General features: G+C 67.1%; 53 protein-coding genes, 1 tRNA gene and 1 pseudogene (1 of these 55 running past the window's edge). 30 read left to right on the plus strand and 25 right to left on the minus strand.

The features are described 5' to 3' along the window. Positions 1 to 535, minus strand: partial view of an ROK family protein gene (locus tag AC1MFL_RS13815; RefSeq protein WP_479815465.1) — the 5' end (the start) only. Its footprint begins 644 nt before the window's first position; the window shows 535 of its 1179 coding nt (coding positions 1-535); it begins with the start codon at positions 533 to 535; its stop codon lies off the left edge, out of view. Between the two features lie 106 nt (positions 536 to 641). Between AC1MFL_RS13815 and AC1MFL_RS13820 the strand changes: the two genes are divergently transcribed. From AC1MFL_RS13820 to AC1MFL_RS13840, 5 genes are all read left to right on the plus strand, one after another. Then, positions 642 to 2348: a glycoside hydrolase family 13 protein gene (locus AC1MFL_RS13820; RefSeq protein ID WP_479810453.1), complete on the plus strand. Its 1707-nt coding sequence runs from the start codon at positions 642 to 644 to the stop codon at positions 2346 to 2348. 53 nt (positions 2349 to 2401) lie between these two features. After that, entirely contained in the window at positions 2402 to 3367 is a 966-nt protein-coding gene (locus AC1MFL_RS13825; protein WP_479815467.1) for an aldo/keto reductase, read from the plus strand. A gap of 170 nt (positions 3368 to 3537) precedes the next feature. Beyond that, on the plus strand, positions 3538 to 4401 hold the full coding sequence (locus AC1MFL_RS13830) for an HpcH/HpaI aldolase/citrate lyase family protein (protein ID WP_479810454.1): 864 nt from the start codon (positions 3538 to 3540) through the stop codon (positions 4399 to 4401). 24 nt (positions 4402 to 4425) lie between these two features. Beyond that, complete coding sequence (locus AC1MFL_RS13835) at positions 4426 to 5412, plus strand: DUF2797 domain-containing protein (protein WP_479810455.1); 987 nt, start codon at positions 4426 to 4428, stop codon at positions 5410 to 5412. Positions 5413 to 5540: 128 nt separating this feature from the next. After that, a complete protein-coding gene (locus AC1MFL_RS13840) occupies positions 5541 to 5765 on the plus strand; it encodes a DUF3188 domain-containing protein (RefSeq protein WP_479810456.1) in 225 nt (74 codons plus the stop codon). Here AC1MFL_RS13840 and AC1MFL_RS13845 read toward each other — a convergent pair. Both AC1MFL_RS13845 and AC1MFL_RS13850 read right to left on the minus strand, forming a co-directional pair. Next, on the minus strand, positions 5755 to 7416 hold the full coding sequence (locus AC1MFL_RS13845) for a SulP family inorganic anion transporter (protein ID WP_479810457.1): 1662 nt from the start codon (positions 7414 to 7416) through the stop codon (positions 5755 to 5757). The two genes, AC1MFL_RS13840 and AC1MFL_RS13845, sit on opposite strands and share 11 nt — an antisense overlap. Beyond that, complete coding sequence (locus tag AC1MFL_RS13850) at positions 7413 to 7790, minus strand: ArsR/SmtB family transcription factor (RefSeq protein WP_226760464.1); 378 nt, start codon at positions 7788 to 7790, stop codon at positions 7413 to 7415. The genes AC1MFL_RS13845 and AC1MFL_RS13850 overlap by 4 nt, the downstream gene beginning before the upstream one ends. A gap of 168 nt (positions 7791 to 7958) precedes the next feature. Here AC1MFL_RS13850 and AC1MFL_RS13855 point away from each other — a divergent pair, with 168 nt between their 5' ends. The 4 genes from AC1MFL_RS13855 to AC1MFL_RS13870 are packed head-to-tail and all read left to right on the plus strand — an operon-like array spanning position 7959 to position 11297. After that, positions 7959 to 8444: an FAS1-like dehydratase domain-containing protein gene (locus AC1MFL_RS13855; protein WP_479810458.1), complete on the plus strand. Its 486-nt coding sequence runs from the start codon at positions 7959 to 7961 to the stop codon at positions 8442 to 8444. A 2-nt stretch (positions 8445 to 8446) separates the two neighbouring features. Further along, positions 8447 to 8884, plus strand: coding sequence for a MaoC family dehydratase (locus AC1MFL_RS13860; protein WP_479810459.1), 438 nt, complete (start codon positions 8447 to 8449; stop codon positions 8882 to 8884). Positions 8885 to 8899: 15 nt separating this feature from the next. Further along, positions 8900 to 10177 carry an MFS transporter gene (locus AC1MFL_RS13865; protein WP_479810460.1) on the plus strand — a complete coding sequence of 426 codons (1278 nt, stop codon included), beginning with the start codon at positions 8900 to 8902 and terminating at the stop codon, positions 10175 to 10177. Positions 10178 to 10229: 52 nt separating this feature from the next. After that, the gene (locus tag AC1MFL_RS13870; protein WP_479810461.1) at positions 10230 to 11297 is read left to right on the plus strand and encodes a UDP-N-acetylmuramate dehydrogenase; all 1068 of its coding nucleotides are present in this window, start codon (positions 10230 to 10232) and stop codon (positions 11295 to 11297) included. 12 nt (positions 11298 to 11309) lie between these two features. Here the strand turns inward: AC1MFL_RS13870 and AC1MFL_RS13875 are convergent, their stop codons facing one another. After that, positions 11310 to 11789, minus strand: a complete 480-nt coding sequence (locus tag AC1MFL_RS13875; protein WP_479810462.1) for a hypothetical protein — start codon at positions 11787 to 11789, stop codon at positions 11310 to 11312. A gap of 69 nt (positions 11790 to 11858) precedes the next feature. On the opposite strand from AC1MFL_RS13875, the gene AC1MFL_RS13880 reads away from it, so the two are divergent. Then, positions 11859 to 12965, plus strand: coding sequence for a winged helix DNA-binding domain-containing protein (locus AC1MFL_RS13880; RefSeq protein WP_479810463.1), 1107 nt, complete (start codon positions 11859 to 11861; stop codon positions 12963 to 12965). A gap of 39 nt (positions 12966 to 13004) precedes the next feature. Here AC1MFL_RS13880 and asd read toward each other — a convergent pair whose 3' ends face one another. From asd to AC1MFL_RS13945, 13 genes are all read right to left on the minus strand, one after another. Beyond that, a complete protein-coding gene (asd, locus tag AC1MFL_RS13885) occupies positions 13005 to 14147 on the minus strand; it encodes an aspartate-semialdehyde dehydrogenase (protein WP_479810464.1) in 1143 nt (380 codons plus the stop codon). A gap of 52 nt (positions 14148 to 14199) precedes the next feature. Next, positions 14200 to 14418, minus strand: a complete 219-nt coding sequence (locus tag AC1MFL_RS13890; RefSeq protein ID WP_479810465.1) for a hypothetical protein — start codon at positions 14416 to 14418, stop codon at positions 14200 to 14202. Positions 14419 to 14676: 258 nt separating this feature from the next. Further along, positions 14677 to 15078 carry a hypothetical protein gene (locus tag AC1MFL_RS13895; RefSeq protein WP_301226844.1) on the minus strand — a complete coding sequence of 134 codons (402 nt, stop codon included), beginning with the start codon at positions 15076 to 15078 and terminating at the stop codon, positions 14677 to 14679. A 412-nt stretch (positions 15079 to 15490) separates the two neighbouring features. Further along, entirely contained in the window at positions 15491 to 16144 is a 654-nt protein-coding gene (locus AC1MFL_RS13900) for a hypothetical protein (RefSeq protein WP_479810466.1), read from the minus strand. Between the two features lie 9 nt (positions 16145 to 16153). Beyond that, on the minus strand, positions 16154 to 17239 hold the full coding sequence (locus AC1MFL_RS13905; protein ID WP_479810467.1) for a WXG100 family type VII secretion target: 1086 nt from the start codon (positions 17237 to 17239) through the stop codon (positions 16154 to 16156). A 148-nt stretch (positions 17240 to 17387) separates the two neighbouring features. After that, the gene (locus AC1MFL_RS13910) at positions 17388 to 17792 is read right to left on the minus strand and encodes a hypothetical protein (protein ID WP_479810468.1); all 405 of its coding nucleotides are present in this window, start codon (positions 17790 to 17792) and stop codon (positions 17388 to 17390) included. After that, the gene (locus AC1MFL_RS13915; RefSeq protein ID WP_479810469.1) at positions 17789 to 18022 is read right to left on the minus strand and encodes an NF038396 family protein; all 234 of its coding nucleotides are present in this window, start codon (positions 18020 to 18022) and stop codon (positions 17789 to 17791) included. Before AC1MFL_RS13915 ends, AC1MFL_RS13910 begins: the two co-directional genes overlap by 4 nt. Before the next feature lie 4 nt (positions 18023 to 18026). Beyond that, a complete protein-coding gene (locus AC1MFL_RS13920) occupies positions 18027 to 18614 on the minus strand; it encodes a dihydrofolate reductase (protein ID WP_479810470.1) in 588 nt (195 codons plus the stop codon). Then, complete coding sequence (locus AC1MFL_RS13925) at positions 18611 to 19414, minus strand: thymidylate synthase (protein WP_479810471.1); 804 nt, start codon at positions 19412 to 19414, stop codon at positions 18611 to 18613. Before AC1MFL_RS13925 ends, AC1MFL_RS13920 begins: the two co-directional genes overlap by 4 nt. A 75-nt stretch (positions 19415 to 19489) precedes the next feature. After that, positions 19490 to 20467, minus strand: coding sequence for an NUDIX hydrolase (locus tag AC1MFL_RS13930; protein ID WP_479810472.1), 978 nt, complete (start codon positions 20465 to 20467; stop codon positions 19490 to 19492). Between the two features lie 11 nt (positions 20468 to 20478). Next, complete coding sequence (locus tag AC1MFL_RS13935; RefSeq protein WP_479810473.1) at positions 20479 to 22743, minus strand: RNA degradosome polyphosphate kinase; 2265 nt, start codon at positions 22741 to 22743, stop codon at positions 20479 to 20481. A 114-nt stretch (positions 22744 to 22857) separates the two neighbouring features. After that, positions 22858 to 23829 (minus strand): mycothiol synthase, encoded by a 972-nt coding sequence (gene mshD, locus AC1MFL_RS13940; protein WP_479810474.1) that lies wholly within the window; start codon positions 23827 to 23829, stop codon positions 22858 to 22860. 262 nt (positions 23830 to 24091) lie between these two features. Further along, the gene (locus AC1MFL_RS13945; RefSeq protein WP_479810475.1) at positions 24092 to 24790 is read right to left on the minus strand and encodes a winged helix-turn-helix transcriptional regulator; all 699 of its coding nucleotides are present in this window, start codon (positions 24788 to 24790) and stop codon (positions 24092 to 24094) included. A 256-nt stretch (positions 24791 to 25046) separates the two neighbouring features. On the opposite strand from AC1MFL_RS13945, the gene AC1MFL_RS13950 reads away from it, so the two are divergent. The 7 genes and pseudogenes from AC1MFL_RS13950 to AC1MFL_RS13980 all read left to right on the plus strand — a co-directional run bounded on the left by AC1MFL_RS13950 (position 25047) and on the right by AC1MFL_RS13980 (position 31067). Continuing rightward, the gene (locus AC1MFL_RS13950) at positions 25047 to 25781 is read left to right on the plus strand and encodes a permease (protein WP_479810476.1); all 735 of its coding nucleotides are present in this window, start codon (positions 25047 to 25049) and stop codon (positions 25779 to 25781) included. 176 nt (positions 25782 to 25957) lie between these two features. Continuing rightward, a complete protein-coding gene (locus AC1MFL_RS13955) occupies positions 25958 to 26572 on the plus strand; it encodes a nitrobindin family protein (protein WP_479810477.1) in 615 nt (204 codons plus the stop codon). A 106-nt stretch (positions 26573 to 26678) separates the two neighbouring features. Further along, positions 26679 to 27282: pseudogene (locus AC1MFL_RS13960) on the plus strand (flavodoxin family protein). Positions 27283 to 27304: 22 nt separating this feature from the next. Continuing rightward, a complete protein-coding gene (gene ygfZ, locus AC1MFL_RS13965) occupies positions 27305 to 28387 on the plus strand; it encodes a CAF17-like 4Fe-4S cluster assembly/insertion protein YgfZ (protein ID WP_479810478.1) in 1083 nt (360 codons plus the stop codon). After that, complete coding sequence (locus tag AC1MFL_RS13970; RefSeq protein WP_479810479.1) at positions 28384 to 28782, plus strand: ankyrin repeat domain-containing protein; 399 nt, start codon at positions 28384 to 28386, stop codon at positions 28780 to 28782. Before ygfZ ends, AC1MFL_RS13970 begins: the two co-directional genes overlap by 4 nt. 119 nt (positions 28783 to 28901) lie before the next feature. Continuing rightward, a complete protein-coding gene (locus tag AC1MFL_RS13975) occupies positions 28902 to 29465 on the plus strand; it encodes a PadR family transcriptional regulator (protein ID WP_479810480.1) in 564 nt (187 codons plus the stop codon). Positions 29466 to 29540: 75 nt separating this feature from the next. Further along, on the plus strand, positions 29541 to 31067 hold the full coding sequence (locus tag AC1MFL_RS13980) for a DHA2 family efflux MFS transporter permease subunit (protein ID WP_479810481.1): 1527 nt from the start codon (positions 29541 to 29543) through the stop codon (positions 31065 to 31067). A 55-nt stretch (positions 31068 to 31122) separates the two neighbouring features. Here AC1MFL_RS13980 and AC1MFL_RS13985 read toward each other — a convergent pair whose 3' ends face one another. The 5 genes from AC1MFL_RS13985 to AC1MFL_RS14005 form a co-directional block, all read right to left on the minus strand. Further along, the gene (locus AC1MFL_RS13985; RefSeq protein ID WP_479810482.1) at positions 31123 to 31833 is read right to left on the minus strand and encodes a GNAT family N-acetyltransferase; all 711 of its coding nucleotides are present in this window, start codon (positions 31831 to 31833) and stop codon (positions 31123 to 31125) included. Between the two features lie 51 nt (positions 31834 to 31884). After that, complete coding sequence (locus tag AC1MFL_RS13990) at positions 31885 to 32910, minus strand: 6-phosphofructokinase (RefSeq protein ID WP_479810483.1); 1026 nt, start codon at positions 32908 to 32910, stop codon at positions 31885 to 31887. 155 nt (positions 32911 to 33065) lie between these two features. Continuing rightward, positions 33066 to 33320, minus strand: a complete 255-nt coding sequence (locus tag AC1MFL_RS13995; protein ID WP_479810484.1) for a PspC domain-containing protein — start codon at positions 33318 to 33320, stop codon at positions 33066 to 33068. Positions 33321 to 33323: 3 nt separating this feature from the next. After that, positions 33324 to 33629: a hypothetical protein gene (locus tag AC1MFL_RS14000; RefSeq protein ID WP_479810485.1), complete on the minus strand. Its 306-nt coding sequence runs from the start codon at positions 33627 to 33629 to the stop codon at positions 33324 to 33326. Between the two features lies 1 nt (position 33630). Further along, complete coding sequence (locus tag AC1MFL_RS14005; protein WP_479810486.1) at positions 33631 to 35313, minus strand: PspC domain-containing protein; 1683 nt, start codon at positions 35311 to 35313, stop codon at positions 33631 to 33633. A gap of 124 nt (positions 35314 to 35437) precedes the next feature. Between AC1MFL_RS14005 and AC1MFL_RS14010 the strand changes: the two genes are divergently transcribed. Both AC1MFL_RS14010 and AC1MFL_RS14015 read left to right on the plus strand, forming a co-directional pair. Next, entirely contained in the window at positions 35438 to 36886 is a 1449-nt protein-coding gene (locus tag AC1MFL_RS14010) for an ATP-binding protein (RefSeq protein ID WP_479810487.1), read from the plus strand. After that, the gene (locus tag AC1MFL_RS14015) at positions 36883 to 37557 is read left to right on the plus strand and encodes a LuxR C-terminal-related transcriptional regulator (RefSeq protein ID WP_479810488.1); all 675 of its coding nucleotides are present in this window, start codon (positions 36883 to 36885) and stop codon (positions 37555 to 37557) included. Before AC1MFL_RS14010 ends, AC1MFL_RS14015 begins: the two co-directional genes overlap by 4 nt. A 139-nt stretch (positions 37558 to 37696) precedes the next feature. Here the strand turns inward: AC1MFL_RS14015 and AC1MFL_RS14020 are convergent, their stop codons facing one another. Then, entirely contained in the window at positions 37697 to 38914 is a 1218-nt protein-coding gene (locus AC1MFL_RS14020) for a pyridoxal phosphate-dependent aminotransferase (protein WP_479810489.1), read from the minus strand. A gap of 324 nt (positions 38915 to 39238) precedes the next feature. On the opposite strand from AC1MFL_RS14020, the gene AC1MFL_RS14025 reads away from it, so the two are divergent. The 9 genes from AC1MFL_RS14025 to AC1MFL_RS14065 all read left to right on the plus strand — a co-directional run bounded on the left by AC1MFL_RS14025 (position 39239) and on the right by AC1MFL_RS14065 (position 46887). Then, a tRNA-Trp gene (locus AC1MFL_RS14025) sits at positions 39239 to 39311 on the plus strand. A gap of 77 nt (positions 39312 to 39388) precedes the next feature. Further along, on the plus strand, positions 39389 to 39673 hold the full coding sequence (secE, locus tag AC1MFL_RS14030) for a preprotein translocase subunit SecE (RefSeq protein ID WP_479810490.1): 285 nt from the start codon (positions 39389 to 39391) through the stop codon (positions 39671 to 39673). Between the two features lie 115 nt (positions 39674 to 39788). Then, a complete protein-coding gene (gene nusG / locus AC1MFL_RS14035; protein WP_479810491.1) occupies positions 39789 to 40649 on the plus strand; it encodes a transcription termination/antitermination protein NusG in 861 nt (286 codons plus the stop codon). A gap of 131 nt (positions 40650 to 40780) precedes the next feature. After that, positions 40781 to 41212, plus strand: coding sequence for a 50S ribosomal protein L11 (gene rplK / locus AC1MFL_RS14040; protein ID WP_024365990.1), 432 nt, complete (start codon positions 40781 to 40783; stop codon positions 41210 to 41212). Positions 41213 to 41347: 135 nt separating this feature from the next. After that, positions 41348 to 42055, plus strand: coding sequence for a 50S ribosomal protein L1 (gene rplA / locus AC1MFL_RS14045; protein ID WP_301226794.1), 708 nt, complete (start codon positions 41348 to 41350; stop codon positions 42053 to 42055). Positions 42056 to 42340: 285 nt separating this feature from the next. Continuing rightward, positions 42341 to 43450 (plus strand): GNAT family N-acetyltransferase, encoded by a 1110-nt coding sequence (locus AC1MFL_RS14050; RefSeq protein WP_479810492.1) that lies wholly within the window; start codon positions 42341 to 42343, stop codon positions 43448 to 43450. A 331-nt stretch (positions 43451 to 43781) separates the two neighbouring features. Continuing rightward, entirely contained in the window at positions 43782 to 44390 is a 609-nt protein-coding gene (gene rplJ / locus AC1MFL_RS14055) for a 50S ribosomal protein L10 (RefSeq protein ID WP_479810493.1), read from the plus strand. A gap of 74 nt (positions 44391 to 44464) precedes the next feature. Next, positions 44465 to 44839: a 50S ribosomal protein L7/L12 gene (rplL, locus tag AC1MFL_RS14060; protein ID WP_301226786.1), complete on the plus strand. Its 375-nt coding sequence runs from the start codon at positions 44465 to 44467 to the stop codon at positions 44837 to 44839. 215 nt (positions 44840 to 45054) lie between these two features. Then, a complete protein-coding gene (locus tag AC1MFL_RS14065) occupies positions 45055 to 46887 on the plus strand; it encodes a bifunctional metallophosphatase/5'-nucleotidase (protein ID WP_479810494.1) in 1833 nt (610 codons plus the stop codon). 132 nt (positions 46888 to 47019) lie between these two features. Here the strand turns inward: AC1MFL_RS14065 and AC1MFL_RS14070 are convergent, their stop codons facing one another. Next, on the minus strand, positions 47020 to 47529 hold the full coding sequence (locus tag AC1MFL_RS14070) for an aminoacyl-tRNA deacylase (RefSeq protein WP_479810495.1): 510 nt from the start codon (positions 47527 to 47529) through the stop codon (positions 47020 to 47022). A gap of 5 nt (positions 47530 to 47534) precedes the next feature. Next, the gene (locus AC1MFL_RS14075) at positions 47535 to 48734 is read right to left on the minus strand and encodes an acetyl-CoA C-acetyltransferase (RefSeq protein WP_479810496.1); all 1200 of its coding nucleotides are present in this window, start codon (positions 48732 to 48734) and stop codon (positions 47535 to 47537) included. Positions 48735 to 49167: 433 nt separating this feature from the next. On the opposite strand from AC1MFL_RS14075, the gene rpoB reads away from it, so the two are divergent. Both rpoB and AC1MFL_RS14085 read left to right on the plus strand, forming a co-directional pair. Continuing rightward, the gene (gene rpoB, locus AC1MFL_RS14080) at positions 49168 to 52686 is read left to right on the plus strand and encodes a DNA-directed RNA polymerase subunit beta (protein ID WP_479810497.1); all 3519 of its coding nucleotides are present in this window, start codon (positions 49168 to 49170) and stop codon (positions 52684 to 52686) included. A 117-nt stretch (positions 52687 to 52803) separates the two neighbouring features. Further along, a complete protein-coding gene (locus AC1MFL_RS14085; RefSeq protein ID WP_301226779.1) occupies positions 52804 to 56703 on the plus strand; it encodes a DNA-directed RNA polymerase subunit beta' in 3900 nt (1299 codons plus the stop codon). Positions 56704 to 56916: the final 213 nt, after the last annotated feature.

Raw genomic sequence — 56916 nt, forward strand, 5'->3', positions numbered from 1 at the left:
ACAGGCTCCAGAAGTGCTGGCTGACCAGCACCTTGCCGTCGCGGTCCACGGGTGCGGCGATGCCGGCCCCCACGGCGAGGACACTGGCCGGGCCGGTCCCGGCGGCGGCCAGCGCCCGGCGGCAGGCACGGTCGACGACGTCGATCCGCTCCTCCGCGGGGATGTCGGCGGCCCGGAAGCTTTCGCTGGAGCGTCCGAGGACGGTGCCGCGGAGGTCCGCGACGGCGGCGGTGGTGGTGGCCGCGCCGATGTCCAGGCCGAGGACGAACCCTGCCCGCGAGTTCAGCTCGAAGCGCCGGGCCGGCCGACCCTTGCGCGGGCTGCCGGGCTGGTCCTCATCGCGGGCGTCCAGTTCGCGGATCCAGCCGCGCCGGATCAGGTCCTCACAGACGGCAATAACGGACGCCCGTGTCAGCCCGGTCCGGGCCATCAGCTCGGTGCCGGTGGCGATTTCCGTGCCCCGGATGACGCCGAGCACCGACTGGGCGTTCACCCGGCGCAGCAGCTGGGGAGTGGCGGCGGCGGCGTGCGGCATCGGAATATTGACCTCCCCGTCGGTCCGGACCCATAATTGTTCAGGCAATATATTTAGCTTGTATCTAAATTACCAGAACCCAGTTCCGAACCCCGGAGGATCCCCCTTGTCCAACACCGCCACGCTGGCAACCCTGTCCGGTTCCGATCTCGCCGCCGACCCCAACTGGTGGCGCCAGGCCTCTGTGTACCAGATCTACCCGCGCAGCTTCTACGACTCCAACGGTGACGGCCTCGGCGACATCAAGGGCATCACGGCCAAGGTCCCGTACCTGTTGGGACTCGGGATCGACGCCGTCTGGCTCAGTCCCTTCTACCCCTCGGCCCTCGCTGACGGCGGCTACGACGTCGACGACTACCGCGACGTGGACCCCAAGCTCGGAACGCTGGCGGACTTCGATGAGATGTCCGCCGCCCTGCATGCCGCCGGCATCAAGCTGATCGCCGACATCGTGCCGAACCACTCCTCAAACCGGCACATCTGGTTCCAGGAGGCGCTTGCGTCCCCCCGCGGCTCCGACGCCCGCGAGCGGTACATCTTCCGGGACGGCAAGGGCGAAAACGGTGAGATCCCGCCCTCGGACTGGGAGTCCGTCTTCGGCGGCCCGGCCTGGGAACGCATCACCGAGCCGGACGGCACCCCCGGCCAGTGGTACATGCACATCTTTGCCAAGGAACAGCCGGACCTGAACTGGTCCAGCCGCGAAATCCGCGACGATTTCCTCAAGACCCTGCGCTTCTGGTCCGACCGCGGCGTGGACGGCTTCCGGGTCGACGTGGCGCACGCCCTGACCAAGGACCTCACCGAGCCGCTGCTGTCCAAGGTCGAGCTCAGCCCGGCAGGCTCCGGCGCTGACGGCCACGACGACGGCTCGCACCCGTTCTGGGACCGCGACGAGGTCCATGAGATCTACGTCGAATGGCGCGAGGTCTTCAACGAATACACCCCGCCGCGCACCGCCGTCGCCGAAGCGTGGGTCCATGCCAGCCGCCGCGGCCGCTACGCAAGCCCGCAGGGCCTGGGCCAGGCCTTCAACTTCGACCTGCTGCAGGCGGACTTCGACGCCGAGGAATTCCGCGAAATCATTACCCGTAACCTAGCCGAGGCCACCGAGTCCGGCGCCTCCTCCACCTGGGTGTTCTCCAACCACGACGTCGTCCGGCACGCCACGCGCTACGGCCTGCCCCAGGGCGGCGGCCGGCATGCCAAGGGCCAGGACGGCAAGGGCTGGCTGCTGGCCGGCGCACCGGCCGAGGAGCTCGACGTCGAGCTCGGGCTGCGCCGTGCCCGCGCTGCCACCCAGCTGATGCTGGCGCTGCCGGGCTCCGCGTACCTTTACCAGGGCGAGGAGCTCGGCCTCCAGGAGGTCGCGGAGATCCCCGACGCCGACCGCCAGGACCCGACGTTCTTCCGCAACAAGGGCGTCGAAATTGGCCGCGACGGCTGCCGCGTCCCGCTGCCCTGGACCGCCGAGGGCACCTCCTTCGGGTTCGGCGACGGCGCGGCGCACCTGCCGCAGCCGGCATGGTTCAGCCGCTACGCCGTCGCGGCCGAGGACGGGGTCGAGGGTTCCACCCTGGAGTTCTACCGCCGGGCGCTGAAGCTGCGCCGCAAACTGCAGACCTCCGAAGAACTGCAATGGCACCCCACCGCGAGCCCGGCAGTGCTGCACTTCAGCCGCCCGGGTGGCTGGCAGACCGTGACCAACTTCGGTGACGAACCCGTAGAGCTCCCCGCCGGAGAGGTGCTGCTCAGCAGTGCTCCGCTCGAGAAGAACCTCCTGCCGGGCAGCACCACCGTCTGGCTGCGGTGAACCGGCCGGAGGCCAGTGAGACGGCCAGCGGGCTGGCCGAACAGCCGGCCGAACTGCCTGCCGAACAGCCGGCCCCGGGCCAGGAGCTGATTTATGGCTGCATGGGCCTGGGCGGCAGCTGGTCCCCGGAGCCGTACTCGTCCGCGCACGTGGACGAGGCGGCTGCCGCCGTCGACGCCGCCCTCGAGACCGGCATCACGCTGTTCGACCATGCCGACATCTACCGTGGCGGCAAGTCCGAGGCGGTGTTCGGCGAGGTGCTGGCCCGGACCCCGGGTCTGCGCGAACGCATCCGGCTGCAGACCAAGGTGGGCATCCGGCTCAACGAACAGGGCCTGGAGACGTATTACGACCTGAGCGGGGATGCCATCCTGGCCCGGGTCAACGAAAGCCTCGCCCGGCTCCGCACGGACTACGTGGACGTCTTGATGCTGCACCGCCCCGATCCGCTGCTGGACCCCGCTGAGGTTGCCTCCGCCGTCGGGCGGCTGATGGCGGAGGGCAAGGTCCGGGCGCTGGGGGTGTCCAACATGTCCGGGCCGCAGATCGAGGTGCTGCAGGACCGGCTCGGGACGCCGGTGGTCGCCAACCAGCTGGAGATGAGCCTGTCCCGGCGCGCCTGGCTGGAAAGCACGGTGCTCGTCAACCATGCCGAGGGCACGGACTACAGCTTCCCGCACGGCACGGTGGAGCACTGTGTCCGGCACGGGATCACCCTGCAGGCCTACGGTTCCCTGGCACGGGGCCTCTACACCGGGGCACCGGCCGCGGCGCCGTCGGCCGCGGAGGAGGCAACCGCCGCCCTGGTGGCGCAGCTGGCCGCGGAGAAGAAGACCACCGGGGAGGCGGTCCTGCTGGGCTGGCTGATGAAGCACCCGGCCCGAATCGCGCCCGTGATCGGCACCGCCAACCCCGACCGCATCCGCGCCTGCGCCGACGCGGCAGAGGTCGCCGCCGGCATGACCCGGGCCCAGTGGTACCGGCTCTGGGTCACAGCGCGCGGCAGCAACATCCCCTAACAGCCCCCGCCGCACCCCACCCGGGCAGTCCGCAGTTGAGGCCGTTCTGAGCCCCGAGAGAGGCCTCAACTGCGAGCCAACCGGGCAAGGGCGTGATTTTGGTCGTATTGGTCACCCCCAGGGGCCGGAATACTTCGCGGGGAACACCCCTGAACAGTTAGCGTAGATACATGACTTCCACCACCACCGCCGGGATCGTCCGGCCCCAACGCAGCATCCCAGCCGAAATCGCCCGATCCTGGCTGCTGGTCAACGCCATGAAACCTGAGCTCTTCGATCAGTCGGCCGCGTCCCGCGCGGACGCCGTCATCCTGGATATTGAGGACGCGGTGGACCCCTCGCAGAAGGACGCCGCCCGCGCCAACGTCGTGGACTGGCTGACCGCCGGCGGCAGCGCCTGGGTCCGGATCAATGACGCCACCAGCCCCTTCTGGGCCGATGACCTCGCCGGGCTCCGCGGCACCCCGGGCCTGCTCGGCGTAATGCTCGCCAAGACCGAGTCCGCGGACCAGGTCACTGAGAGTTTCCACCGCATGGACGGCAAGACGCCGGTCATCGCGCTCGTCGAGTCCGCCGTGGGCATCGAGGAAGCCAACAACATCGCCAAGGCCCAGGGCGCCTTCCGGCTGGCCTTCGGCTCGGGCGACTTCCGCCGCGACACCGGCATGGCGGCCACCCCCGAGGCCATGGCGTACCCGCGGGCCAAGCTCGTGGTCGCCAGCCGCGTCGGGAACCTGCCGGGCCCCATCGACGGCCCCACCGTCGGCACCAACCACCCGATCCTGCGCGAGCAGACCGGCATCACCGTGATGATGGGCATGACCGGCAAGCTCTGCCTGGCGATCGACCAGACCCCGGTCATCAACGAGGTCATCAGCCCGACGCCGTCCGACGTCGCCTGGGCCACGGACTTCATGGCCGATTTCGAGGCCAGCGGCCGCGTCATCCGCGACGGCTCCGACCTGCCCCGCCTGGGCCGCGCCGAGAAGATCATGAAGCTCGCGGTAGCCTTCGGGGTGCAGCCGGCGCTCTAGCCGGCCGCGAACCAAGGAGACCCCGTGACCGATACCCGCTATCTGGTCCACGGGGTCTTTTGGGATGCCGCACCGGCCGCGCCGGCCTCACCGGCCACAACCGCCGCACCGGCCGCACCGGCCGCATTGCCGGACCCGGACGGCGGGCGCCCGGCATTGCGCCTGCAGGACCCTGACGGCGGCTTCACCGAACTTCCGCTCGACGCCGGGACCCGGCTGGGCTTCCGGCTCGCCGCCGACGGGAAGCACTGCCTCGGGCACCACAAGGTGCACGGCCCTGCCGACCGCGACCACGTCCTTTGCCCGGCACGGGCACGGGCCGTGAAAGGCAGCCAGTGCGAGCGGTGCTTCGTGGTGGACGATTCGCGGCTCATCCACGACTTCCACCGCGGCGGCCATGTGCCGCCCGGGCTGCGGGCCTACCTGATGCAGCCGCACTGGCTCTACATCGCCACCTTCGCCAACGGCGCCAGCAAGGTGGGAACTGCCGCGAACCTGCGGAAATGGAAGAGGCTCGCTGAACAGGGCGCCGTCGTCGCCCGTTATGTCGCCCGGGCCGCCGACGGCCGCGTCGTCAGGATCCTCGAGGACCTGGTGACCCGCGACGCCGGTGTTCCCCAGCAGATCCGCTCGGCCGCCAAGGCCTCGGCCCTGACCGGGCCGGCTCCCGCGGACGAACTGGACGCCCGGAACAGCCGGCTGGCCGGCGGTGTCCGCGGGCTGCTGGCCGGCGCCGGGGGCGGCGGCTTCCAGGTCCTGGATGAGCGGTGGCTGCGGCCGGGGCTCTCGGACGCCGCCTGCGCACCGGCTGTCCGGCACGCCTACCCGCATGAGCTCAGTTCGGGCGCCCACGGGTTCCGGATCGACTCGCTGAGCGGCAGCGTCGCGCTGGCCCGGCTCGACGGCGCCGACCTCGAGTTCGTCGTCAACCTCGCCCAGCTGAAGGCGCGGACCGTCAACCTCGGCGACTACGGAAGCGACGTCCCGGCAGTCCAGGAAGCCCTCTTCTGACGCTGAAACTGACCCGAGACGCGCAGAATACCGGACGCGCCCGTATTCCCGCGTCGCCAGGCAATGTGAGTGGCGCCAGGAATGCTGCGGCTCGCGGTGTTGCCGGCGGTCCCCAGTAGACTGGCACGGTGCTGAAAGAATTCTGGGAAACCGCGTCAACCACCTACAAGGCGCTGGTTTTCAGCGCGATGGGGCTGCTCGCCGTCGGCATTACCCTGAACCTTGTGGGGAACACCTCCGGCAACCAGGACCTGGCGGTCGCCTCCCTCGCCGTGATCGGCCTGGGGCTGATCCTGCACATCGCTGGGATTGTGGTCCGCGGCCAGACGATCCGGAAGAACCTCAAGCGTTAGCCGCGGCGTTCCGGAGCACGTGGCTGCGGGCATGCTCCACGGCCTCGGGCAGGGATGAGAACAGGTGCTTGTGGTGCCGCAGCGAGCGGATCACCCCGACGTTGGTCACCAGCTCGAGGTGCTCCGGCTGGACGCCTTTCAGCAGGACCGTCACGCCGCGCAGCTCCAGCGCCGCGATGACCTCCACCAGCGTGTGGGCCCCCGTGGCGTCGAGCATCCGCACCTGCGAGAGCCGGATGATGGCCACCTGGATGTCCTTGACCTGGCTGATTTCCTGCAGCACGCGTTCCGCGGCGCCGAAGAACATGGCGCCGTCGAGCCGGAAGATCGCGATGTGCTCGTCCCCCTCCCGGTGCGGCCCGGGAACCTCCTCGCGCTTCACCCCGCTGAGCGAGGCGAACTTGCGCAGCGTAAAGAGGGCCGCGGCGACAAGCCCGATCTCGATTGCCACGATCAGGTCGAAGGCCACGGTGATCAGGGCCGTCAGGACGAACACAAAGGCGTCGGCGCGGGTGGAGCGCATGATGGCGCCGACCGTGTGCCTGGATACCATGCGGACGGCCGTGACCATCAGGATCCCGGCCAGGACCGCGAGCGGGATCCTCCCGACCAGTCCGACCGCCAGATAGATGATGGCCAGCAGCACGAGCGCGTGGACAATCGCGGACAGCCGGGTCTTGGCGCCGGAGCGGACGTTGACCGCTGTCCGGGCGATGGCGCCGGTGGCCGGCATGCCGCCGAAGAACCCTGCCGCGACGGAGGCGAGCCCCTGCCCCGTGAGTTCCCGGTCCGGGCTGTAGGCCCCGGAGGGCCTCCCGTCAGGGCCCACCATCCCGGCCGCCACCCGTGCGGAAAGGAGCGATTCGATGGCGGCCAGCATCGCGATGGACACCGCGGGCATCAGCAGCCCGCCCAGCGCCGCCGGAGCGAGGGACGGCATCGACGGTGCAGACAGGGAATGCGGCAGCTCACCGATCCGGGGGATCTCCAGCTGGAGCAGCTCGGCGGCCACGGTGGCCAGCAGGACCGCGATCAGGCTCGCGGGCAGGGCCTTGTTCAGCTTCGGGAGCAGGACCATTACGGCGGCCACGCCGGCCACGACGCCGAGCGTCTGGAAAACGGCGGGCGCGGTGGCCTGGGAGGCGCTCTCGATGGCGGCCAGCAGGGTGTTGTGGCCCGGTATCCCCGTGGTGCCGGTGGCCATCGGGACCTGCTGGAGGAAGATGATCGCGGCGATGCCGAGGGTGAAGCCCTCCACGACCGGCCACGGGATGAAGGCCACCGCCCGGCCCAGCCCGCTGATGCCCAGGATAATCACCAGCAGCCCCGCCATCAGGGAGACCAGGGCGATGCTGCCAACGCCATGGATGGCGACGACAGGGGCCAGGACGACGACCATCGCGCCGGTCGGGCCGGAGACCTGCACGTGCGAGCCGCCCATGACCGCGGCCACGAGGCCGGCGACGACGGCGGTGATGAGTCCGGCTTCGGCGCCGACGCCGGAACTCACGCCGAAGGCCAGCGCCAGCGGCAGGGCCACGATCCCCACGGTGATCCCGGACAGCAGGTCCGTCTTCCAGGACGAGCGCAGGCCGTCATAGTCACGCCGGGACGGCAGGAACCGGCTGAGGTGCCCCAGTGCCGCGCTCATGAAACGGAATCCTTCAGGTGTTCGCTGGGCAGTTCCTGCGCGAGTCTGAGCCGGTCGTTGGAATCGGCCAGGCTGTCGAGGAGGAAGGTCCGGGCGATGGCCAGCAATTCAGCGATTTTCGGGTGGGCCAGCCGGTAGGTCACCGTATTGGCGGAGCGGGTCGAGGTCACCACCCCGTGCCGGCGCAGGGTGGCGAGGTGCTGGGACAGGTGGGACGCTTCGAGGCCCGTCTCGGCCAGCAGATAGCTGACGGGTGCTGCATTATCCGGCGCGGCGGACAGCAGTTCGAGCACCCGGATCCGCGCCGGGTGGGCGAGGGCCTTGAACAGGTTCGCCTTGATCTCGTATAAAGGGGTTTGCGCTGCCGAAATCATCGCTGCCCGTGCTTCCTGGCCCTGCGGTCCCTCGACCGGCCATGAGTTGATGGATTGATGTTTCCATCATACCGCATCCCGGAATGCTGTTCAGAATCCCTGTCAGCATTCCATTCACGGGCCCGTCATCGGCGCAGCTGCCCGGAGGCCTGACGCTAGGCTGGAACCATGACTATCAATCCGGATCTGCAGGGGCGCAGCTACCCTGCCAAAGAGGTGTACGACGTCGGCCGCGAGAAAATCCGCGAGTTCGCCCGCGCCGTCAAGGCCACCCATCCCGCCCACTTCGAGGTGGATGCGGCCAGGGCCCTGGGCCACAGCGACCTCGTGGCGCCGCCGACCTTCGCCATCATCGTCGCCCAGCGGGCCGACGCCCAGCTGATCGAGGACCCGGACGCCGGCATCGACTTCTCCCGCGTGGTCCACGCCGACCAGCGGTTCATCCACCACCGGCCCATCATCGCCGGGGACCGGCTGGTTGCCGAACTGCACGTCGACGGCGTCCGTGCGATGGGCGGGGGAGCCATGATCACCACCCGCTCGGAAATCTTCGCCCTGGCCGCCGGTGCCACCGAGGGTGAGGCCCGCGACGAGGCCCGCGAGGCCGTCGCCACCGCCACCTCGTCCATCCTGGTCCGCGGAGAGGGACAGTAGACATGACACCCACACTTTCGGAACTCGCAGTCGGCCAGGACATCGGCAGCCGCAACATCAGCGTCACCCGCACGGACCTGGTCAGGTACGCCGGTGCCTCCGGCGACTTCAACCCCATCCACTGGAATGAGGCCTTCGCAACCGGCGTGGGACTGCCCGGTGTGATCGCGCACGGCATGTTCACCATGGGCTCCGCCGTCCAGCTCGTGACCGACTGGGCCGGGGACCCCGCCGCCGTCGTCGATTTCCAGACCCGCTTCACCAAACCGGTCCCGGTGTCCGACACCACTGGGACCGCCGAGGCTGGCGCCGTGATTGAGGTCAGCGGCGCCATCGGAGCGCTCGACGCCGCGGCCGGCACCGCCCGGGTGGACCTGACCGTCATCTCCGGCGGCCAGAAAGTGCTGATGAAGGCCCAGGCCGTCGTCAGGCTGGCGTAGCCGGATGGCGTTGCCGTGAAGCTGCGCACCGGCCAGGCCGTGGAGGTCACGCAGTGGCGTAACGCCGTGGTGGCCGCCTACGCAGTCAGCGGCATCGCGTTCGCCACCTGGGTGTCCCGGCTCCCGGCCATCCGCGACGGGCTGGACCTGACTCCGGCGAACGTCGGGCTGCTGTTGCTGTGCATGACCCTGGGCTCCTTCGTCTCGGTCTCCGCGTCGGGACTGATCGTGCTGCGCTTCGGCTCCAAGCAGACTATCCGGATCGGCAGCATCATGGTGGGCGCCGGGCTGGTCCTGGCCGGCATTGGAACCACCGTCCTGGCCAACCCGCCCGCCGTCGCCGCGGGGCTGGCCGTGATCGGCCTCGGCACGGCCAGCTGGAACACGGCCTCCAACGTCGAGGGCGCGGCGGTGGAACGCGCCGTCGGCCGGCACATCATGCCCCGGCTGCATGGATCGTTCAGCCTCGGGACCGTTGCCGGCGCCGGGGCGGGAGCCTGGGCCGCCGGAGCCGGCGTCCCCGTCTTCTGGCATTTCGCCGCGGTGGGGCTGCTCGTCGCCGGTTCCGTGGCCACCGTCGCTGCCTGGTTCCGTGCGGATATCACCCCGGTGGACGCCGGACCGGGTTTCACGCCTGCCCGGCCCGATACCTTCGAGGACCCCTCCACCGGGCCCATTCCGGTCATCCTGCCGGGCATGGACCCGCCCGAGGCCCCGCTGGACAACAAGCGCCAGATCGCCCTGGCCTGGCGGGACCGCCGCACGCTCCTGCTGGGGGTGCTCGTGCTGGGGCTGGCCCTCGCCGAGGGGGCAGCGGGGGACTGGGTGGCCCTGGCGCTCGCCGACGGCCACGGACAGTCCGACGCCGCGGGCGCCGCCGGGTACGGCCTCTTCGTCACGTTCATGACCGTGGGACGCTTCGCCGGGACCGTGGTCCTGGACCGCTTCGGCCGCGTCCCGGTGATGCGCTGGTGCGCGGCCCTGGCCGTGCTGGGACTGGGCCTTTTCGTCTTCGCGCCGGTGCCGTGGGTGGCCTACGCCGCCCTCGCCGTCTGGGGGCTGGGCGCGTCGCTGGGCTTCCCGGTGGGCATGTCCGCCGCCGCCGACGACCCGGCCAAGGCCGCCGCCCGGGTCTCCGTGGTCTCCACGATCGGCTATGGCGCATTCCTCTGCGGGCCGCCGCTGCTGGGCCTGCTGGCGGAGCACGTCGGCATCCTGCACTCCCTGCTGGCCGTGATGGTGATGCTGGTGGTCAGCTTCCTGCTTTCCCCGGTGGCCCGGAAAGTCAGCTGACCGGCAGGGCGCTGCTTAGGGTAGTGCGGTGTTCCCCGGCTAGGCTGGTCGGGTGACCCAGACACTGCTTTCCGCCCTGACCACGGCCGCCGTCGGCGGCCCCGCCGGCAACTTCATCGAGGCCCGCACCGAGGCCGAGATCATCGAGGCCGTCCGCTCAGCGGACGCTGCCGGTGAGCCCCTGCTGATCATCGGCGGCGGCTCCAACCTGCTGGTGTCCGACGACGGGTTCCCCGGCACCGTGCTGAAGATCGCCTCGGAAGGGTTCACCGTCAACGCGGAGGACTCCTGTGGCGGCGTCGCCGTTGTGGTCCAGGCGGGCCACAACTGGGACGCCCTGGTGGAGCACGCCGTGCGGCATGCCTGGTCCGGGATCGAGGCGCTCTCCGGCATCCCGGGCTCCACGGGCGCCACCCCGGTCCAAAACGTCGGTGCCTACGGCTCGGACGTTTCCCAGACCATCGCCGCCGTGCGGACCTGGGACCGGGAACGCAACGCCGTGCAGACCTTCACGAACTCGGAACTCAAGTTCGGCTACCGCGATTCGATCCTCAAACAGACCACCGTCAACGGCTCCCCGCGCTACGTTGTGCTCACGGTCGAGTTCCAGCTGCCGCTGGGCCGGATGAGCGCGCCCATCCGCTACGCCGAACTGGCCCGCGCCCTGGGCGTCGAGGCCGGCCGGCGGGCCTACGCCAACGATGTCCGGCGGGAGGTCCTCCGGCTCCGGGCGTCCAAGGGCATGGTGTGGGACGCGGCGGACCGGGACACCTATTCCACCGGCTCCTTCTTCACGAACCCGATCGTGCCAGCAGCCGCGGCCGCCGGACTGCCGGACGATGCGCCGCGCTACCCGGGAGGCGCGGACGGCCTGACCAAGCTCTCGGCGGCCTGGCTGATCGACCAGGCCGGCTACGGCAAGGGTTTCGGGCTTGAGCCGGACAGCGTCTCCGGCGGCCGGGCCTCGCTGTCCACCAAGCACACCCTGGCCATCACCAACCGGGGGGCAGCCAGCGCTGCGGACCTGCTGGCGATCGCGCGCGAGGTGCGCCGCGGCGTCGTCGAACGCTTCGGCATTGAACTGCACCCGGAACCGCTGCTCATCGGCGTGGAGCTCTAGGAAAGCGGCCGGTCAGTTCCTGCCGCGGCGCGGAACCACCCTGCTGAACAGCATGAAGGTGAATCCGGACGCGGCGGCGCCGAGGAAGAAGACCTGGCAAAACGCCACGGACTGCTCGCTGGGCCCGCTGAGGAGCAGGAATCCGGCCAGGGCGAAGACGACCGCCCCCGCCAGCAGGGCCACGGAGCCGAGCAGCAAACTCTGCACGGTGTCGGGGAGCTCCCCGGGTTCCAGTCTGTCCGGTGATGCACCGTCGTCCCGCACGGGGGAGCGCGGCTGCACCGATGTGGCCGTGATGAAGCTGGTCACCGCCACGGCCATGGACACCACGGCCACGAGCTGCAGGGTGCTCATCACGGGCGAGAGCCGCGTTCCGCTGGCGATGGCAATGGCGAGCCCCGCGGCCATGCCGGCAGCGCTGGAAGCCCAGCCCAGCAGGGCCAGCCTTCTGCTCAGGGGCCGCAGCAGCGGCCACATCTCGCTCATGGTCATCCCTCAAGCGTAAGGAGTCCGGCTGGAAGGCGGCTGGGAACCGCCCGTCCGGCGTCCTAGCATGGGTGCATGAGCTCTACGGCGCGTCCCCGGCTCAGCCGTGCGATCCTGGGCCGGTTGCGGCTGGCCTCCCAGGGCCTGGCCGGGTCCGGATTCCGCAGCGTCGCGGGTGCGGTGCGCTGGATGACGGCGATGCAGGCGCAGGATCTGGGGGCAGCCCTCTGGGCTGTCGGGCTCCGGGTGCCGGGCTCCCGCGTGGGGGACGTCCGCAGCGCCCTCAACCGGGGTGAAATAGTGCGCTCCTGGCCGATGCGCGGGACCCTGCACCTGATGGCACCCGAGGACCTGAAATGGATGCTGGCCATTACCTCCGATCGGCTGATCCGCGGCCTGGCCGGGCGCCACCGGGAGCTCGGCATCTCCGCCGCGGACGTTGACGCCGCGGCCGGGACCGCGCTGGAGCTGGTCTCCGGCGGGGCGGCGGCCAGCCGGGCCGAGCTGTTCCAGGCGTTCGAACGGGCAGGCCAGTCCACGGCCGGCCAGCGCGGCATCCACCTGCTGGGGATCCTGTGCCAGCGGGCCTGGCTGGTGCAGGGGCCGATGGCCGGCAACCAGCAGCTGGTGGTGGCCTTCGACGACTGGATCACCGAATCGCGGACCCTGGACCGCGGGGCGGGCATCGCCGAGTGGCTGCTGCGCTACCTGCGCAGCCACGGTCCCGCCACCGAGCGTGACTTTGCCTGGTGGTCCGGCATTCCCCTGACGGAGGTCCGCGCCGCCCTGGCCGAAGTGAAGGACCAGCTGGTGAAGGTGGCGTTCGAGGGGACCAGCTACTGGCTCTCCCCGGAGACGGCGGCGCTGCTCGACGAAGGCGTCCCCGCAGCGCGCCTGGTGCTGGCACTGCCCGGCTTCGATGAGTTCGTGCTCGGCTACACGGACCGGTCGCTCGTGCTGCCGTCCGGGCATGCGGACAGGATCGTGCCTGGCGGCAATGGCGTCTTCCGGAGGACGATTGTTGCCGGCGGCCAGATCCTCGGCACCTGGGACGTCACCCGCAACGGCGGGGCCGCCGTCGTCGTCCCCAAGCCCTTTGACGAGATTAACGGGCTGCGGCCTGCCGCCCAAAAGTCTTTTGAGCTGCAGGCCGCGAAGTACCGGAGATTCCTCGGCACCTGAACCAGGGCGGTGGCGTCCGGTGCGGAAGCTGCTGAGGTCCTAGAGGTTGCCGGTCGCGATGTTCAGCATGCGGCGCAGCGGCTCGGCCGCACCCCACAGCAGCTGGTCGCCGACGGTGAACGCGCTGATGTACTGCGGGCCCATTTCCAGCTTGCGGATGCGGCCCACGGGGATGTCCAGGGTGCCGGATGCCGCCACCGGGGTGAGCTGGGACATGGAGGCGTCCTTGGAGTTGGGCACCACCTTGGCCCACTCATTGTCCGCGTCCAGCAGCTTCTCGATCTCGGCGACGGAAAGGTCTTCGCGGAGCTTGAGGGTGAGCGCCTGGGAGTGCGAGCGCATCGCGCCGATCCGGATGCACAGCCCGTCCATGATGATGTGCTGATCGCCGGAGGTGCCGAGGATCTTGTTCGTCTCCACCCCGGCCTTCCACTCTTCCTTGGACTGGCCGTTGCCGAGGTCCGCATCGATCCAGGGGATCAGCGATCCGGCCAGCGGGACGCCGAACTGGGTGGCATCGATGTCGGTGCGCTGGTGGGCCAGGACCCTGCGGTCAATGTCCAGGATGGCCGACGCCGGGTCGTCCAGTTCCGAGCTGACCTGGGCGTTGAGCGTGCCGAACTGGCTCAGCAGTTCACGCATGTGCCGGGCGCCTCCGCCGGAGGCAGCCTGATAGGTCATGGACGTGCCCCATTCGACAAGGCCGTTCTTGAACAGCCCGCCGAGGCCCATCAGCATGCAGGAGACGGTGCAGTTGCCGCCGATGTAGTCCTTGGTGCCGTTGGCAAGGCCCTTGTCGATGACGTCGCGGTTGATCGGGTCCAGCACGATGATCGAATCGTCGTTCATCCGCAGGGTGGAGGCGGCATCGATCCAGAGGCCGTCCCAGCCGCGGCTGCGCAGCTCCTTGTGGACCTGCTTCGTGTAGTCGCCGCCCTGGGCGGTGACGATGATCGGCAGCTTCGCCAGGGCATCGACGTCGAACGCGTCCTCGAGCTTGCCGGCGTCGCCGCCGGCAGGACCAGCGAACGCCGGGGCTGCACCTCCCGCGTTGGAGGTGGAGAAAAATACCGGGTTGATGTTGGCGAAGTCGCCCTCGTCCTGCATGCGCTGCATCAGGACGGAACCGACCATGCCACGCCAACCGACCAGTCCAACGGACGGAGTAGCTGCTGTAGTCATTGGGCCAGTTTAGACTTTGTTGGCTCCGGGGCGCAGCCGGTTACGTCACGGCTCAGTCCAACTGCCGCGGACTGGGATCCGGGATGCCCCGCTCCCGGCGGATTTTTCGCGCCCGGAATTCGGACATGGCCAGCCGTACGGCGTAGGCTGCCCCGGCGATCCCGCCGGCAGTCAGCGCGCGTGCTCCCCACAACGGGTCCTGGCCGGTGTAGCTGTGCAGCCTACCGCCGTCAGTAGTCCTGGCCAGCAGGCGCTTCCCGCCGTCGGCCAAGGCCTGTTCGTGTCTGGCCCTGGTCTACTCGTCTGCGTGGCGGCGCGCTGCGTAAAGGTCCATCATTCTCCTGGAAAAGGGTGGGTGCTGTCCTGGAAGTTCTCGCGCGTGACGGGGATCCCGGCAGGGTTCTCCTGGAACCATCGGCGTGCCTGATCGTCGGTAACAGCGAAGCGCGGTTGGGCAGGCTTTTCAGGCTCCGCTCCGGTGCCGAAGTGCCACGGGCGGGACAGGGCGGAACGGCGGGTTGTGGTCGGGTTACTCAACGGGCCTCGGGAGGTTGCGGGCTTTGCGCAGCTTTTCGGCTTTGCGCTCGGATAAATAACTGGCCCAGCCGAAGTACAGCGGGTAGAGGATGAGCAGGTACATCCACCAGATCTCGCCCAGAATCTCCCATTGATCGGTGATGCCCATTTGGACCAGTCCGTAAAGCATGCCGCCGAATGCGATGGTGATCAGGACGGCGAGGAACAGCAGGCCGGCCGATGAATTCGTGGGTGCGATGATGCCAAGACCATCGTCCTTGCGGACACCGTATTCCTCGGCCGTGTAGGCGACTATCTCGCCGTTCTCCGCGAGTCGGTGGACCACCCGCGCTTCCGGCGGTTGGTAGGGGATGTAGCCCGGTTCCTGGGGCACGTCCCGGCTACGCCTGGCCACGGGACTCCTCGAGGCCGTGCACGCTATTCAACGGGCCGTGCCAGGTTGCGGGCCGCGCGCAGCTTTTCGGCATTGCGCTCGGAGAAGTAGCTGGCCCAAGCGAAAACAAAAGGATAAATGCACGCGGGAAACACCCACCACACCCGGCCCGCTATGTCCCACACGTCCTGGATGATCACTTGGACGACGAAGTAGACCAGACCCCCCCATCCCTGCCGACAGCAGGATTGCCAGGAACAGCAGACCCCCGGATGAGTTCACGGGTTCGATGATGCCCAGACCGTCGTCCTTGCGGGCACCGTATTCCTCGGTCGTGTACGCGACCACCTCGCCGTTCTCTGCCCGGCGGTGGATGACCCGCGCCTCCGTCGGCTGGTACGGCACATAGCCGGGCTCCTGAGGGACGTCCCGGCTACGCCTCGCCACGGCACTCCTGGATGGCGCGCAGCAGTCCGGCGTCGTCCAGCCCTTCGGTTTCAGCGACCTCGTCGGTGGCGAAGTCGGGGATGCCAGTGGCCCAGGAGTTCTCGCCCCGGCGGATCAACAGGTGCTTCTCAGCGTCGAGGGTCTTGAAGACGAGGTACGCTGTGCCCCCGGGATTCTGCTCAACGTGCCGGCGCACCACGCGGAGGGTGGCCTCGGCTGAACTGATAGAGGGATCCTGCGCGAAGACGAACCACGTCCCCAGCACCCGCGGTTGCAGCATCAGCGCGACCTCCGGCGCCTCAAGCAGTACCACGTTGTCCATGCTGTCCTCCGTGAGCAACGAAAGTTCGGTCCAGCGCGTTGCGTGTCCGAAGGCCGTTGCGACGGCGGCGGCCACCCCCTTCACGCCGAGGTCGCCGTCGTCGTCGACGGTGGCCAGATCCCGAGCCATCAAGGACGACGCCCCGGCTGTGGACAGGGTGCCGTCGTTCACGAGTTCCTCGGCGCGGAAGACGCCGACCGAACGATCCCGCGCGGGACCTTCGAAAACGTTGAGCAGGTAGGCGAATTCGCCCACTCCGAAGCCGATCACGTCGACGCCGAGCCGGGGCTCCTGGTGGGCCTCACTCTGAATAGTCATGTATATCTCCTAATCCCCGAAGCTGAAGAACTTGGCCACGGATTCTCCTGCATTTTTCACGGTATCAGCGGCGTCGTTGACGAACTTGCCGGGATCCTTGACGGCGTTGGAGATACCCTCTCCGACGTTCTTGCCCACACTGCTGATCGTGTCCCAGTTTTCGTAGATGGCGACCCCGACGCTGGCGACCTGGCAGACGGTTCCGGCCGGAGGCGGCAGGAAGCAGCCGATGCCGAGCCCGGCTTTAAGCGCGCTGCCAACGCCGCCCTTGATGTCCCCGTCCGCGAAGCTTTGCACCGAGTCGTAGGTGCTAAAGCCCACTCCGGCCCAGCCGAGTCCGCGCGCCAGACCCGATTTCCCGAGCCATTCCATCTTGGACCCGGCTCCGATCCAGGCCTTTTCCTCCAGCAGCGGCCTGAGCTTGGACAGCGGTCCGCCGAACTGGTGCAGGTTCTTCAGGGAGACAATGTCCGAGGCTTTGTCGATCCGGGAGAGGAGTCGGTTTGCTTTGCCCGTGTCCTTGAGCAGCCCTTCCAGGGCGCGGTTGCCAGCGGTCGTCTGCCCCAGGTGCCGGCTGTCGAAAGCCGGTCCGCCCAGGCGGTGGTGACCTCTGGTCAGCATGGTCTGGGCCAGTTCCGCCCGCTGGTTTTTCAGGACCCAGCCGTACTGTCCGACGTGCTTGGCCAGCGTCAGTGGCGCCTTGATGTTCTTCTGGACTCCCATCGCGGCGCGGAACCCGCCGACAACGGCTGCTCCGCCGACAACGGCCAAGTTGCCGCCCGCGCTGCCGAGGGCGCCGGGGCCGCCGCCGGCTCCGGTGGCCGCGTTGCTGGCTTTCTCCTGCTGCTCGGCGTGGGTCAGCAGGCGCTTGGACTCCGCCTTGAGTGCCAGTGCAGTCTTTTGGATCAGGGCGCGGTGGCTGCCGTTCCACTCGGAGGTGAAGCGCGCGCCGTCGGCACCCTTCCAGACGGTGTTGTTGTTGATGGCCGACGTCAGCGTGGTCGACTGTTGTAGCAGCGTCTCGGACGTCTTGCCGAATTGTTGTGCGAGTGTGCGCAACTGGGCGACGTCGGCGCCCCACAAGTTTCCTGCCATAGCGGATCCCCCTATCCGTGCATCAGCCTAACCGGCTGCGGCCGGGATCTGGTGCATTCCGGCGTGCGTACCTAACCGGCACCAATGTAGCCGGAACCGCCGTGACCGGCGATGGGGTGTTCTCCCCCATCGCATTGCGCCAGCCCGCCTAGTCCCGGACTATTGAACGGCGGGTAGGGTGCTGAAGTGTCTTCCCGCTGGCGCGTCGAAGGCGGACGGCCTTGCGTTCCTTGACGTAGTACGCCCACGAGACGGGCACCGTGAAGAGGACGATGGCGAAGGCAATGATCAATTCCACCCAGTCCGTAACCTTGTCGTCGATCAACAGCCCGACGCCACCTACAACTACCACGCCGGAGAACAGTGAGATCAGGACGGCGAGAAACAGCAGGCCCCCGGCCGAATTGATCGGTTCCACCCCACTCCCCACCGAGCCTTTGTAGACGCCGTACTCCTCAACGGTGAGTCCCTGCTTCGCGGCTTCCAGTTCGATCTGGCGCTTGTAGAAGCCCTTGCGCCGGGGCGGGCGTCCGTTCTCCGGAGCGTCACTCAACGTGCGCCGTCGCCGGCGCCGCCCTGCTCCGCAAGCAGCGCATGCTTGCGCTTCCGGAGGGCGAAAAACGCCCCGAAGGCAAAGGCCTGGGTCACCACCACGAGCACGATTGCGCCGAGGATCTTGTCGCCGCCCAGGATCATGGTCAGCCCCACGATCGCGGAGAGCAGTGCCAGCAGCGGCAGCAGCATATAGCCCAGGACAAAGAGGGTCTCGGATTTGGTAGGCATTCCCTTAGCCCTCCGCCCGGTGCCAGACGTTGATGCGGTAGCGGGTGCCGTTTTCCGCTGTCTGCCAGCCGTCGGCCGGCAGGCTCGCGCCCATGGTCCAGTCGTAGCCGAGGTCCGGGGCGAAGGTGTCGCCCTCGGTGGTGGTGTCGATCGTGGTGATAACGGCGACGTTGGCGAGGTCCATGGACTGTGCATAGATGTTGCCGCCGCCGATGATCCAGACCATTTCGTTGCCGGAGGCAAACTGGGACTCCAGGAGGGCATCGTCCAGGGACTTGACCGCGACGGCGCCCTCCGCGATGGGAGTCTCACCCCAGCCTTCCTGGCGGGTTATCACAATGTTTGTCCGCCCGGGCAGGGGGCGGTATTTGTCGGGGAAGGACTCCCAGGTCTTGCGGCCCATGATCACGGGGTGTCCGGTGGTGAGCCGGGTGAAGTGCACCATGTCCTCGGGAAGGCGCCACGGCATGCCGCCGTCCTTGCCGATGACACCGGTGCTGGTTTGGGCCCAGACGACGCCGAGCCCGGTGAGGGCGCCCAGCGTGGCGGTAAAATCATCGGGCTGCGCGCCCGGCATTTTGTCGTTGCTCATACGGCTATCGGGGCCTTAATCGTCGGGTGGTGCTGGTATCCGACCACTTCGAAGTCATCGAGGGTGTAGTCGAAGATGGAGTCCGGCTTGCGGGTGATCTTGAGCTGCGGGTAATCATAGGGGGTCCGGGCAAGCTGCTTGAGGACCTGGTCCATGTGGTTGTCGTAGATGTGGACGTCGCCGCCGGTCCAGACGAATTCGCCGGGTTCCAGGCCGGTCTGCTGGGCGACCATGCAGGTCAGCAGCGCGTAGGAGGCGATGTTGAACGGCACGCCCAGGAAGGTGTCCGCGGAGCGCTGGTAGAGCTGGCACGAGAGCTTGCCGTCGGCGACGTAGAACTGGAAGAACGCGTGGCACGGCGGGAGGGCCATGTCCTTGAGTTCGGCCACGTTCCAGGCCGAGACGATGTGCCGGCGGGAATCCGGGTTGGACTTGAGGTTCTCGATGAGTTCGGCGATCTGGTCAATGTGGCCGCCGTCGGGGGTCGGCCAGGAACGCCACTGGACGCCGTAGACCGGGCCGAGTTCGCCGTCGGCGTCGGCCCATTCGTTCCAGATGGTGACACCCTGGTCCTGCATCCACTTCACGTTCGTGTCGCCGCGGAGGAACCACAGCAGTTCCACGGCGACGGACTTGAAGTGCACCCGCTTGGTGGTGATCAGGGGGAAACTCTTGCTCAGATCGAAACGCATCTGGCGGCCGAAGACACTCAGGGTGCCTGTCCCGGTCCGGTCCGATTTGTGCGTGCCGTGGTCCAGGACATCGCGCAGCAGGTCTTCATAGGGCGTTGGAATGCTCACCGTCCCAGTCTACTGAGAACTCCGGCCCGGGCCTTATTCGTCTTGCTGGCTGAGCAGCCCGGAGGGCCAGGGACCTCAGTCGTCGAAGGGCCTGAACCGCTCCACCGCGACGACTTTGTCCTTGCTGTGGTGCGCCACATGGCACACGATGATCTCGCCGGGAGCAAGGAACGGATCGGTGTCGGGCAGCACCGCGCGCAGCCGGGAACCCATGTGCTTTCCCAGCTGGTCGAACACGGTGGGGAGGGCGGGGCGGTGCGTGCAAAGCGCGACGGCCCGCTGCTTGTCGAAGAGGGCCTCGACGGCGGCGGCCGTCTTGTGCGGATGGCGGCCGTGCCGGTGCTCCGTGAGGGCCTCGTTCAGCTTTACCTTCGCGTCGGACGCCTTGGCGTAGGGGGCGATGGTGGCCACGCACCTGAGCCAGGGGCTGGAGACGACGCGCATGGGTTTCCACGCCTGCAGCAGCCGCCCCACTGCCTGCGCCTGCCGCATCCCGGTGGCAGCCAGGGGCCGGTCCCCTTCGGCTTTGGACCAGGAGGAGCGTGGCTTGGCCTTGGCATGGCGCACGATCACCAGCGGCCACGTTTTCAATTCGCCGCGGGCGTGGGCGGCATCCAGATGCTCCAGCGGTGCCACGTCGCTCGGGTTGCTCAGCAGTCGGGCGGCCTTCTCCGGCGAGCACCACATGACGCTGTCCACCTCCTTGCCGTCCGGCACGAGCGGGGCGCCGCCGACGTCGACCGCCCAGTAATGGACCACTTTCAGGCCCGCGGGGACGTGGTAGTGGATGGCGGGCAGCGGGATGCCCAGCGGCGCCTTCAGCCCGATCTCTTCTTCGACCTCGCGGGAGGCGCACTCGGGCACCGTCTCGCCGGGGTCGATCTTTCCTTTGGGCCATGACCAGTCGTCATACCTTGGACGGTGGATGAGCAGGACCTCAAGCTTGCCCTTGTCGCCCGGGGCGACGCGCCACGGCAAGGCGCCCGCAGCCACCACGGCAATCTCTTCGCCGAGATGGTCTGTCTGGTCGGCAACCAGTGCATCGCTACTCAATGACAGAGCCCCTACCGCAGCCCGGCCGCGCGCTGCCGCGAGCGGGAATTGAGCAGCCACGACTGGATGTCCTCGAGCTCGCGCCCGTCTTCGGCAAGGTGGTGGCGGGTCCATTGCGCCTGGCTGTCCAGGTGCCAGCTGGCGGTGCCCGGATCCATGTAGCGGCGCAGCAGGTCCATGACGTACGTGGTGTCGTCCCCGCTGGTGAGCTGGACGAGGGCTTCCACCCGGCGGTCAAGGTTGCGGTGCATCATGTCCGCCGAACCGATGTAGACCACCGGGTCCCCGCCATTGGCGAAAGCGAAGACGCGGGAGTGCTCGAGGAAACGGCCCAGCACCGAGCGGACGGTGATGTTCTCGCTGAGGCCGGGCACCCCGGGACGCAGTGAGCAGATGCCGCGGACGATGATATCCACCGGCACACCGGCCTGCGAGGCCCGGTACAGGGAATCGATAATCGCTTCGTCCACCATCGAGTTGACCTTGATCTGGACCCGCGCGGTCAGGCCCGCCCGGGCGTTCCGGATCTCGGTTTCGATCCGATCGATGAGTCCTGACCGGACCGAGCGCGGCGCCACCAGGAGCCGCTTGAAGGTCGACTTCGGCGCGTAGCCGGAGAGCTGGTTGAAAAGCTTGGACAGGTCCTCGCCCACCTGCTCATTGGCTGTGAGCAGGCCCAGGTCCTCGTAATAGCGGGCCGTGCGGGGGTGGTAGTTGCCGGTGCCGATGTGGCAGTAGCGGCGGAGGCCATCGACTTCCTGGCGGACCACGAGAGAGAGTTTGCAGTGCGTCTTGAGGCCCACGATTCCGTAGACCACGTGCACGCCGGCCTGCTCCAGCTTCCGGGCCCAGGAGATGTTGGCCTGTTCGTCGAAGCGGGCCTTGATCTCCACGAGGGCCAGGACCTGCTTGCCGGCTTCGGCGGCATCGATCAGGGCATCGACGATGGGCGAGTCGCCCGATGTGCGGTACAGCGTCTGCTTGATGGCCTGGACCTTCGGGTCCGAGGCCGCCTGCTCCAGGAACGCCTGCACGGAGGTGGAGAAGGAGTCATAGGGGTGGTGCAGCAGGATGTCCCGCCGCCGCATGGCCGCAAAGACGTTCGCCGCCTTGGACGTCTCCGATTCGTTGAGGTACCGGGAGGTGTGGGGGACGTGCTTGGGGTAATGCAGGTCCGCCCGGTCGATGCCGGCGATGACCGAGAGGCCCCGGAGGTCCAGCGGCGCGGGGACCGAGTAGACCTCGGACTCCTCGACGCCCAGCTCCCGGATCAGCAGGGCCCGGATGTTCGGATTGATGTCGTTCGTGACTTCGAGCCGGACCGGCGGCCCGAAACGGCGGCGCAGCAGTTCCTTTTCCAGGGCCTGCAGCAGGTTCTCGGCGTCGTCCTCCTCGACCTCGAGGTCCTCATTGCGGGTGACGCGGAAGGTGTGGTGCTCCAGCACCTCCATCCCGGCAAAGAGCTGGTCCAGGTGGACGGCGATGACTTCCTCGAGGGCGATGAAACGGGCCACCCGGCCCGGCACCGAGCCGGCGCGCGGGCCGTCAACCGAGATCAGCCGGGGAAGCTGGTCCGGGACCTTGAGGCGGGCGAAGAGTTCCTTGTCGCTGACCGGATTGCGGACGACGACGGCGAGGTTGAGTGAGAGACCCGAGATGTAGGGGAAGGGGTGGGCCGGGTCCACGGCCAAGGGGGTCAGGATCGGGAAGACCTTCTCGGCGAACATGGCGCTCAGCTGGTCCTTGGCCTGGGAGTCGAGTTCGTCCCAGTGCATGAGATGAATGTGCTCATACGCCAGCGCCGGACGGATCTGCTCGGCGTAGACGAGTGCGTGGCGCTGCTGCAGCCGGTGGGCCTCGTCGCCGATCTGCTCGAGGACCTGCATCGGGCTGAGCCCGGCGGGGGAGGGGACGGCCAGGCCGGTGGCGATCCGGCGTTTGAGCCCTGCGACGCGGACCATAAAGAACTCGTCCAGGTTGGACGCGAAGATCGAGAGGAAGCTGACCCGTTCCAGCAGGTGCAGGTCCGGGTCCTCGGCCAGTTCCAGCACGCGGGCGTTGAAGGAGAGCCAGCTCAGTTCACGGTCCAGGAAACGGTCCGGGCTGAAGTCGCCCTCCGGTTCCAGGCTGGGCGCGAATTCGGGAATGTCGATGCGGTCCTGGGTGGCCCGCGAGGCAGGCACTTCGGAGGAGCCGAACCGGGCACGCGCGGGTCGCACTTTTTTGTCCGACGTAGCGGCTTCAGACGTGGCTGTCCGGGCAGATTCCCGTTGCATGGTCTCTCCTAATGCTGGCGCGATTTAGCTTCAACCTTACAAGCAATCAGCCAGCGATCAGCTTTCGGGCGGCCCGGATTTCCCCGGGCGCAGACAGGATGTCTGCCGAGTGGATTAACGCCCTTCCAGCGGTGCGTACATGACGTCGACGTCCCAGCGGGTGAAGCCGAGCCGGCGGTAGAGCGAAACGGCCGGAATGTTGTCCGCATCGACGTAGAGCATGACGGCGTGCAGCCCCTGGTGCTGCAGGTGCCGGATGCCGGCGACGGTCAGCGCCTTTCCCAGCCCGCTGCCCTGGGCCCCGGGCGTGACACCGACCACGTACACCTCGCCGATGGCCGGGTGGTCTCCGTGCCGGGGGTGCACCTTGGTCCAGTGGTAGCCGAGGATCCGGTCCGCGGCATCGACGGCCAGCAGGAAACCGGCGGGATCGAACCACGGCTCGGCCATCCTGGCGTCCAGGTCGGCGCGGGTCATGTTTCCCTGCTCGGCGTGGTGCGCGAACGCGGCCCGGTTCGCGGCGAGCCAGGCATCCTCATCCCGGCCGGGAACGAAGGCGCGCAGTCTCACCCCGTCGGGCAGGGGGACGTCGGGCAGCTCCGCTGCCGCGCTGGTGAGCCGCATCTTCCACAATTCGCGGACGGGGCCGTAGCCGTAGCGTGCGGCGAGGTCGGCCGCGGCTTCGTGGTTGCCGTGGGACCAGGCTTTCAGGCCGGTGAAGCCGCGGGTGGTCCGGAGCTCGCCGACGAGCCGGTCCGCCACGCCCTGGTTGCGGTAGCTCGGGTGGACGGCGATTTCCAGCACTCCTGTGCCGTCAGGGTCCCCGATGACCACGGCGACCCCGGCCAGGTCCTGCGCTGTCGCCGGGTCGGATTTGTCATTGGGGCTGTACATGGCGAGGGTCAGCACTGAATGCCCGCCGGCATCCGCGGCACGCAGCGTCACGAGCGTCTGTTCGGACAGCGGCGGGTTGCCATCGGATTCCTCCGCGTCGGCCGCGAGGGCCAGGACGTCCTTCAGGAGCTGCTCATCCGCAGCTCCCTTGGCGACGAGCACGGGCCAGTTTTCAGGTTGCGCAGGACTCATGGTGCAAGGCTATACGTTGCGCTGGGGGCGGGCCCGATTTTGTTGTTTCCGGAACTGTTCCGTATAGTCGTTAACTCATCCGGCTGTTCGTCCAGAGCCTGCTTCTGGAACTGCCGTTCGGATGCGAGGGGGATCCACCACTGGGGTGGCCTCGATACGTTCGACCCGTATGTCCTCCACTGAAGCAGAAAAGCCCCGGACCGATGTCCGGGGCTTTTCTTTGTTCTGTGGCCGGAAGGAGCGCGGCCGGAACCCGCGACGTTCAGGCTTCGGTGAGCTCTTCCTCGGGGTGCCGGACCAGCGTCAGGCGGTAGCCCACGTTGCGGACGGTGCTGATCAGGTTCTCGTGGTCGGCGCCCAGCTTGGCCCGCAGCCGCCGGACGTGGACGTCCACGGTGCGGGTGCCCCCGTAATAGTCGTAGCCCCAAACCTCGGTCAGCAGCTGCTGGCGGGTGAACACCCTGCCGGGGTGCTGCGCCAGGTACTTGAGCAGTTCGAATTCCTTGAAGGTCAGGTTCAGCGGCGCGCCGTTGACCCGTGCGGTGTAGCTGGCCTCGTCAATGACGACGCCGGCGGCCCGGATCTCGGTCGGGGCATCGTCTTGTTCCATCACGGCCCGCGCGACGCCCAGCCGGATGCGGGCTTCAACCTCGGCCGGCCCGGCGGAGTCGAGCAGGATGTCGTCGACGGCCCACGCCGAGGACACGGCGGCCATGCCGCCTTCAGTCAGGATGAGCATCAGGGGGGCGCTCAGGCCGGTGGCCTTGAGCAGTTGGGTCAGGGAGCGGGCCCCCACGAGGTCCTTGCGGGCGTCCAGCAGGACGATGTCGCAGGGGTCGGTCTCCAGCAGCGCCGTCGGCTCGGCCGGGAGAATATGGACCCGGTGGTTCAGCAGTTCCAGAGCAGGCAGGACGTCCACCGACGAGCCGGTGCTGTTGGTCAGTAGCAGGATGTGCGACATGTTTCCTCCAAGGGGTGTCCGCGCATCGTTGGGCGTCTGTAGCTGGCTTTGAGTATACCCAAATGCCCCCTCCCGGACACGGTTCCGTCACCGCCGGCCGTTTCTTTTGCGACACAAAACTGTCGCATAGGGCAGGATTGATCCGTCGGGGCCGCAGCGCCCTGACGAAAGATCAGGTCGAATTGGGGTCCGCAGTGAGCGAAGGTACAACGATGACCGGAACACGTATGACGGCTAAACAGATGCCGGGTGAACGGTGAAGTCCTGGATCATCGGCATTATCGGCCTGGCCGGACTCGCCGCGATTGTGGGCGCGTCCTACCTCTCGCCGGAGGCTCTTCTGGCCGTAGGAGTGCTGACCGCGGCCGGCGTCGGAATCGGCTGGCCGCATTTCCTGGGCATCCCCGCCCGGAAAACCCTCGGCGCCCTGATCGCCCTGCCCGGTGTCGGCGCTGCCATTGCCGCCACTTATCTTCCGGCCCCGGGTTTCCTGGACTGGACGCCGTCGTTCATGGCGGCGGGCGTGATGGCGATCTTCGTGATGCAGCTGATCCGCGGCACGGGGCAGGCGCAGCGCCTGGAGTCCACCCTCGGTTCCTCCGCCGGGGTCATGCTGTCCTGCCTGGGCGCGGGATGGATCGCCTGCTCCCGTTTCAACGGCGTGCATGAGATGCTCCTGGTCGCGGCGGTCAGCGCCTCGATCGCCCTGCTGGCGGGCCTGATCCGCTGGCCGGACCGGATCGTGGCGCCGCTGGGCGTCATCGGGGCCGGCCTGGCAGGACCACTCGCCGGCCTGGTCTTCTCCGACATCGCCGTGCTGCCGGCTGCGGTCGTCGGGGTTTTGGTGGGGGCGGTGCTGGTGAGTTTCCGCCGGCTGGTGATCATCCGCGGTGAATCGCTAAGCTTTGCGGCAGCCCTCGGAATAGGGCTCGCGCCGGTCGCCGCCGTCGGTTCGCTGGCTTACTTCATAGACAAACTACTCCTCTACTAAAGCGCTAGGATGGCATCATGTCAGTACTTGCATTTGAAATCTTCTTCCTTGTTCTGCTCGGCGTTGCCAGCCTGGCCATGGCGTGGTTCGCCGGCTTTGTTGTCTACCGCCTTTTCAAAGGCCAGAAGTAAACAGCCAGAAATCAATAGTCGTCTTCGTTTCCAGAGGTAGCTGCTGTGCCGATTGAAATACCGACAGATCTGACCCCCGAAATCGTTCCGCTGTCCTGGCTCATTGGTGAGTGGGAGGGCCGAGGCCGGCTGGGGGCCGGGGAAGAGGATTCCGAGCACTTCCTGCAACACGTCTCCTTCACGCACAACGGCCTGCCGTATCTGCAGTACCGTGCCGAAAGCTGGCTGACCGACGAGGACGGCACGAAGCTGCGCCCTTTGACCGTCGAAACCGGTTTCTGGGCCCTGGAGCGCAAGCAGCGCGAGGAAGACGGCGGCCCGGGACTGATCCCTGCCGACATCGTTCCCGTGCTCAAGAGCGCCGACGAGGTCGAAGCCCTGCGTAACAAAGACGGCGGCTTCGACATCTCCGTGTCGATCTCCCACCCCGGCGGGATCTCCGAGCTGTACTACGGCCAGATCAAGGGCCCGCAGATCCAGCTCAGCACCGACATGGTGATGCGCGGCAGCCACTCCAAGGAGTACACCGCCGCCACCAGGATCTTCGGACTCGTGGACGGCAATCTGCTCTGGCGCTGGGACGTGGCCACCGGCAACGGTCCCGAGGGGGGCAGCGGCCTGGCGGCCCACGCGTCCGCCATCCTTCACAAGGCCGGCTGACCAGCGGCGCCCCGCGCGCCGTCGAACGCAGCCCTTCAGAGGTCTCACTGTTTTTCCGTTGTCCGTAGCGACCGCAGGGAGCACCGAAGTGAATGCCACAGCTGCAATGCCCGACATGCCTGCCGATTACAGCGACCTCAAGGCCGTGTACTTCAACGGCACCCTCAAGAAGTCCCCGGAGACCTCCCACACCCAGGGCCTGATCGAGGTCAGTCGCCGGATCATGGAAAAACACGGCGTCAGCACGCGGGTCATCCGGACGGTGGACCACGACATCGCCAGCGGCGTCTATCCGGACATGCGCGAGCACGGCTGGCACACCGATGAATGGCCGGAGCTCTATCAACGACAAGGGACAGTGGGCGTTCTACCCCAAGGCGGGCGGCTGCCTGGTCACCGGCAATGAGGACGGGATCAAGCACTGCGCCATGAACGTCCTCTACAGCCTCCAGCACATCGGCTTCACCATCCCCCCGCAGGCCGACGCCGGCTGGATCGGCGCTGTGGGGCCGGGCCCGAGCTATCTCGATGAAGGCTCCGGCGGGCCGGAAAGTGACTTCACCAACCGCAACACCACCTTCATGACCTGGAACCTGCTGCACCTGGCCCGGATGCTGAAGGACGCGGGCGGCATCCCCGCCTACGGAAACCTGCCCGAGGCGTGGAAAGCCGGGACCAGGTTTGACTTCGAAAATCCGGAATACCGCTAAGCCCTAAGGACTTCTACTACATATGACTAACAAGAGCCCCCTGCTGGCGCGCCCCGGCGCCGTCGAGGCCGGCGGCGCGGACGCCGGCGTCGCCTCCCACTACGGCGAACCGCTGCGTGAACAGCGCGCGCTGGCCGCCGGCACCGCCGTCGTCGACCTGTCCCACCGCGGTGTGGTCACCGTCGCCGGGCCGGACCGGCTGAGCTGGCTCAACACCCTGTCCTCCCAGCAGCTCACCAACCTGGCGGCCGGGCAGTCCAGCGAACTGCTGCTGCTCAGCGTGCAGGGCCGGATCGAATTCGACGCGCGGGTGCTGGACGACGGCGCGACGACCTGGCTGATCGTGGAGGCACCCGAGGCCGGGCCGCTGGCCGAGTGGCTGAACAAGATGAAGTTCATGCTGCGCGTCGAGATTACCGACGTGTCGGCGGACTGGGCCGTGCTGGGCACCACCCGGAAGGTGCCGGAATTCTCCGGCCTGCTGGTCTGGGAAGACCCCTGGCCGCATGTCGGCGCCGGCGGCTACTCCTACGCGGTGGTGGGGGAGGACGCCCACCCCGGGCTGGAACGGCCCTGGTTCGAATACCTCGTCCCGGCCGCCGAACTGGAAGCCACGGTGGGCGAACGCCCGCTCGCCGGCGTCTGGGCGGCCGAGGCGCTGCGGATCGCGGCGTGGCGGCCCCGCTGGGGCGCCGAAACCGACGACAGGACCATCCCGCACGAACTGGACCTCCTCCGCACCGCCGTGCACCTGAACAAGGGCTGCTACAAAGGCCAGGAAACCGTGGCCCGCGTCCACAACCTGGGCCACCCGCCGCGCCGGCTGGTGTTCCTGCAGCTCGACGGCTCGCAGCACACCATGCCCGCCGTGGGCAGCGAAGTCCGGTCCGGTGACCGCAGGGTGGGCATCGTGACGTCCGTGGCGCAGCATTACGAAATGGGGCCGGTGGCCCTGGCGGTGGTCAAGCGTTCCGTCCCGCCGGAGGAAGTACTGACCGTACTGGACGGCGACGAGCCCTACACCGCGGCGCAGGAAGTCATCGTGGCTCCCGATGCCGGCCAGGTGGTGGGCCGCCAGACCGGCTTCCTGCGGGGGCCACGATGAGCGGCGATACTCCCGGCGCCCCCGACGAGGAAACCCTGGCCCTGGCCCATGCCCTCTTCGATGCGGCCCGTGCAGGGGACAACACGCTGCTCGAGCGCTATCTGTCCGCCGGCGCCCCGGCGACCATGACCAACGCGGCCGGCGATTCCCTCCTGATGCTCGCGGCCTACCACGGCCACGCCGGCACCGTCCGGCTGATCCTGGCGCACGGCGGAGAGGCCAATACTGCCAACGACCGCGGGCAGACGCCGCTGGCGGGGGCCGTTTTCAAGGGCTACACGGACGTAGCGCAGGTGCTGGTCGAGGCCGGCGCGGACCCCGACGCCGGGACCCCCTCCGCCCGGGCAGCGGCACAGATGTTCGAACGCAAGGACATCCTGGCCCTGTTGGGCTGAGGCTCCGCCACGGCCCCGCGGCGCTTTGCGTGCTAATACTCCATATGGAATAGTTCTAGTGGAATAACCGCCGCGGCCTCCGGCCGCGTTGAAAGCCACCGCGTGAAGGACAACCCACCATGGCCCGAACCACACCCCTGACACCGCTGGGGGTCGCCGCACTCTCCCTGCTGGTGGAAGGGCCCATGCATCCCTACGAGATGTACCAGCTGCTGATGGCCCGGCATGAGGACCGGCTCGTGAAGGTCCGGCCCGGGACGCTGTATCACGCGGTCGGACGGCTCGAGGAGCAGGGACTCGTCTCCGCCACCGGCACGGACCGAGAGGGAAACCGTCCCGAACGCACCACGTACGAGATCTCCGGGGCGGGCCGGAAAGCCCTCAACCAGAGGCTTCAGGACATGCTGTCCGTCCCCGCCAACGAGTATCCCTCGTTCCCGCTGGCCGTCTCGGAAGCGTACAACCTGCCGGCAAGCGTCGTGATTGACCTGCTTGAGGGCCGCCTCAGGGGCCTGGCGGAGCAGTTGGATTTCCTCGCCGCCGCGCAGGAGCGGGTCCGGACGAAGGGTGTCGAACGCAAGTACTGGATCGACATGGAGTACCAGCAGGCCATGCTGCACGCCGAAACAGGCTGGATCCGGAACCTCAAGGACCAGCTCGGCTCCGGCCAGCTTGCCTGGTAGCCCATCCGGGGCAGCCGTCCCGGCGAATACTTTTGGAACGACGATAATCATCCCTTTCAACCCGTAAGGAATCCCATGGAAAACGTTGCCAGGCCGTGGCCGGCACTCTGGTCCCTCGTGATCGGGTTCTTCATGATCCTGGTCGACACGACCATCGTCTCGGTGGCCAACCCCCGCATCATGGAGGGACTGAACACCGACATCAACTCGGTCATCTGGGTGACCAGCGCCTACCTGCTCGCCTACGCCGTGCCGCTGCTGATCACCGGGCGGCTGGGCGACCGCTTCGGCCCGAAGAAGCTTTACCTGACCGGGCTCGTCGTCTTCACCCTGGCCTCCCTGTGGTGCGGGCTCTCCGGAGACGTGCAGATGCTGATCCTGGCCCGCGTGTTCCAGGGATTCGGCGCTGCGCTGATGACGCCGCAGACCATGGCGGTCATCACCCGGATCTTCCCGCCGGACCGGCGCGGGGCCGCGATGGGAATCTGGGGTGCCACGGCCGGCGTCGCCACCCTGGTCGGCCCGATCCTCGGCGGCGTCCTCGTCGACGGCCTCGGCTGGGAGTGGATCTTCTTCATCAACCTCCCGGTGGGCCTGGCCGGGTTCTTCCTGGCCCTGCGCTACGTGCCTTCCCTGAGCACCCACCCGCACAAGTTCGACATCCCCGGCGTGCTGCTCAGCGCCGTCGGGCTGTTCCTGCTGGTGTTCGGCATCCAGGAGGGCGAGACCTACAACTGGGGCACCATCACCGGACCCATCACGGTGTGGGGGCTCATCATCTCCGGGATCGCGGTCCTGGTGGTGTTCGTCGTGTGGCAGAAGGTGAACAAGGGCGAACCCCTGCTGCCGCTGTCCCTGTTCAAGGACCGCAACTTCTCCCTGGCCAACATCGGCATCACCACGGTCGGCTTCACGGTGACGGCCTTCAGCCTGCCGCTGATCTTCTACTACCAGATTGTCCGCGGCCTGACCCCCACCCAGTCGGCGCTCATGATGGTGCCGATGGCGCTCATCTCCGGCGGCCTCGCCCCGGTGGTGGGCAAGATCATCGACCGGGTCAACCCGAAGTTCATCACCGCGGCCGGCCTGGTCCTGATGTCGGTGGCCCTGTTCTGGAACTCCTCCCTCATGCACCCCGACACGCCGATCTGGCTGTTCCTCCTGCCGAGCGCCGTGCTGGGGTTCGCGAACGCGGGCATCTGGGCGCCCCTGAGCTCCACCGCGACCCGCAACCTGCCGCCGCGCCAGGCGGGCGCCGGCTCGGGTGTCTACAACACCACCCGGCAGATCGGTGCGGTCCTGGGCAGCGCCGCGATAGCGGTATTGATCCAGGCCCGGCTCGCGGCGGAGCTTCCGGCGGCGCCGGCTGGTTCCGGCGGGGCCAGCCCCATGGCCTTCGGCGGCACACTGCCCGAGGCGCTGAAGGAGGGATTCTCGACGGCGATGGGCCAGTCCATCATGCTGCCCGCCGCCGTCATCCTGATCGGCGCGGCGGTGGCACTGTTCTTTGCCAAGCCCCAGCCGATGCAGGGCTGGGCAACGCCCGGTACTGTACCGGCAGCGTCGGCCGGCGCCAGGGGCGCCGCGGTGCAGTCCCGCTGAGGAGCAGTCCCGCTGAGGGGCAGTCCCGCTGCGGCGAGGCCGCTGTGCCGCCGGGTCAGCCCAGCAGCACACTGGTCTGGATGCCGCCGGCGGTATAGCCCAGGCTCCGGGCGATGGCCAGCGCGCTCTGATTGCTGACGTCGCAGCGCCACTGCAGCGTCAGCCCGGACGCGAGGGCCTCGTGGGCGGCAATCGAGGCCGCCAGCGACCCCAGCCCGCGGCGGCGCCACTCCGGAGCGACCAGTACGCCCATGTGCGCCAGGATGCCCTCCCATTCGGTGTACGCGCCGCAGGCGACCGGGGTCCGGCGCCCGTCCTCCAGATGCATGATGGTGAAGCGGTGCTCCAGGTCGGAGAGACCCACCTCGTTCACGTCATCCGGCGGGCAGGCGGATTCCAGTTCGATCGCCTCCGGATTTCCGTGCGAGACGGTGAGTTCCTCCGACGGCTGCTGCAGGGGCAGATCGTCCGCGAAGAACAGCGCCGCGGCCCCGAGCCCGTGGCCGCCGTGGTCCCGGGTGATGGTCAGCAGGGTGACGTGCTGCGCGAGTTCGCCGTCGGACAGCCCGACGGCGGCGTCCAGTGCCCACTGCGGGCCCACCAAGGCCGAATTGCCGAAAAGCCGGACGAACTGGACGGCCCGGGCTGACTCATCGGCACGCGTGATGCGCTCGCCTGCGGCGGCCGCGAAGGCGCCGTCGTCGAGCCCCAGGTGGCGGGCCCACGCGAGCTGGATGATGTCGACCGAACCGGGCTCAAGTGTCATGGCTCCACCCTACCCACCGGCGTGTCGGGTTCAGTGCGGCGGGGCGGTGGGTCAGCCGAAGAGGACCGCGGCCTCGTCGTAGCGGTATTTCGGGACAGTCTTGAGGTTGCCGAGGGCAGCGTCGAAGCCCACGTGGACAATGTCGGTGCCGTTCAGGGACACCATGGTGCCCCAGCGTTGCTCGACGACGGAGTCGATGGCGGCCATGCCCAGGCGGGTGGCCAGCACCCGGTCAAACGCGGTGGGGACCCCGCCGCGCTGGATGTGGCCCAGGACCGTCGCCCGGGTTTCGATGCCGGTCATGGCCTCCAGCTCCGGGGCCAGCCGCTCGGAAATCCCGCCGAGCCGCGGGCGGCCGAAGGTGTCCAGGCCGCGTTCGGAGTGCGGCGTTTCCTGGTCATCCGGGACGAAACCCTCCGCGACCACAACGAGCGGCGCGCGGCCGCGGTCCCGGGCCGAGACCACCCACTCGGCGATCTGCTCCATCGAGGCCTTCTGCTCCGGGATCAGGATGGCGTGGGCGCCCGAGGCCATGCCGGCGTGCAGCGCGATCCAGCCCACGTGCCGGCCCATCACCTCGGCGATCATGCAGCGGTGGTGGGACTCTCCCGTGGTGCGCAGCCGGTCGATCGCTTCGGTGGCGATCTCGACGGCGGTGTCGAAGCCGAAGGTGTAGTCGGTCGCGTCGAGATCGTTGTCGACGGTCTTGGGGACGCCGACGATCTTCAGCCCGGCATCGGTGAGCCGTTTCGCGGCGGCCAGGGTGCCTTCGCCGCCGATGGCGATCAGGGCATCGATGCCCAGCCGGTCCATGTTGGCCTTGATGACCTCCGGCCCGCCGTTGTTTTCGAACGGGTTGGTGCGGGAGGTGCCCAGGATGGTCCCGCCCTGCTTGGCGATGCCGCGGACCATGGTGCGGGGGATGTCGATGGTGTCAGCCTCGACGACGCCGCGCCAGCCGTCCAGGAATCCCACGAATTCGTGGCCGTGGACGGCGATGCCCTTCAGGACGGCGCCACGGATGACGGCATTCAGCCCGGGGCAGTCCCCGCCGCTGGTGAGGATTCCAATTTTCATGTCTCGGCTCAAATCCTGGTTCGGAGGTATACAGGCAGAGCGCCACGCTGAGCTCACCTAGAGTCTAATCGCGCCTGTGGGCCACGACACAAACGGTTACAACGCGAAGTGCCCCCGCCGGCCGGCAGGGGCACGTCACTTCCCGGCTGGGGCCCTCAGGGCCGGGGAGTGCGCTTGGACAGGAAGGACTCAAGGATGATGGCGTTCTGCTGGTCCGGGAGGAGCAGCCACGCCACCAGGTAGAACACGAATGCCGGCCCGGGAAGCAGTGCGATAAGCAGGAAAGCGATCCGGACGAACGCAACATCCACGTTCAGCTTGGCGGCGATCCCGCCGCACACACCGCCCAGCCAGCGCTGCGGACCACGTTTCAGGCCAAGGCCCCGGATGGTGCTGAAGAATTTTTCCATGGTTCAAGACTTCCCTGTCGATGCTTTTTTGTCACGTCCGCGGGCCGAAAGCACCCCGCCGATCACCAGTGCCGCCCCGGCGCCGATCATCAGGCCGATCACCACGTACGTGCCGTTGAGCGCCACGATGCCGAGCTGGGAGACGATGATGAGCGCGGCGAGGGCCACCACAATCAGCCCCCAGACGATCGTGCCCACCCGGGGCGCGGTGTCCTCCACCTCCAACTCCACCGGATCCGGGTCCGAGTGCCGCGGGGGAGCAGCCGGGCTGCGGCCTTCCGGGCCGGTCGGTGCGTCATAGCTGCTCATGTCAGTTCCCTTCCTTGATGGTGACGTTGCTGAAGGTGCCGTCGATCCTGACGACCAGCGTGGCTCCCGGCTTGCCGGTGTTGTAGTGGCTTTGCTGGGTGGTCATGCCGCTGTGGTTCTGGCTTCCCTCCTTGAGGTTCCCCATGGTCATGTCGGCGCGGACCTCGACCGGCACGGTGTCCGGAATGACCACCGTGAGGTTGCTCGCCGTAGCGTCGATGGGGACCACAAGATCGGTTCCCAGCGGCGGATTGAGCGCGAGCCGCGTCAGGTCCACGGTCCCGGTGCCGGCCGTGATGTCGAAACCGGCCCGGGCCTGGTCGATGCTCACCGGTGACCAGTCGGCGTTCTGCGGGCGGAAACGGTCGCCGTTGGGAAGCACGTTGAAGATGCCGCCGACGATCAGGGCGACGACGGCGAAGAACCCGAGGATGCCCGACGTGCGGCCCCTGAGCCCGGCGATGAGGATGCCGAGACCCAGGACCACCGCAGCACTGGCCCAGACGATGGCGTTGCTGGAGGTGCCCAGGTCGATCACGTTGGCGACGTCGAGGGCCTTGAGGCCGCCGCCCACCAGCAGGGCAACGCCGGCGGTGACAGCGACGGCGGAGGCGCCGGGACCTGGATTCCGGGTCTTGGCCGGCGGGACGGGCCCGCCGCCGCGCTCCGGCTGGTAGCCACCGCCCGGCGGGGGGACGGGCCCCGGGGGCGGGGGCGTGCCCCAGGCCGGGCCGGGGATGGTGGACTCACCGTAGCGGGCCAGCGTGCCGGACGCGCCGTACCCGGTGGTGGCGAACGGCGCCGGCGGGATTGATGGGGCTGCCGGTGTTGTCGGTGTTGACGGTGTTGATGAGGTCGGCGGGTAGGCCGGGTCCGTCGGGCTTCCAGGCTGGGGATTCGACGACATCGGGACGGCTCCGATCCGGGACTTGTTGCGCTGGGTCAGGTAATAGACGAGGTAGATAGCGCCGCCCACCCAGAAGACGGTCCAGATGAAGGGGACGAAGCCGTAGCGGTCCCAGCCCCAGACGCCGGTGCCCAGGCTGGGGAAGCCGATGATGGTGGTGACCAGGGCACCGGTCATCCCGGCCGTCCAGCGGCCTGCGGCGGCCTCCTGGACGTGGATGCGGCCGTCGGGTTCGGGCAGGAGGGCCCAGGCGACGCCGTAGAGCAGGACGCCGACGCCGGCGAAGACAGCCAGGACGATCAGGATGCCGCGGATAATCAGCGGGTCGACGCCGAAGCGCTCGGCGATGCCGCTGGCCACTCCGCCGATCCAGCGCTCCCGGCCACGATGGATGCCCTGGCTGCGGATCCAGTCGAAGAAATTCTGCGGCTGGCCGGTGGCCGGCGGGGGCGTCGGGCCGGAGTAGGGCGGCGGAGGCGGAGGCGTTCCGGAGCCGCCGGTGCCGGAGTAGGCCGGCGGGGGCGGAGGCGTTCCGGGGCCGCCAGTGCCGGCCGAAAAGTCCAACGGGAGAGTCGCGGACGTGTCCAACGGTGCAGTGGCGCCCATATCGGCAGCTGGCCGCTGCCCTGCCGCAAAGCCGCCTGTGGGTTCTGCGGGCTCCGTGCTGGAACTGCGGGAGGGCTCTGCGGGCTCGGCAGCCTGTTGTCCTGCGGGCTGCCCGGCAGTGCGGTCTGCCGGGTGGTGTCCTTCATCGGGGTTCGGAGTGTGCGGATTCATACTTCGATCCTCCCGTCAGCCACGGATCCGCTCTACTGGGGGAGACCCTGAACTGTCCCTGAGTCACCCCCGGTTCGAGGCGGAAACGGGTCCCGGAAACCGTGATCCATGTTTGGATTGACTCATGACAACAGCCGTGTCCCGCCCGCCGCTGGTGCGCGGCAGCGACAGGGTGATTGCCGGGGTCTGCTCCGGACTCGCCCGGCATCTGGGCTGGCCGCTGCGGCTGGTCCGGATCGGCATGGCGGTCGCTGCGCTCGCGGGCGGTGCCGGAGTCGCGTTCTATGCCTGGCTCTGGATCATGGTGCCCACCGCCGACGAAAGCGCCAAACGCGATCCCCACCAGCCGGCGTCGCCCATTGCCCCGGCGGTCAGCGCACCCTTTGCGGCCCCCCTGCCCGGGACCTACGGTCCCGACCCCGGCCCCTCCGGTCCCGACCCCGCCCCCTCCGCCGGATACCCGTCGGTGTCCCCGACCCCCGGCGCTGCGGCTGCCGCTGGCCCGGCATCTTCGCGGGCGGCAGCCGTGCCGGCCGGAGCGCTTCCGGCCGACACCTGGCGGAACAGGGTCACCGGGATGCGTTACGGCAAGGAGATACTGCTCGGGGCGGGTCTGCTGCTGGCCGCCGGCATCCTGATCGCCCGCCTGCTCGGCGTCGATGTGCCGCTCGGAACCCTCATCCCGGTCGCTGCCATCCTCGGCGGCGCGGCCATTGCCTGGATGCAACTGGATGAGACCCGGCGGGCAGGGCTCGTAGACAAGACCAAAGCGGACCAGGCCGGCGGCTGGGCCCGCCTCGCCGCCGGGCTGGCGCTCGTTGTGGCCGGCGTCCTGGTGATGGTCTCCGGCTCCGGGTCCTGGGAACAGACGTGGCTCGCCCTGCTGTCTTCCGTGGCGGTGCTCGGCGGCGTGGCACTGGTTCTCCTGCCCTGGGGACTGAAATTCTGGCGGGACCTGGAGACGGAACGGGCCGGGCGCGTCCGCGCCACCGAACGGGCCGAGATCGCCGCGCACCTTCATGACTCCGTGCTGCAGACGCTGGCCCTGATCCAGCGCCGCGCCGGCAACGAGAGCGACGTCCTCCGCCTCGCCCGCGCCCAGGAGCGCGAGCTGAGGGGCTGGCTGTACCGGGACCCGGGCAAGGAAGCCGGGCAACTGTCCGAGGGCATCCAGGCCGCGGCGGCGGAAGTGGAAGACACCCTGGGCCACGCCGTTGAGGTGGTCACCGTGGGCGACTGCGCCATGTCCGAACGCCACGAGGCCCTCGTCCAGGCGGCCCGCGAGGCGATGCTGAACGCGGCCCGGCACGGCGGCGGTGCGGTATCGGTGTACCTGGAAGTGACCGACGGCTCGGCCGAGGTCTTCGTGAAGGACCGCGGCCCAGGCTTCGACCCGGACGCCGTCCCTGCGGACCGGCTGGGGGTCCGCGAATCGGTCATCGGGCGGATGAACCGCCACGGCGGCACCGCCACCATCATCAGCAGCCCGGACGGCACCGAGGTGCGGCTGAGGCTGCCCCTGTCAGCGGCACCCGCCGGCGCCGGCAACAGCAACGGAGAGGTACAACTGTGAGCAGCAATGAAGCGGGGAGCCCGGCGCCGGGGATCCGGGTGGTGATCGTGGATGACCACGCCATCTTCCGCTCCGGCCTGAAGGCCGACCTGGACCCGGACATCATTGTTGCCGGCGAGGCCGGAACGGTGGAAGAGGCCGTGGCCGTGATCGCGGCCGTGCGTCCCGACGTCGTTCTCCTCGATGTCCATCTGCCGGGCGGGCTTGGCGGCGGCGGCCGCGAAGTGCTGGCCGGCTCGGCGCCCTTGCTGGGCAGCACCCGGTTCCTGGCCCTGAGCGTCTCGGACGCGGCCGAGGACGTCGTCTCGGTGATCCGGGCCGGCGCCCGCGGCTACGTGACCAAGACCATTTCCGGGGCGCAAATTTCGGACGCCGTCCGTCGGGTCGCGGGCGGCGACGCCGTCTTCTCGCCCCGGCTGGCGGGCTTTGTGCTGGACGCCTTCGGTACCGCCCCGGCCGACATCGCCGACGACGAACTGGACCGGCTCTCCGCCCGCGAGCTCGAGGTGATGCGGCTGATCGCCCGCGGCTACAGCTACAAGGAAGTCGCCAAGGAACTGTTCATCTCGATCAAGACCGTGGAAACCCACGTCTCGGCGGTGCTGCGCAAGCTCCAGCTCTCCAGCAGGCACGAACTCACCCGCTGGGCCGCCGAACGCCGGCTGCTCTGACGCTCCCGCAGCCCGGACATGCCCATTCTTAAACGCGAACAGTGGACAGAATGGCATTCTGTCCACTGCCCGTGGCTAGGACTGGACATGTCCAGTCCTAGCGTGGTGCGTGGTGCGTGGGGGCGTGGTGCGGTGCGTCCTACTTCGCCTTGCCGAGGAAGTCCTGCAGGCGGGCGACGCCGGTGGCCAGGTCCTCGTCGCCGAGGGCGTAGGAGAGGCGCAGGTAGCCGGAGGGCCCGAACGCCTCGCCCGGGACCACCGCCACCTCCACTTCATCCAGGATCAGCGTGGCCAGCTCTGCCGACGTCGCAGGCCGGACGGGCCCGTTCGCGGAGGGGAACTCCTTGCCGAGCAGGGCCCGGACGTCCGCGTACACGTAGAAGGCGCCTTTCGGCGTCGGGCATTCCACGCCCTCGATGGCGTTCAGCCCGGCCACGATGGCTTTGCGGCGGCGGTCGAAGGCGAGTTTCATCTCGTCGACGGCGGTCAGCGGCCCGGACACCGCGGCGAGGGCGGCCATCTGCGGAATGTTGGAGACGTTCGACGTCGCGTGCGACTGGAGGTTTGTCGCGGCCTTGATCACGTCCGCCGGCCCGATCATCCAGCCGACACGCCAGCCGGTCATGGCATAGGTTTTCGCCACGCCGTTGAGGATGACGACCTTGTCGCCCAGTTCGGGGACGGCCGTCGCGATCGAGGTGAAGGGCACGCCGTCGTACGTCAGGTGCTCGTAGATCTCATCCGTGACAACCCACAGGCCCTTCGAAGCGGCCCACAGGCCGATCTCCCTCACCTGCTCCGGCGAGTACACGGCGCCGGTGGGGTTGGAGGGGGAGACGAAGAGCAGGATCTTGCTGCGGTCCGTCAGGGCACCTTCGAGCTGTTCCACCGTGACCAGGTATTCCTGCTCCGGTCCGGCGAAAACCTCCACCGGCACGCCTCCGGCCAGCCGGATGGCCTCCGGGTAGGTGGTCCAGAACGGCGTGGGGACGATGACCTCGTCGCCCGGATCGAGCAGCGTGGCGAAGGTGTTGTAGACGGCCTGCTTGCCGCCGTTGGTAACGAGCACCTGGGATGCCTCGGCCTTGTAGCCGGAATCCCGGAGCGTCTTGGCCGCGATGGCCTGCTTCAGCTCCGGCAGACCGCCGGCAGGGGAGTAACGGTGGAACCTGGGCTGGCCGGCCGCTTCGATGGCGGCCTGCACGATGTAGTCGGGGGTCGGGAAGTCGGGCTCCCCGGCGCCGAACCCGATCACCGGCCGGCCGGCCGCCTTCAGCGCCTTCGCCTTGGCATCAACAGCCAACGTGGCGGATTCGGCTATGGCGGAAATTCGCTTTGAAATGCGGGCGGCAGGCATCGCGGGTCCATTCTTCGCTAGCAGCTTCGGTGGCTGTTTGTGGGATTCGACGGAATCTACTCTATGCTGTTCACCGGATCGTCCGGGGGGACGGCGCGGAAATGTGACTGCCGTTGCGGCGGATGCTTTCAGCGGCCGGTTTTTCTCCCTTCGTTTCCCGCCCGGTTTCTCTGCAGGATTTCCCGGGGGACGGACGCTCCGCGAGGGCCGGTTCGACGTAGGCGCAGTTGTTGCGTAGACTGGATCTCCGGTGTTGAAAACACGATGATGGTCTGCGCCTCAGCGAAGTCTGGGGAAACGGGCCGGAACTGGTTTTCGATCCATAGGGTAGTGGCGCAATTGGTAGCGCAGCGGTCTCCAAAACCGCAGGTTGCAGGTTCGAGTCCTGTCTGCCCTGCGCAAGCTGTCCCGGTTCTCCGGGGCAAGCGCAGCAACCATGGTTCAGTTCAGAGCCGGGTATCCGACATTGCGAGGATGAGTGAGGACCAGGTGACCGAAACAGCTGCAAGCAGCTCAAGTGGCCGCCCCGCCAAGAATGCCCCCAAGGCAGGCTTGTTCGCTCGAATCGCCCTCTTCGTCCGCCAGGTCATCGGCGAACTGAAGAAGGTCGTTGCACCGACCCGCAAGGAACTGATCAACTACACGATCGTGGTGCTGGTATTCGTGGTCATCATGATGCTCCTCACCACCGTCCTGGATCTGGCCTTCGGGACCGCAGTGGGCTGGGTATTCGGCGGCACGAGCCCCACGGACCGCTGACGCGACCGGTCCGCAGACTACGTGGATTACCACCGGGATTCCGGAGGTTCTGCGGGGTGTGCGGAATTGAGTCATTTAAATAGGCATGTTAGGCAATGAGGAAGCAGGAGACCAAGTGTCTGAGCAGGAGCTCGAGGTAACTGAGACTGAGCTGGATAAGAGCCAGGACGCCGCGGTGGAAGCCGGGGAAGAGTCCGAGGCTACGTCTGCTGCGCCCGAATCCGACGTCGCCGACGAAGCCGCTGACACGGCAGAGGCTGGCGAAGCCACCACTGACGAGTCCGCTGAGGCGGAGACCGCCGACGCCGGCGATGAAGCAGTCGAAGCCGAAGAAGGGTCCGACGACGCGCTGGCCGCTGCTGCCGCCGCCGCCGAGGTTGACCCGGCCGATGAGTTCAAGGCCAAGCTGCGCCGCCAGGAAGGTGACTGGTACGTCATCCACTCCTACGCCGGCTACGAAAACCGCGTCAAGGCCAACCTTGAAACCCGCATCCAGACCCTGGACATGGAAGATTACATCTTCGAAATCCAGGTTCCGATGGAGGAAGTCGTTGAGATCAAGAACGCTCAGCGCAAGGTCATCAACCGCGTCCGCATCCCCGGTTACGTCCTGGTCCGCATGGACCTGACGGATGCCTCCTGGGGCGCCGTCCGCCACACTCCCGGCGTCACCGGCTTCGTGGGCAACGCCCACAACCCGGTCCCGCTGCGCCTCGACGAGGTCTTCTCCATGCTCGCCCCGGTCTTCGAGGAAGAGCAGGCCGAGAAGGGCAAGCCGATCAAGCACGCAGCCGCGCAGATCGACGTCGACTTCGAGGTCGGCGAGTCGGTCATCGTCAAGGAGGGCCCCTTCGAGACCCTTCCGGCCACGATCTCCGAAATCAAGGTGGACTCCCAGACCCTCGTGGTCCTGGTCTCCATCTTCGAGCGCGAGACCCCGGTCACGCTGGCCTTCAACCAGGTCAGCAAGATCTAGCTTTTCCCCACAGAATTCGCCCCGGGCTGCCCGCTTTAGCAGCCAGGTGCGGCCGGCCGCCTCGCCATGGCGGCCAACAACCTGAGGCACGCTCCTGTGTCCCAGGAAATATTTGAGAGAAGGACCCTACATTGGCTCCCAAGAAGAAGGTCACCGGCCTCATCAAGCTGCAGATCCAGGCAGGTGCCGCTAACCCGGCCCCGCCCATCGGTCCTGCGCTTGGCCAGCACGGTGTCAACATCATGGAATTCTGCAAGGCGTACAACGCTGCGACGGAAGCCCAGCGCGGCAACGTTATCCCCGTGGAAATCACGGTCTACGAGGACCGTTCCTTCACGTTCATCACCAAGACCCCGCCGGCTGCGGAGCTCATCAAGAAGGCTGCAGGCGTTGCCAAGGGTTCGCCGACCCCGCACACCGTCAAGGTTGCAAAGCTGACCCAGGCCCAGGTCAACGAGATCGCCACCACCAAGATGGAAGACCTCAACGCCACGAGCCTGGAAGGCGCCGCGAAGATCATCGCCGGCACCGCCCGTTCCATGGGTATCACCGTCGAAGGCTAATAGCCTTCCCCGCCGGGCAACCGGCACCACCTAAACATTGAGATGTTGGGAACCCGGACAAGCCGTTCGGACTCCCGACTGTGGCAGGGCCCAGCGCGGTCCGCAGACCACAACTGCACAAGGAGAATAAGCAGCATGGCAAAGCGCAGCAAAGCATATGAGGCAGCCGCAGCCAAGATCGACGCGGAGAAGTTCTACGCGCCGTTCGAGGCAGTGACGCTCGCCAAGGACACCAACCCGTCCAAGTTCGACGCCACCGTTGAGGTTGCATTCCGCCTGGGTGTCGACCCGCGTAAGGCTGACCAGATGGTCCGCGGCACCGTTATCCTGCCGCACGGCACCGGTAAGACCGCCCGCGTCCTCGTCTTCGCCACGGGCGACAAGGCTGAGGCAGCAATCGCAGCCGGCGCCGACTTCGTTGGTTCCGATGACCTGATCGAAAAGATCGCAGCCGGCTGGACCGACTTCGACGCCGCCGTTGCCACCCCTGACCTCATGGGCAAGGTTGGCCGCCTCGGCAAGGTTCTGGGTCCGCGTAACCTGATGCCGAACCCGAAGACCGGCACCGTGACCGCTGACGTCGCCAAGGCCGTCAACGACATCAAGGGCGGCAAGATCGACTTCCGCGTCGACAAGCACTCGAACCTGCACTTCATCATCGGCAAGGTTTCCTTCGACGCCCTCAAGCTGGCCGAGAACTACGCAACCGCTCTGGAAGAGGTCCTTCGCCTCAAGCCGTCCGCTTCCAAGGGACGCTACATCCAGAAGGCCACCGTCGCCACCACGTTTGGCCCGGGCATCTCGGTTGACCCCAATGTCACCAAGGTCCTGACCGAGGTCTAAGCCTCACCCGTCTGGCAGCAGGCAGCAGAAAAGACCGTTCCGCATCCGCGGGGCGGTCTTTTCCGCATTCCGGGGCAGCGGCTGCGCTGTTCCGGTGACTGCACCGTGGCAGCGGGGAACTGGCAGCCTGCCCCCCCAGGCTGGCGGCCGGGCGTCGTCGCGGGACCGGCGCACGCCGGACGATGGAACGCCGGCGCAAACCGGCATATGCTGACGGAGGAAGCCCTGTTAGTGCCGGGAATCCGGTACCCGTAGATGGCAGAACAGCTGGGGATGATGCCCGTTATGGCAAACGACGTACGGATTGAACAGCTGTGGATCCCCGATTCGCTTGACGGGCCGGACGCTGCCGACTTTATGGCCGCCGTCGAGGTGGGCCGCAAGGTGCGCATGCAGACCTGGGGGAGCGACGACCTCGCCTACGCGCCCCGGGAGAAACTGCTGGAAATGGCGGACCCGTACGAGCGCCAGGTCATCCTCGTGGCCAGGATCGACGGCGAAATCGTCGGGACCGTCGACATCGCCCTGCCTCTCTCGGACAACCTTGACCTGGCCGAGTTTGCCCTCGATATCCTGCCGGAGTTCCAGGGCCGCGGCGTGGGCCGGCAACTCCTCGAAGCCGCGGAGCACTTTGCCCGGGACGAGGGCCGCCACACCATCCTGATCGACACGAACCATCCGAGCTCATCGCTGGGCGACAGCGAAGCCGGCCAGCTCGTGCCCGGGACGGGCCTTGGCTTCGTCCCGGTGAACAGCCGGGAAGTGGAATTCGCCCGGCACAGCGGCTACACCCTGCAGCACATCGAACAATTCAGTGCCTGTGCGCTGCCCCTCGACAGTGCGCTGGTGGAGCAGCTGGAAACCGAGGCCGAGGAAGCGAACGCCGGCCGGTACCGGCTGCACCACTGGACGGACCGGTGCCCGGAGCAGTGGCTCGAAGCCGTCGCCGCGCTCGAAAACAGCGCCGGCGAAGACGGTGTGCCCGGGGCCGACGACGGGGGCATGGTGTTCGACGGCGCCATCCTCCGCGAGGCCGAGGACGTCGCCATCGCGCAGGGACGCCGGACGGTGGTCACCGCCGTCGAACACATCGCCAGCGGCGAGCTCGCCGGCCTGACCACCATCAGCGTCCTCGCGATGCGCCCCGACGTCGTGTTCCAGGACGACACCGTGGTCCTGCGGGAGCACCGCGGCAACAAACTGGGTCTGCTGATCAAGGTCTCGAACATGGAGAGGCTCTCGGAGCAGTTCCCGGATGCCCGGGTCCTCTACACCTGGAACGCCCCGGAAAACCGGTACCTGCTCACCGTCAACCAGCAGCTCGGATTCACCACCGCCGGCGTGACAGGCATCTGGCAAAAGGAACTTCCGGACTTCGGCCCCAGCGTCAGCTGACAGCGCGCCCGGCGCCCGGGGCGGCTGCCGGGGCCCCCGATTTGGCGCACACGCCCGGTCTCGCGTAGGCTGGGGGGACCAAAGACCGTCGGTTGTTGGAAATCCACTCTCCCAAGCAAGACTCACTTCTGCAGTCGCGCCGGGAGAGCCAGTGGATCTCCGGACGAAGGACCCTGAACATAGGGCGGCCGGCGCAGGTGAACGAAGCAAAGCTCCGCAGTCATGGACTGCGTCGAGACAAGCCCCGTGCATCTGCGCGGGGCGTTTTTTAGTTTTTAGCTCTTTTGAGCGGGGACCGGGACGTACCGGCACTATCCCCGGAAGGAGGGTTATGGCAACGCCTAGCAAGGTTTCAGCAGTAGCTGAGATCACTAACGATTTCAAGGAATCGAACGCCGCTGTCCTGACCGAATACCGTGGGCTCACCGTTGCACAGCTCAAGCAGCTGCGTGTCTCTCTCGGCCAGGACACCAAGTTCTCGGTCGTCAAGAACACCCTGACCGCCATTGCAGCCAAGGAAGCTGGTGTCGAAGCATTCGACGGCCAGCTCGCCGGCCCCACTGCAATCGCGTTCATCAAGGGTGACGCAGTTGCCGCTGCCAAGAGCCTGACGGATTTTGCCAAGACCAACAAGCAGCTGGTTATCAAGACCGGTTACTTCGAGGGCAAGGCACTGAACGCCAGCGAGGTTGCCGCACTGGCAGCACTCGAGTCCCGTGAGCTGCAGCTCGCCAAGGTTGCAGGCATCCTCAAGGCTCCTGCTGCCGCCGCTGTACGCATCATCGACGCACTGCGCCTCAAGCTTGAAGAAGAGAACGGCGCACCGGCTGAAGCCGAAGCGCCCGCCGCTGAAGAAGCCCCGGCCGACGCAGCAGCTGAAGCTCCGGCCGATGCAGCAGCTGAGGCTCCGGCCGACGCCGCAGCCCCCGAAGAGAACTAACTCTCTAAACCAGACTCCGGTGCGAAGGCACGGCTCCGGCCGCCCGAGCACCACTATAGGAAGGACGCCACACCATGGCGAAGCTCACCAACGAAGAGCTCATTGAAGCTTTCAAGGAACTCACCATCATCGAACTCTCTGAGTTCGTCAAGCTCTTCGAAGAGACCTTCGAAGTAACGGCCGCTGCTGTTGCAGTTGCTGGCCCCGCTGCCGGTGGCCCCGCTGAAGAAGAAGAGCAGACCGCATTCGACGTCATCCTGGAGCACCCGGGCGACAAGAAGATTGCAGTCATCAAGGAAGTTCGTGCAATCACTTCCCTGGGCCTCAAGGAAGCTAAGGACGTTGTTGACAGCGCCCCGAAGGCTATCCTCGAAGGCGTCACCAAGGAAGCTGCCGAGAAGGCTGTTGCACAGCTCGAAGAAGCCGGCGCACGCGTTACCCTCAAGTAACTCGCCGCTTCACGAACTGTCCGGGAACCCCGCGTTCCCGTTCCGCTCCGGGAAACCCCGTCCACTCCGGTGGGCGGGGTTTCCTGCGTCCAGGGCGGAAACCAACGCAATATGAAATTCCCGAAAAGGATTGCTGACTCTCTGTTCTCCCGGAAGGTGGGCCCCTAGACTTTGGCTTTGTGCCAACAGGCCGCCAACGTTGAGGAGCTCACACAATGACCGACCCCACCTCCCCGCTCTCCCGCCGTGCCATGCTCACCGCGGCCCTCGTCGGAGGCAGCGCGGGCGCCGCGGCCCTGGCCGGGGCCCCGGCGGCTGGCGCATCCCCGGGCAGCGGCGGAAAGCCGTTCACCCTGACGGTGCTTGGCACCACCGACCTGCACAACAACGTCTTCAACTGGGACTACTTCAAGAACACGCCCTACGCCGACACGGCAGGAAACAAGATCGGCATCGCCCAGGCGGCCACTCTGATCAAGGCGATGCGGGCGGAGCGCGGAGCGGCCAGCACGCTCACCATCGACGCCGGCGACACCATCCAGGGGACGCCCCTGGCCTACTACTTCGCCAAGATCAACCCCGTTTCCGCCACGGTCAAGCACCCGATGGCGCTGGCCATGAACGCGGTGGGGTACGACGCCGTCGGCCTCGGCAACCACGAATTCAACTACGGCATCCCGCTGCTGCGCACCTGGGAAAGCCAGCTCGACTTCCCCCTGCTGGGCGCCAACGTCCACGACGCCGTCACCGGCCGGCGCGCCTTCAGCCCCTACGTCCTCAATCGGATCAAGACCGACAGCGGCTGGGTCACTGTGGGCCTGGTCGGCTTCGTCACCCCCGGCTGCGCCCTGTGGGACCGCGACAACGTCCAGGGCAAGCTGGACTTCAACGGCATCGTCGAGGAAGCCAAAGTCGTCATCCCGCAGCTGAAGGCCGCCGGAGCCGACGTCGTGATTGTCACGAGCCACTCGGGCGCAACGCCGGGTTCCTCCTACGGCGATGCCCTGCCGTTCCCGGAGAACGCCTCCACCCAGCTGGCCGAAGAGGTTCCCGGCATCGACTCCATCCTGGTCGGCCACGCCCACCTGGAGATCCCGGAACGCTTCGTGACCAACAAGGCCACCGGCAGGCAGGTGCTCCTGACCGAACCCCTCAAGTGGGGCATGCGCGTCTCCGTGATGGACCTGGAACTGGTCAAGGAGAAGGGCCGGTGGACCGTCACGTCCGCCCACTCGCACCTGCTGGATGCAAAGACGGTCGACGCCGACCCCGCCGTCGTGCGTGCCGTCCAGGCCGGGCACGAGGCGACGGTGAAGTACGTCAACGAGGTGATCGGCACCTGCACCGCCCCGCTGAGCACGGCCACCGCCTGCTGGGAGGACTCGGCCGCGATTGACGCGATCAACTACGTCCAGGCCAGCACCATCAAAGCCGAACTGGCCAACGGGCCGGCCGCCGCGCTGCCCGTCCTCTCCATCGCCGCGGCGTTCTCCCGCGCCGTGGACGCCAAAGCCGGGCCGCTGACCATCCGGGACGTCGCAGGGCTCTACATCTTCGACAACACGCTGCTGTCCATCAAGGTCACCGGCGCGCAGGTCAAGGATTACCTGGAATGGTCCGCGCAGTACTTCAAGCCGGTCTCCGGCACCACCGCCCGCGCCGCGGACGTCACCAACGCCGTCACCGCGACGGCCCCGGGCGGGACACCGGACTACAACTACGACGTCGTCTACGGCCTGGACGCGCCGCTGAACTACGAGATTGACCTCGCGAAGCCAGTGGGGGAGCGCATCACCGGGCTCAGCTACGGCGGCCAGGCCCTGCGGATGGACCAGGAGTTCGCCCTGGCCATCAACAACTACCGGCAGAGCGGCGGCGGCAACTTCCCCGCCGTGAAGACGGCCCCGGTGCTCTCCAACAGCCAGCAGGAAATCCGGCAGCGGATCATCGACTACGTCGTGGCCAACGGAACCCTGGACGTGGCCGTGTTCAGCCAGGACAACTGGCGGCTCACCGTCAACGGCGCGGCCCTCACCGTCACCCCCTAGCCCACCCAAACACCAACGCGGGGTCACTTACGGCCCGTCCCGGGCGTCGGGACGGGCCGTAAGTGACCCCGCGTTGGTGGGTGGTTGTTAACCCGGGGGAGTTAACCCTGGCGGGCTAGATCGCCTGGCGGATCAGGTCGGCTCCGAGATGTCGGCGACGACGGCGCCGAGGGCGGCGGTCAGGGCGTCGGCGTCCACGAAGGCGCTGTAGCCGTGTTCCCCGGCGCCCATCGAAATCCGGCGGCCCGTGATGCTCCGGTCGGCGTACACCGGCCAGGCCACGGTGCTTCCCAGCGGGGTGATGGTGCCGCGCTCATAGCCCGTGGCAGCCAGGGCCACGTCCGCCGCCGGGAGGGAGAGCTTGTTGACCCCGAGCAGCGCCCGGAGCTTGGGCCAGGAAATCTGCCGGTCGCCGGGAACCAGCGCAAACAGGAAGCTGCCGTCCTTGTGCTTGACCACGAGGGACTTCACGATGTCCCCGGGCTGGATGCCGAGGGTCCGCGCGGCCTCCTCGAGGCTGCCGGCGGCGCGCCGCTGGACGATCCGGACGCTGAGCCCGCGGGCGGCGGCGTCGGCCAGGAACCGCTCCCGGCCGGCGCCGTCACCAGCCGCTTCCCTTTCGGGGGCTGCGGGGTCCGTCATCGCGCTCAGTCGCGGTACAGCAGGAGCGCTTCGCCCTGCCCGCCGCCGCCGCACAGGGATACGGCAGCCTTGCCGGCGCCGCGCCGCTTCAGCTCGTGCGCTGCGTGCAGGGCCAGCCGGGCGCCGGAGGCACCGATCGGGTGGCCTAGGGCGATCGCGCCGCCGTGGATGTTGCACTTCTCCAGCGGGTAGTCCAGCTCCTTGAGCGACTGCACGGCCACGGAACCGAACGCCTCATTGATCTCGATGAAGTCAAGGTCCGCAGCGGACCAGCCGGCCTTGTGCAGGGCGCTCTTGATCGCGTTGGCAGGCTGGGAATGCAGCGAGTTGTCCGGCCCGGCCACCTGACCGGGCTTGCCGACAACGGCGAGGTACTCCAGTCCGTTGTCCGCGGCGAACTTCCGGGAGGACAGCACGAGGGCGGAGGCGCCGTCGGACAGCGGGGAGGAGTTGCCGGCGGTGATGGTGCCGTCCATGGCGAACGCCGCCCGCAGGCCGGCCAGCGAGCCGACCGTGGTGTCCGGCCGGATGCCCTCATCCGCGGACAGGATGACCGGCTCACCCTTGCGCTGTTTGACGCTGACCGGCGCGATTTCGCCGTCGAACACGCCGTCCTTGGCGGCGCGGGCGGCGCGCTGGTGGGACGCGGCCGCCACCTCGTCCTGGGAGGTGCGGTCGATCCCCAGGGTGAGGTTCTTGGCCTCGGTGGACAGACCCATGGACTGCCCGTCGAAGGCATCGGTCAGGCCGTCATGGGCCGCGACGTCGAGCGCCTGGACCGAGCCGTAGGTCCAGCCCTGCCGGGAACCGGGAAGGATGTGCGGGGCGCGGGTCATGGACTCCTGGCCGCCGGCGACGACGACGGTGGCGTCGCCGGCGCGGATCATCCGGGCCGCATCGATCACCGCCGTCAGCCCTGACAGGCAGACCTTGTTGATGGTCAGGGTGGGAACGTTCCAGCCGATGCCGGCGGCGATGGCGCTCTGGCGGGCGGGATTCTGGCCCGCCCCGGCCTGCAGCACCTGGCCCATGATCACCGAGTCCACCTGCTCGGCCTTCACCCCGGAGGCAGCCAGTGCGGCGCGGATGGCGTGGGCGCCGAGCTCCACCGCCGTGAAGCTCGCGAGCTGCCCGTTGAGTCGCCCCTGGGGCGTGCGGGCGGCGGCGAGGATGACAACATCATTGTCGTCTGCAGAGTTGCTCATGGTTATCTCTTCCGATCTTGAACGAGTTACAGCAAGGTTATCGTGACCCCGGTCACCGTGCTATTTGGCCGGCGGCGGCGCCGCGTCGTTGCTGCGGCGGCGGTGCCGCTGCGGCGCGGGGGCGGGTGCGGGGGCAGGCGCGTGCGGGGCCGGGGCCGGTGCTTGCAATCCCGGGCGAAGTGGGGTAGACAAGTAGGTTGCTTTGCCGTATCGTAGATATTTGCGTCTTCCCTGTTTACCTTCAGCCTTCATATAGCGGTGGGCTTAGCCTGGCAGCTGCGCCATCAATGTGCCGTCAACAACGGCACCAGCATGGACAGCGCGGGTCCCGGGTCATATAGCGGAACCGGACTGGTAGCACTGCGGAGTCACTCTGCAGGGTACATAACGGGGGAGATCTGAAAACGCCTGAAGGTCTGTGGAAGGATCCCTCTTGGTCGCCTCGAGCACCTCTAATGTAAACAACGCTGCAACCGCTATCAATGCCGACAGCACCGACGGTGCAACCCGCCGGCTCTCATTCGCAAAGATTCACGAACCACTTGACGTTCCGAATCTGCTTGCCCTGCAAACGGACAGCTTTGACTGGCTGGTCGGAAACGAACGCTGGCAGGCACGCGTAGCCAAGGCCGTCGAAGAAGGCGACCTCAGCGTCGCCACCTCCTCGGGTCTGTCCGACATCTTCGAAGAGATCTCCCCGATCGAGGACTTCCAGGGCACCATGTCCCTGAGCTTCTCGGAGCCGGAGTTCGCTGATCCCAAATACACCATGGCTGAGTGCAAGGACCGGGACGCAACATACTCGGCTCCGCTGTACGTCAAGGCCGAATTCATGAACAACAACACGGGCGAAATCAAGCAGCAGACCGTGTTCATGGGTGACTTCCCGCTGATGACCGAGAAGGGCACCTTCGTCGTCAACGGCACCGAGCGTGTCGTTGTCTCCCAGCTGGTCCGCTCCCCGGGCGCCTACTTTGAGCGCACCGCCGACAAGACCAGTGACAAGGACATCTTCACCGCGAAGATCATCCCGTCCCGCGGCGCCTGGTTCGAACTCGAAATCGACAAGCGCGACCAGGTCGGCGTTCGCCTCGACCGCAAGCGCAAGCAGTCCGTCACGGTGCTGCTGAAGGCCCTCGGCTGGACCGAAGGCCAGATCCTCGAAGAGTTCGGCCAATACGACTCCATGCGCGCAACGCTGGAGAAGGACGCCACCGAAACCCGCGAAGACGCCTTGCTGGACATCTACCGGAAGCTGCGACCGGGCGAGCCGCCCACGGTCGAGGCTGCCCAGTCCCTGCTGGACAACCTGTACTTCAATTCCAAGCGCTACGATCTGGCCAAGGTCGGCCGTTACAAGATCAATCGCAAGCTTGGCATCGACCGCTCCCTTGGTGACAAGGAAGCGTCTGTCCTGCACGTTGAAGACATCGTCGCCATGATCAAGTTCCTGGTTGCACTGCACGCCGGTGAGAAGACCCTCACGGGCAAGCGCGACGGCCAGGACCACGAGCTGCGCGTTGACATCGATGACATCGACCACTTTGGCAACCGCCGCATCCGCGCCGTCGGCGAGCTCATCGAGAACCAGGTCCGCACCGGCCTGTCCCGTATGGAGCGTGTCGTCCGCGAGCGGATGACCACCCAGGACGTCGAGGCCATCACGCCGCAGACGCTGATCAACATCCGCCCCGTCGTGGCAGCCATCAAGGAGTTCTTCGGAACCTCCCAGCTGTCCCAGTTCATGGACCAGAACAACCCGCTGTCGGGTCTGACCCACAAGCGCCGCCTGTCGGCCCTTGGCCCGGGTGGTCTGTCCCGTGACCGTGCAGGCATGGAAGTCCGTGACGTTCACCCGTCGCACTACGGACGCATGTGCCCCATCGAAACCCCTGAAGGCCCGAACATTGGCCTGATCGGTTCGCTGGCTTCCTACGGACGCATCAACCCGTTCGGCTTCATCGAGACCCCGTACCGTCTTGTGTCCGAGGGTGTTGTCTCCGATGAGGTCGAGTACCTCACGGCCGACGACGAGGCAGAGGTCCTGATTGCCCAGGCCAACGCCCCGCTCGATCCGAACAAGAAGTTCGCCGAAGAGACCGTCCTCGTCCGTGCCCGTGGTGGTGGAGGCGAGCCCGTGCTGGTCCCCGCCGCCGAGGTCGAGTTCATGGACGTTTCCCCGCGCCAGATGGTGTCGGTGGCTACCGCCCTGATCCCGTTCCTCGAGCATGACGATGCTAACCGTGCACTCATGGGTGCCAACATGCAGCGCCAGGCCGTGCCGCTAGTCCGTTCCGAGGCACCGTTCGTCGGTACCGGCATGGAGCGCGCCGCTGCTGTCGACGCCGGTGACGTCACCATCGCGAAGAAGGCCGGTGTGGTCACCGAGGTTTCCGCCGAGCTCGTCATCATGCTCAACGATGACGGCACGGAAACCAACTACCGCATCAACAAGTTCGCCCGCTCCAACCAGGGCAACTGCTACAACAACCGCGTCCTGGTCAGCGAAGGCCAGCGCCTGGAGGTCGGCGGCATCATCGCTGACGGCCCGGCAACGGACCAGGGCGAACTGGCCCTCGGAAAGAACCTGCTCGTGGCATTCATGTCATGGGAAGGCCACAACTTCGAGGATGCCATCATCCTGTCCCAGCGGATCGTGGCTGAGGACGTTCTTTCCTCCATCCACATCGAGGAGCACGAGATCGATGCCCGCGACACCAAGCTTGGTGCCGAGGAAATCACCCGTGACATCCCGAACGTGTCCGAGGAAGTCCTGGCCGGCCTTGACGAGCGTGGCATCATCCACATCGGCGCCGAGGTCGAAGCCGGCGACATCCTGGTCGGAAAGGTCACGCCCAAGGGCGAGACCGAGCTGACCCCGGAAGAGCGCCTGCTGCGCGCCATCTTCGGTGAGAAGTCCCGCGAAGTGCGCGACACCTCCCTGAAGGTTCCGCACGGCGAGTCCGGCACCGTGATCGGTGTCCGCGTCTTCGACCGCGACAACGACGACGAGCTGCCCCCGGGCGTCAACCAGCTGGTCCGCGTCTACGTGGCTGCCAAGCGCAAGATCACCGACGGCGACAAGCTCGCCGGCCGTCACGGCAACAAGGGTGTTATCTCCAAAATCCTTCCGATCGAGGACATGCCCTTCCTTGCCGACGGCACCCCCGTTGATATCGTCCTGAACCCGCTGGGTGTTCCGGGCCGTATGAACGTCGGCCAGGTGCTGGAAACGCACCTCGGCTGGGTTGCCAAGACCGGCTGGAAGATCGAGGGCGAGCCCGAGTGGGTCAAGCAGCTGCCGAACCTGCCGCGCGAGAGTGGCTCGACCACTGTCGCAACGCCGGTCTTCGACGGTGCACGTGAAGAGGAAATCACGGGCCTGCTCGACTCCACCAACGTCACCCGCGACGGCGTCCGCCTGATCAACTCCTCAGGCAAGACCCGCCTGTTTGACGGCCGCTCCGGCGAGCCGTTCCCGGATCCGATCTCGGTCGGCTACATGTACATCCTGAAGCTCCACCACCTGGTGGACGACAAGATCCACGCGCGCTCCACCGGCCCGTACTCCATGATCACGCAGCAGCCGCTGGGTGGTAAGGCTCAGTTCGGTGGCCAGCGCTTCGGTGAAATGGAAGTGTGGGCGCTCGAAGCTTACGGCGCCGCCTACACGCTCCAGGAGCTCCTCACGATCAAGTCGGATGACATCCATGGTCGTGTGAAGGTCTACGAAGCCATCGTCAAGGGCGAGAACATCCCCGAGCCGGGCGTTCCTGAGTCCTTCAAGGTCTTGATCAAGGAAATGCAGTCGCTGTGCCTGAACGTGGAAGTTCTTTCCACGGACGGAACCACAATTGAAATGCGTGACTCTGATGACGCAGTCTTCACGGCTGCGGAAGAACTGGGCATCGATCTGTCTCGTGCAGAGCCCAGTTCCGTAGAAGAGGTTTAGCAGGCGGGGTACCGGGAAAAGCAGCGCCCCATCCGCGCTGTCTTTCCCGGTACGCCCCTCCCTCTTCCCGTAACCCAAGACTTCAGAATTTAGAGAACAAGAGAGAACAGGGACCATATGTCCAGCGAATCCTCCTTCGGCCTCATGCAGATCGGCCTCGCCACCGCGGAAGACATCCGTGGCTGGTCTTACGGCGAGGTTAAGAAGCCGGAAACCATCAACTACCGCACGCTCAAGCCTGAGAAGGACGGCCTCTTCTGCGAGAAGATCTTCGGCCCGTCCCGCGACTGGGAGTGCTACTGCGGCAAGTACAAGCGCGTGCGCTTCAAGGGCATCATCTGCGAGCGGTGTGGCGTTGAAGTCACCCGCGCAAAGGTCCGCCGTGAGCGCATGGGCCACATCGAGCTGGCCGCCCCGGTCACGCACATCTGGTACTTCAAGGGTGTTCCGTCCCGCCTGGGCTACCTCCTTGACCTGGCGCCGAAGGACCTCGAAAAGGTCATCTACTTCGCCGCCTACATGATCACGAGCGTCGACGCCGACAGCCGCCACGAGGAACTGCCCAACCTTCAGGTTGAGCACGACATCGAGAAGAAGCAGCTGATCGACAACCGCGACTCGGACATCGCCACGATCGCCCGCGACCTTGAGAACGAGGTTGCCCGTCTCGAAGGCGAAGGCGCGAAGGCTGCCGACAAGAAGAAGGCCCGCGACTCCGCTGACCGCCAGATGGCCAACGTCCGCAAGCGCGCGGATGCTGAAATCGAGCGACTCGAGCAGGTCTGGGACCGCTTCAAGAACCTCAAGGTCGCTGACCTTGAAGGCGACGAAGGCCTGTACCGGGAACTGCGCGACCGCTACGGCATGTACTTCGAAGGCTCCATGGGTGCCGAAGCCATCAAGAAGCGTCTTGAGAACTTCGACATGCAGGCCGAGTCGGACATGCTCCGCGACATCATTGCCAACGGCAAGGGCCAGCGCAAGACCCGCGCCCTGAAGCGGCTCAAGGTGGTCAACGCGTTCCTGACGACCAACAACAGCCCGCTCGGCATGGTGCTGGACGCCGTCCCGGTGATCCCGCCGGAACTGCGCCCGATGGTCCAGCTGGACGGTGGCCGCTTCGCGACCTCCGACCTCAACGACCTCTACCGCCGCGTGATCAACCGCAACAACCGGCTCAAGCGCCTGCTTGACCTGGGTGCTCCGGAGATCATCGTCAACAACGAGAAGCGCATGCTTCAGGAAGCTGTTGACAGCCTCTTCGACAACGGCCGCCGCGGCCGTCCGGTCACCGGACCGGGCAACCGTCCGCTGAAGTCCCTGTCCGACATGCTCAAGGGCAAGCAGGGTCGTTTCCGCCAGAACCTCCTGGGTAAGCGCGTTGACTACTCCGGCCGTTCCGTGATCGTCGTCGGCCCGCAGCTGAAGCTGCACCAGTGTGGCCTGCCGAAGCAGATGGCGCTGGAGCTCTTCAAGCCGTTCGTGATGAAGCGCCTGGTTGACCTCAACCACGCCCAGAACATCAAGTCGGCCAAGCGGATGGTCGAGCGCTACCGCCCGCAGGTCTGGGATGTCCTCGAAGAGATCATCACCGAGCACCCTGTGCTGCTGAACCGTGCACCGACCCTGCACCGTCTCGGCATCCAGGCGTTCGAACCGCAGCTTGTTGAAGGTAAGGCAATCCAGCTTCACCCGCTGGTTTGTGGCGCCTTCAACGCTGACTTTGACGGTGACCAGATGGCAGTGCACCTGCCGCTGAGCCCCGAAGCCCAGGCTGAGGCCCGCATCCTGATGCTGTCCTCGAACAACATCCTGAAGCCCTCTGACGGCCGCCCGGTGACGCTGCCTTCGCAGGATATGATCATCGGCCTCTACCACCTGACCACCAAGCGTGTCGGTTCAGCTGGCGAGGGCCGGATCTTCTCCTCCGTTGCGGAAGCCATCATGGCGTTCGACCTGCACGAACTGCACCTGAACTCCCAGGTCAAGATCCGGCTTGAGGGCTTTGTCCCTTACGCCGGCTGGGAAGCTCCGGAAGGCTACGAGCCGGGTCAGACCGTGCTCGTCCAGACCTCCCTGGGCCAGGTTCTCTTCAACGAGACGCTGCCCGCGGACTACCCGTGGGTCGAGAACGTTGCCGACAAGGGCGAACTGTCCACGATTGTCAACGACCTCGCCGAGCGCTACCCGAAGGTTGTCACGGCGGCAACGCTGGACAACCTGAAGGATGCCGGTTTCTACTGGGCCACCCGGTCCGGCGTCACCGTCGCCATCTCCGACATCGAGGTGCCCAAGGACAAGCCGCGGATCCTCGCCGGTTACGAGACCATGGCCGCCAAGATCCAGGGCCAGTACGACAAGGGCCTGATCGACGATGACGAGCGTCGCCAGGAACTGATCGAGATCTGGAACAAGGCCACGAACGAGATCGCCCAGGCGATGCGTGACAGCCTGTCCCCGATGAACACGATCAACCGCATGGTGTCCTCCGGCGCCCGTGGTAACTGGATGCAGGTCCGCCAGATCGCGGGTATCCGTGGCCTGGTGGCCAACCCTAAGGGTGAGATCATCCCGCGTCCGATCAAGTCCTCGTACCGTGAGGGCCTGTCGGTGCTGGAATACTTCATCGCCACGCACGGTGCCCGTAAGGGTCTGGCTGACACCGCGCTGCGTACCGCCAACTCGGGTTACCTGACCCGTCGTCTGGTGGACGTCTCGCAGGATGTCATCGTCCGCGAAGAGGACTGCGGTACCGAGCGCGGTCTCATGACCGCCATCGCCGTGGCTGACGCCAACGGCGAGCTGGTCCTGGACGAGAACGTCGAGAACAGCGCGTACGCCCGCACCCTGGCCGTGGATGTCGTTGACTCCAAGGGCAAGGTCCTGGCAGCAGGCGGCACCGACTGCGGCGACGTCGTCATTGCCGAACTGTTCGCAGCCGGCATCACCGAGGTCAAGGTCCGCTCCGTACTCACCTGTGAGTCCAGCGTCGGAACCTGCGCCCTGTGCTACGGCCGTTCGCTGGCCACGGGTAAGACCGTCGACATCGGTGAGGCAGTCGGCATCATCGCCGCACAGTCCATCGGTGAGCCGGGTACCCAGCTGACCATGCGTACGTTCCACACCGGTGGTGCTGTTTCCTCCAGCGGTGGCGACGACATCACCCAGGGTCTGCCCCGTATCCAGGAGCTCTTCGAAGCCCGAACTCCGAAGGGTGTCGCACCGATTGCAGAAGCAGCCGGCCGCATCACCATCGAAGAGTCCGAGCGCCAGATGCGCCTGGTCATCACCCCGGATGACGGATCCGAAGAGATCGCTTACCCGGTGCTGCGCCGTTCACGTCTTCTCATCGAAGACGGCGAGCACGTCAGCGTCGGCCAGAAGCTCATCAACGGTCCGGTCGACCCCAAGCAGGTTCTGCGCATCATGGGCCCCCGTGCCGCGCAGAAGTTCCTGGTTGACGAAGTCCAGGGCGTGTACCGCAGCCAGGGCATCGGTATCCACGACAAGCACGTCGAGGTTATCGTCCGCCAGATGCTGCGCCGCGTCACGGTCATCGAGTCCGGCGAATCGGATCTGCTGCCCGGCGAGCTCGCCGAGCGCAGCCGCTTCGAGGACGCCAACCGCCGTGTTGTGTCCGAGGGCAAGACGCCGGCTTCCGGCCGTCCCGAGCTCATGGGCATCACCAAGGCGTCCCTGGCGACCGAGTCCTGGCTGTCCGCAGCTTCCTTCCAGGAAACCACCCGCGTCCTGACGCAGGCGGCTATGGAAGGCAAGAGCGATCCGCTGCTCGGCCTCAAGGAAAACGTCATCATCGGTAAGCTCATCCCGGCCGGCACGGGTCTCCCGCGCTACACCGAGGTCACGGTGGAGCCCACTGAGGAAGCGAAGGCCAACCTGTTCACCGGCCCGAGCGCGTTCAGTGACTTCTCCTACGATTCCCTGGGCGGCGACGGAGCTCCTGAGTTCCACGCCATCCCGCTGGATGACTACGACCTGGGCAGCGACTTCCGCTAACCGCCTATAACCAACGCGGGGTCACTTGCGGCCCAATCCGGACCTAGGATTGGGCGCGAAGTGACCCCGCGTTGGTGTTTAAGGGCGGCCCCCGTCCCCGGGGGAGGGGGGCCTGGTTCCGCGCCGATTAAGGGCCGGGACCCGTTCGTGTTAGACTTGAGACTAATTGTTATTGTGGCAGTGGATGAGAGCGCCGGTAGAAGCTGAAAGGCT

Source organism: Arthrobacter sp. BG3 (assembly GCF_056680185.1).

Bases quoted from the DNA above. Each gene is read 5' to 3' on its own strand.
- AC1MFL_RS14020 (WP_479810489.1), bottom strand. From the start codon at position 38,914: ATGCCTGCCGCCCGCATTTCAAAGCGAATTTCCGCCATAGCCGAATCC.
- AC1MFL_RS13900 (WP_479810466.1), bottom strand. From the start codon at position 16,144: ATGACTATTCAGAGTGAGGCCCACCAGGAGCCCCGGCTCGGCGTCGAC.
- AC1MFL_RS14050 (WP_479810492.1), top strand. From the start codon at position 42,341: ATGGCAAACGACGTACGGATTGAACAGCTGTGGATCCCCGATTCGCTT.
- AC1MFL_RS14070 (WP_479810495.1), bottom strand. From the start codon at position 47,529: ATGACGGACCCCGCAGCCCCCGAAAGGGAAGCGGCTGGTGACGGCGCC.
- mshD (WP_479810474.1), bottom strand. From the start codon at position 23,829: ATGAGTCCTGCGCAACCTGAAAACTGGCCCGTGCTCGTCGCCAAGGGA.
- AC1MFL_RS13920 (WP_479810470.1), bottom strand. From the start codon at position 18,614: ATGAGCAACGACAAAATGCCGGGCGCGCAGCCCGATGATTTTACCGCC.
- AC1MFL_RS13860 (WP_479810459.1), top strand. From the start codon at position 8,447: ATGACACCCACACTTTCGGAACTCGCAGTCGGCCAGGACATCGGCAGC.
- ygfZ (WP_479810478.1), top strand. From the start codon at position 27,305: ATGACTAACAAGAGCCCCCTGCTGGCGCGCCCCGGCGCCGTCGAGGCC.
- AC1MFL_RS14010 (WP_479810487.1), top strand. From the start codon at position 35,438: ATGACAACAGCCGTGTCCCGCCCGCCGCTGGTGCGCGGCAGCGACAGG.
- AC1MFL_RS13830 (WP_479810454.1), top strand. From the start codon at position 3,538: ATGACTTCCACCACCACCGCCGGGATCGTCCGGCCCCAACGCAGCATC.
- AC1MFL_RS13980 (WP_479810481.1), top strand. From the start codon at position 29,541: ATGGAAAACGTTGCCAGGCCGTGGCCGGCACTCTGGTCCCTCGTGATC.
- rplL (WP_301226786.1), top strand. From the start codon at position 44,465: ATGGCGAAGCTCACCAACGAAGAGCTCATTGAAGCTTTCAAGGAACTC.
- AC1MFL_RS13995 (WP_479810484.1), bottom strand. From the start codon at position 33,320: ATGGAAAAATTCTTCAGCACCATCCGGGGCCTTGGCCTGAAACGTGGT.
- secE (WP_479810490.1), top strand. From the start codon at position 39,389: ATGAGTGAGGACCAGGTGACCGAAACAGCTGCAAGCAGCTCAAGTGGC.
- AC1MFL_RS14085 (WP_301226779.1), top strand. From the start codon at position 52,804: ATGTCCAGCGAATCCTCCTTCGGCCTCATGCAGATCGGCCTCGCCACC.
- AC1MFL_RS13985 (WP_479810482.1), bottom strand. From the start codon at position 31,833: ATGACACTTGAGCCCGGTTCGGTCGACATCATCCAGCTCGCGTGGGCC.
- AC1MFL_RS13970 (WP_479810479.1), top strand. From the start codon at position 28,384: ATGAGCGGCGATACTCCCGGCGCCCCCGACGAGGAAACCCTGGCCCTG.
- AC1MFL_RS13975 (WP_479810480.1), top strand. From the start codon at position 28,902: ATGGCCCGAACCACACCCCTGACACCGCTGGGGGTCGCCGCACTCTCC.
- AC1MFL_RS13855 (WP_479810458.1), top strand. From the start codon at position 7,959: ATGACTATCAATCCGGATCTGCAGGGGCGCAGCTACCCTGCCAAAGAG.
- AC1MFL_RS13850 (WP_226760464.1), bottom strand. From the start codon at position 7,790: ATGATTTCGGCAGCGCAAACCCCTTTATACGAGATCAAGGCGAACCTG.
- AC1MFL_RS14065 (WP_479810494.1), top strand. From the start codon at position 45,055: ATGACCGACCCCACCTCCCCGCTCTCCCGCCGTGCCATGCTCACCGCG.
- AC1MFL_RS13915 (WP_479810469.1), bottom strand. From the start codon at position 18,022: ATGCCTACCAAATCCGAGACCCTCTTTGTCCTGGGCTATATGCTGCTG.
- asd (WP_479810464.1), bottom strand. From the start codon at position 14,147: ATGACTACAGCAGCTACTCCGTCCGTTGGACTGGTCGGTTGGCGTGGC.
- AC1MFL_RS13990 (WP_479810483.1), bottom strand. From the start codon at position 32,910: ATGAAAATTGGAATCCTCACCAGCGGCGGGGACTGCCCCGGGCTGAAT.
- AC1MFL_RS13905 (WP_479810467.1), bottom strand. From the start codon at position 17,239: ATGGCAGGAAACTTGTGGGGCGCCGACGTCGCCCAGTTGCGCACACTC.
- AC1MFL_RS13875 (WP_479810462.1), bottom strand. From the start codon at position 11,789: ATGACCATGAGCGAGATGTGGCCGCTGCTGCGGCCCCTGAGCAGAAGG.
- AC1MFL_RS14075 (WP_479810496.1), bottom strand. From the start codon at position 48,734: ATGAGCAACTCTGCAGACGACAATGATGTTGTCATCCTCGCCGCCGCC.
- AC1MFL_RS13845 (WP_479810457.1), bottom strand. From the start codon at position 7,416: ATGAGCGCGGCACTGGGGCACCTCAGCCGGTTCCTGCCGTCCCGGCGT.
- AC1MFL_RS13935 (WP_479810473.1), bottom strand. From the start codon at position 22,743: ATGCAACGGGAATCTGCCCGGACAGCCACGTCTGAAGCCGCTACGTCG.
- AC1MFL_RS14005 (WP_479810486.1), bottom strand. From the start codon at position 35,313: ATGAATCCGCACACTCCGAACCCCGATGAAGGACACCACCCGGCAGAC.
- AC1MFL_RS13945 (WP_479810475.1), bottom strand. From the start codon at position 24,790: ATGTCGCACATCCTGCTACTGACCAACAGCACCGGCTCGTCGGTGGAC.
- AC1MFL_RS13880 (WP_479810463.1), top strand. From the start codon at position 11,859: ATGAGCTCTACGGCGCGTCCCCGGCTCAGCCGTGCGATCCTGGGCCGG.
- AC1MFL_RS14000 (WP_479810485.1), bottom strand. From the start codon at position 33,629: ATGAGCAGCTATGACGCACCGACCGGCCCGGAAGGCCGCAGCCCGGCT.
- rplA (WP_301226794.1), top strand. From the start codon at position 41,348: ATGGCAAAGCGCAGCAAAGCATATGAGGCAGCCGCAGCCAAGATCGAC.
- rplJ (WP_479810493.1), top strand. From the start codon at position 43,782: ATGGCAACGCCTAGCAAGGTTTCAGCAGTAGCTGAGATCACTAACGAT.